Below are 57,376 nucleotides of genomic sequence, written 5' to 3' on the forward strand. Positions count from 1 at the left end.
AGCGCCGATGGTACTGCAGGGGGGACCCTGTGGGAGAGTAGGACACCGCCGGACTTAACTTAGAAACACACGAAAAGGCCACCCTCGGGTGGCCTTTTTGCGTTAACCCGCTGTCACAATGCCTGCCACGCGCGGAGCCCACCACAACACCCCGACAACGTCCCACCCCCACACACAACCCACCACCCCACCCAGAACACGAACACGCAGGGAATCTAGCGGCGGCGGAGGCCGTCCAAGGCGACGGCGAGCACGTCGTCGGCCAGCTGGGTGGCGTCTTCGGGGCCATCGGCGCGATACCACTCGGCGATGGAGTTGACCATGCCGAAGAGCAGGCGGGTGACGACCCGCGGGTCGATGTCGCTGCGCAACGAGCCCTCGTCCCGGGCCTCGACGACCAGGGTCGAGACGGCGCGGTCGAAGGCGCGGCGGCGAGCCAGAGCAAGACGCTCGACCTCGGTGTTGCCGCGCACCCGGAGCAGCAGCGTGACGTAGGGAAGGCGCGTCGTGAGTACGTGCACGGCACCGCGAAGCACGAAGGCCAGGCGGTCGATCGCGCTGCCGGTCAGGGCGCCGGACTCCAGCAGCACGCCCTCGAGGCCGTTGAGGGCTTCGTCGAGAGCGAGTTGGAGCACCTCGTCCTTGGACGTGAAGTGGTGGTAGATGGCCGCTTTCGATAGGGCCAGGCGCGTCGCGAGGACTCCCATTGAGGTGGCGTCGTAGCCGAATTCATTGAACGCGGTGACGGCGATCTCGAGAATGGCCCGCTGGTCGTAGCCGGGACGCCCGCGCTTAGGGGTGTGTACGTCAGACATAGATCTTGAGTCTCTCACGCAGGCATGCCGGCCACGACAACTAGCGCAGGTCGTAGACGCGTTTGTGCTTGCCGGTGCTGCGCTCGAGGGTTCCGGGCTCAACGATGAGCACGTTGACGCTGGAACCGATCCGGTCCTTGATGAGGGCGATGAGAAGCGCGCGTGCTATGGCAGAGGCGGCGTCGTCGGCGTGCTCGTGCCGTTCGATGCGCACGGTGAGCTCATCCATGCGCTCCGGCCGGGTCAGTTCGAGCACGAAATGTGGGGACAGATGCTCAATGCCAAGCACGATCTCTTCTATCTGGGTCGGAAATAGGTTCACCCCGCGCAGAATGATCATGTCGTCATTGCGACCGGTGATCTTCTCCATGCGGCGCATGCCCGGCCGAGCCGTGCCGGGGAGCAGCCGGGTCAGGTCGCGGGTGCGGTAGCGGATGACCGGAAAGGCCTCCTTGGTGAGGGAAGTGAAGACGAGTTCGCCGGTTTCGCCGTCGGGTATCGTGACGCCGGTGTCGCCGTTGATGATCTCGGGCAGAAAATGGTCTTCCCAGAGGTGCGGACCGTCTTTGGCCTCGATGCACTCATTGCCGACTCCCGGGCCCATGACTTCGCTGAGGCCGTAGATATCGAGCGCGTCAAAGTCGAGGCGATCCTCGAGCTCGAGGCGCATCTGGTTCGTCCACGGCTCGGCGCCGAGCACGCCGGCCTTCAGACTCGAGTGACGCGGGTCCAGGCCAGCGGCGACCATCGCGTCGGTGATGGTGAGCAGGTAGCTCGGCGTCGACAGAATGACATCGGGCTCGAAGTCGGTGATCAACTGCACCTGCTTGTTGGTCTGGCCTCCCGACATCGGGATGGCGCAGGCACCGAGTGCTTCAATGCCGGCGTGCGCCCCGAGGCCGCCGGTGAACAGCCCGTAGCCGTACGCGTTGTGCACCTTCATTCCGGGACGCACGCCCGAGGCGCGCAGGCTCCGGGCCACCAGGCCCGACCAGATGGCGAGGTCGTTTTTCGTGTACCCGACCACGGTCGGCAGCCCGGTGGTGCCCGAGGAGGTGTGAATGCGCGCGACCTGGTCCATCGGAACCGCGAACATGCCGAATGGGTAGCAGGCGCGCAGGTCGTCCTTGGTCGTGAAAGGCAGCAGCGCAACGTCCTCGAGCGTGCGAATGTCGTCGGGGTGCACGCCGGCGGCCTCGAACTTGCGCGTGTATAGAGGAACGTTTTCGTAGGCGTGCCGTACGGTGCGCTGCAGACGCGTGAGCTGCAGCGCGCGAATCTCACCCTGGGACATCCGCTCAGCCGCGTCGAGCTCGTCGAGTGCCGGTGCGTGCAGACGGGTCTTGGTCAGCGTTGACATGAGGCCTTCCGGAAGGGTTAGAGGTGGTTGTGTGCGGGGATGGGCAAGTTGGTGGTGCGGCTACGGCCGCGAAATTCGGCCACAGTGACATCGTTGTCAGCGGTGACGCGCACGTCGTAGATGCCGCTGCGGCCGCTCTTCACACGAAGCAGCGCGGTCGCTGTGAGGTTCTGGCCCGTCGTGGTCGGCTTCAGAAATGTGATGTCAGCGCCAGCGGCGAGCGTGACATGATGCGAATCGTTGCAGGCAATGGCGAACGCCGTGTCGGCGAGGGCGAATACGAAACCACCGTGGGTCACATCGAAACCGTTGAGCATGTCGTCCCGGACGACCATCGAGACAACGGAATGGCCCGGCTCATCACGGAGCACGATCATGCCGAGGGAAGCCGATGCCCGGTCGCGCTGCATCATGGCCTGGTTGCCGACGGATGCTGCTTCGGTCATTCGGTTCTCCTCGTTGAGTTGCCGTGGTTGTGAAGCTCAAGCGGGGGTTGCCCGACCGATAATGTGACTATATACTAACTAAACGATCGGTTGGTAATAGATTGCCGATCAGTGTGCGAAATTTCCGACCGGCATCACCTTAGCGCCGTCGGCACTTCCCACGACCACCGCAGTCAACGCAGACCAGGAGCCGATGATGACAAGCACCATCACGCCCGATAGGGGTGCAGCCGTCGCTTTCAGCGTCGAAGAGCAGCAGTTCAACGACTTGATCGAAGCAGACTCCCGCATCGAGCCGCGCGACTGGATGCCGGAGGGATACCGCAGGTCGCTCGTGCGTCAAATCTCGCAGCACGCGCATTCCGAGATTATCGGCATGCAGCCCGAGTCCAACTGGATCACGCGCGCCCCGAGCCTGAAGCGTAAGGCCATCCTCATGGCCAAGGTGCAAGACGAGGCTGGTCACGGACTCTACCTGTACTCCGCCGCGCAAACCCTCGGCGCCACCCGCGACGATATGACGGATGCCCTCATCGCCGGCAAGGCCCGCTACTCCTCGATCTTCAACTATCCGACCCCGAGCTGGGCCGACATGGGCTCGATCGGCTGGCTCGTCGATGGCGCCGCCATCTGCAACCAGGTGCCGCTCTGCCGAGCCTCCTATGGCCCATACGGTCGCGCAATGGTGCGCATCTGCAAGGAGGAGTCCTTTCATCAGAGGCAGGGCTTCGAGATTCTGCTCGAGCTCATGCAGGGCACAGCGGAGCAGCGGCAGATGGCACAGGACTCGGTCGACCGCTGGTACTGGCCCGCGCTGATGATGTTCGGCCCGCCCGATGATGACTCGCCCAACTCGGCGCAGTCTATGGCCTGGAAGATCAAGCGTCACTCCAACGACGAGCTGCGCCAGCGCTTCGTCAACATGCTCGTTCCCCAGGCCGCCGTGCTCGGCGTCACGCTGCCAGATTCCGATCTGCACTTCAACGAAGAAACCCAGCAGTGGGATCTCGGCGAGATTGACTGGACCGAGTTTCACGAGGTGCTCGCCGGCCGTGGCCCGAATAATGCACAGCGCCTGCAGCGTCGACGCGACGCCCACGAGGATGGCCGCTGGGTGCGCGAAGCGGCCGCGGCCTATGCGAGCAAACAGACCGCACGCAAAGAATCCACACTCACCACCGAGCTCGAAACGGTTGCCTCATGACCAGCCCCGGTGATTCCGCAACAGAAATCTGGCCGCTCTGGGAGGTTTTCGTGCGCTCCAACCGCGGCCTCAGCCACGTGCACGTCGGCTCGCTGCACGCTCCCGACGAGATCCTGGCCGTGCGCAACGCACGCGACCTGTACACCCGTCGCAGTGAAGGCGTCTCGGTCTGGGTCGTTCCCGCCGCGGCAATCACCACGAGTGACCCCGACGCCAAGGGCGCCTTCTTCGAATCGCCTGTTGGCAAGAACTACCGCCATGCGAGCTACTACTCCAAGAGCGAAGGGGTACGTCACCTATGAACAGCACACCTGGGGGTGAGCAGATCCAGGCCGACGCCGACGACCACGGCCACGTCGCCGTCGATGTCACCACGCTTGACGCCGAGCTCATCGAAGGTCCGTCCGTCGCCACCCCCGACGTGGCCGAATATGCGCTGTGGCTCGGCGACGACTCGCTCATCCTGGCCCAGCAGCTCGGTGCCTGGATCTCGCGTGCACCCGAACTCGAAGAAGACGTCGCCCTCGGCAATGTCGCCCTCGATCTGATCGGGCACGCCCGGTCGCTGCTGCACTACGCCGGCACCGCGTCGAACCGCACCGAGGACGACCTCGCCTATTGGCGAACGGAGCCCGATTTCCGGTCGCTGCACATCGTCGAGCAGCCCAACGGTGACTTCGCCCACACGATCGCACGCCAGTTCGTTGTGGCGCACTACCTGTTCGAGCTGTACAGCCGGTTGCGGGCATCCGCTGACGCGACCCTCGCCGCGATCGCCGCCAAGGCGGTGAAAGAGGTCGACTACCACCGTGACCACTCCAACCAGTGGGTGCTGCGCCTCGCACACGGAACCGACGAGTCGCGCCGCCGCACGGTCACCGGGCTCTCCGACCTGTGGCCCTACGTCGAAGAGGTCTTTCGCGACGATCCGCTCATCGACCGCCTCGAAGGAGTGGCGGTTCGCCCGTCCAGCCTGCGACCGGCGTTCGACGCCGCCATCGCGCCGGTGCTCGCCGAAGCCGAGCTCGAGATCCCTCGCGGTTTTGTCGCCTCCGGCGGCGGCCGCACCGGCAAGCACTCCGAGCACCTCGCTTTTCTGCTCGCCGAAATGCAGGTGCTCACCCGCGCGCACCCCGGAGCGTCATGGTGACCACGCATCCGCGCTCGACTGACCTGCGGGAGGCGTTCGCCCGGCCGCGTCCCGCTGACGCGGCGTCGCTCGCCGCCTGGGCGATTGCCGCCCAGGTCGTCGATCCGGAGATTCCAGTGATCACGATCGAAGACCTCGGTGTGCTGCGCTCGGTAACGGTCACAACGGACGCCGTCGCGGTCACCCTGACCCCGACCTACAGCGGATGCCCAGCCATGGATGCCATGCGCGACGACGTCCTCGCGGCGCTCACCAACGCCGGTTACCAGAACGTCTCGGTTCGCCTGGTGCTCAGCCCGGCGTGGACCACCGATTGGATGAGTGAGATCGGCAGGGACAAGCTGCGGGAGTACGGCATTGCCGCCCCGATCGGGCACGCGGCCGTGCGAGGTTCCGGTCCGGCCGGCCCGGTTCGGCTGCAGCTGGGCGTCAAGTGCCCGCAGTGTTCATCGCTCAACACCCGCGAGCTCGCGCACTTCGGCTCCACCTCCTGTAAGTCCCTCTACGAATGCCGCGACTGCCTCGAGCCGTTCGACTACTTCAAGGTGCTCTAATGGCGTCAACACGTCTTGAATCCACCAACCAGGGCGCCATGACGCTGGCGCCGGTCAAGCACCGCGCACGCTTCCACACCCTCACAGTGGCTGAAGTGCGCCCGCTCACCGCCGACAGCGTCGAGGTCACCTTCACCGTTCCGCCCAAATTGCAGGGCGCATTCGACTACCTGCCGGGCCAGCACCTCGCCCTGCGCGCCACGATCGACGGCCAGGAGCTGCGCCGCAGCTATTCGATCTGCCGGCCGGAGACATCCGGTCAGATCAGTGTGGCGATCAAACGCGACCTCGGTGGTGTCTTCTCGACCTGGGCCAACAGCGAGCTGCACGTCGGCGACGAACTCGACGTGATGAGCCCGCAGGGCAGCTTCACTTCGACCCTGCGGGGCCTGGAGCACAAGCACGTCGTGGGTGTGGCGGCCGGTTCGGGAATCACCCCGCTCATGGCGCTCGCGCACACCGTGCTCGCCGCCTCGGCGACCTCGAGTTTCACCCTCGTCTACACCAACCGCACGGCGCTCGACGTGATGTTCCTCGACGAGCTCGCCGAACTCAAGGACCGCTACCCGGCCCGCCTCGCGCTGTACCACGTGCTGTCTCGGGAGCAGCGATCATCGTCGCTGCTCTCCGGCCGTATCGACGAGGAAAAATTTCGACGCATGCTCGACACGATTCTGCGCCCGGCCGCGGTCGACGAGTGGTTTCTATGCGGCCCGTTCGAGCTCGTGCAGCTCTGCCGCGACACACTCGAGAGTACCGGCGTCGACCGGGCGCGCGTGCGCTTCGAACTGTTCACCACGGGTGTGCCGTCGGCAGCCAACGGCGATCGTGGCCGGCCCGTCATCATCGGCACGGGGGACAAGACCTTCCAGATCGAATTCACCCTCGACGGCCAGAGCAACACGGTGACGACGCCGGTCAATGCGAACGAGAGCATCCTGAACGCGGCGCTGCGTGTGCGGCCCGACGTGCCGTTCGCCTGTGCTGGCGGAGTCTGCGGCACCTGCCGTGCCAAGCTGGTCAGCGGTGATGTCACCATGACCGAGAACTACGCGCTGGAGCCCGAAGAACTCGCCCGCGGTTACGTTCTGACCTGCCAGTCGCACCCGACCACCGACACCGTCGTCGTCGACTATGACGTCTAGCCTTTTCACCCCAAATATGGCCCAAGAAAGCGGATGCCGTGATCGAGCTCTCGATAGACAACGACGTCGCCCACGTGGTGCTGAACGCGCCCGGCAAACTCAACGCCCTCGACGAGGCCTCGATCGTCGAACTCGATGCGGCCTACCAGACCGCGGAGCGGGCTGGCGTGCGCGCCTTGGTCTTGCGGGGTGAAGGGCCAGCGTTCTGCGCCGGCCGCGACATTTCGGCGGTCGACCCGCGAACCGACGACGTGCTCGGGTACCTCGGCAACCTGGTCACGCCCTTGCTGCAGCGCATGAGCCGGTTTCCGGCACCGACCTTCGCGGCCGCTCACGGTGCCTGCCTCGGGGTGGGCCTTGGACTGCTTATCGCCACCGACGTCGTCTACATCGCCGACACCGCCAAGATCGGCTCGCCGTTCGCGAACCTCGGGGCCACGCTCGACTCGGGTGGGCACTCCCTGTTCGTGGAACGCCTCGGCGCGCACCGTACGCTTGACCTCATCTACAGCGGGCGCCTCTTGTCCGGAGCGGAGGCCGTCGCCAGCGGACTCTTCAGCCAGGTGTTCCCGGCCACGGAGCTGACCGAGGCCACCGTGCAGGCGGCCTCACGCGCGGCATCCGGTGCCACCCAGGCTTTTCTCGCGAGCAAAGCAATCGTGCAATCACTGCGCGACGAACGGCTCGGACTCTGGCAGAGCATGAGCGACGAGACCGCCGCCCAGGCCACGCTCTGCGCCACCGGCGACTATCGCGAGGGGTTCGCCGCGTTCCAACAGAAGCGCAAGCCCTCTTTCACCGGCCGCGTTTGACATCGCCCCGCACTGAACCTACAAGCAGAAGCCGACGGGTCTGCTCGGTCCCGGCCGACTTGCCGGCCGTGGTCGACCACCAGCTCCCGCCAGTCTTCTTGCAGGGTCGGTCAGTTATTCTGGGAAAGTTGCTCGGGAGAAAGTCACCCTGGACGAGACCGGAGAGGGGCCGTCATGCACACACGCTGGGCCCGTTTTGCCCGCGGCTGGATCGTCGCCGTGTCCTCGACCTTTGTCGCCGCCCTGTCGCACACGCTCGGTGGTGCCTCAGTGCCCGGTCTGCTGGCGGTCGTCGTGTCCCTCGCCTTCGCCGGCATGGTGTGCGTCGCTTTGTCGGGCCGAACCCTGTCGTTCTGGCGCGGCGCCGCATCCGTGTTGATCAGCCAGCTCATCTTTCACGGCCTGTTTTCACTCGGCGCACCCGGCGGTGCGCTCGGAGCCGCCCTCGCCGCGTCGGGTACGCACCAGCATGCGGCGCTGCCCGGTCTGATTGGCCCGCTCGCACCGGGCGGGGGCGCTGATGTCACGCATGACGGTGCGACCATGTGGGGCGCCCACCTCGGAGCCGCCATCATCACTATTCTGGTGCTGCGTTTTGGGGAGCGCGCGTTCTGGGGCCTCGTCGAAAGCGTTCGCCTGGGCCTGCGTACCCTGTACGTCCCCGCATCGGTGGTCGTGCCGGTCGCGGCACCGGTTCGCATCGGGCACGAGGCGCCAGTGTCCGCGCCGCGCGACCTGGTTCTCGTGTTGTCGGCCATGCGGCATCGTGGCCCGCCGTCCGGCGCGCTCTTCACCTGACACGGCCACGAACCAGACCATTCTCCCCGCCGCACCGAACGACTAGCAGAGGCCGCTCCGGCTCCGTTCGGTGGGCGCCGGGCACCCCACGCTGAAGGACAATCATGAAGTTCACGACCCCTCGCAGTGCCGCCACTGCACCGCCCGCCGCAAACAGTCGGTCCAGCACCGTGCGCGCCAACTCGACGCCCCACGGGACGACAGCCTCCATCGTTCGAACTGCGCACCAGCGGCCGACCCGCCGGCAGACTGCTTCGGCCGCTCGCCGCACGGCCCGAGCCGTATTCGCGGTCGTCGTCGCGGCAGCGGCCCTGAGCTGGGGTGCAGCACCGGCATCCGCTCATAACAACGCCGTCGGCTCCTCGCCGGCGGCCGACTCGGTGGTGACCGAGCAGCCCGAGTTGTTCTCGGTCACCACGAGCGACCTGTTGCTCGATCTCGGCGGAACCGGCTCCAGCGCCGCGATGATCGTCACCGGGCCGGCCGGTGCGCCGCTGTTCTACGGGGATGGCTGCGCAACTGTCTCCGGTGCAACGATCGAAACCGCGGCGCAGCTCGGCCCGGCCGGACACTACAGGGTGATCTGGCAGGCGGTCTCCACCGACGGCCACTCGATCTCTGACGAGTTCACTTTCGACTGGAAGCCGGCCCCGGGCCAGTCGCTCGCCGACGGTGCGGCCACGGCTCCGTCTTGCGGGATCGAAGCGGATGCCTCCACCACGGACGCCACCACCGACGCCGGATCGAGAGCCGCCAGCGACAGTCCCCTCTCGACCGTCGCCTGGATCGGCGCAGCCCTCGGCGCAATAGTGCTCGCCGTCGCAGTGACCCTGCTCGTCCTGCGCCAGAAGCGCGGCCGCTGATTCACCCGATAGCGGGTAGGTGGTTGCTTCAGGTGCCGTGAAGCAACCAGTTACCCGCTGTCGCGGATCTGACCGGCACGGGAGAACGTGTCAGGGGGCCCGGGTAAAGTTATGCAGGTGAGTTGGAACGCTGAGCTGCCCTGGAACCCTGACGACGTTGAAACACCCAGCGACTTTGAACCACCGAACGACTTTGAACCACCGACCGATTTCGACGCCCCCGACGACTTCGACGCACCGCCACCTCCCGAAGCCGACCGGCAGTACGGCGCCCGGCAGCCGGCTCGCTCGGGCGCGGCATCCGCGTCGAACCAGCCCCATGCCAACCCACGCGGCCCGAACCGGCCTGCCGCTCGCACCGCCACGCCGATGCGCGCCGCCACCCGCAAGTTCTCCACCGCGGCTGAAGCCCTGCACACCGTGTTCGGCTACGACTCCTTCCGCGGCGACCAGGCCGAGATCATCGCACAGGTCGTCGACGGCAAGGACGCCGTTGTGCTCATGCCTACCGGCGGCGGCAAGAGCCTCTGCTACCAAATTCCCGCGCTCGTGCGTGCTGGAACCGGCATCGTCGTCTCCCCACTCATCGCCCTGATGCAAGACCAGGTCGACGCGCTCACCGCCGTCGGTGTGCGCGCCGAGTTTCTCAACTCCAGCCAGGACTCCCAGGCCCGCAGCCAGGTCGAACGCGACTACCTGAACGGCGACCTCGATTTGCTCTACGTCGCCCCCGAGCGACTCGCCAATGAAGCCACCAAACGGCTTCTCGACCGCGGAACCATCGCCCTGTTCGCCATCGACGAAGCCCATTGCGTGTCGCAGTGGGGTCACGACTTTCGGCCCGACTACCTTGCGCTCAGCGAACTACCCGATCGCTGGCCCGACGTACCGCGCATCGCCCTCACCGCCACAGCGACGGATGCCACGCACCAGGAGATCACGACCCGCCTGCAGCTGGGCGACGCCAGACACTTCGTGGCGAGTTTCGACCGGCCCAACATTCAGTACCGCATTGTCGGCAAGGCCGAGGTGCGCAAACAGCTGCTCTCCTTCTTGAAGACGGAGCACCCGGGCGACGCCGGAATCGTCTACGCCCTCAGTCGCAAGACAGTCGACCAGACCGCCGAGTTCCTGCGGCAGAACGGCGTCAACGCGCTGCCATACCATGCCGGGCTCGACGCGGGCCTGCGCGCTCGCACCCAGTCCCGTTTTCTGCGCGAGGAGGGCGTCGTCATCGTCGCCACGATCGCGTTCGGCATGGGAATCGACAAGCCCGACGTGCGCTTCGTGGCCCACATCGACCTGCCCAAATCGGTCGAGGGCTACTACCAGGAGACCGGTCGAGCCGGCCGCGACGGGGCACCGGCCACGGCCTGGCTGGCCTACGGCCTGCAAGATGTCGTGCAGCAGCGCCGCATGATCGACGAGTCACCCGGCGACCTCGGCCACCGGCGCAAACTCTCCGCCCACCTCGACGCCATGCTCGCGCTGTGCGAAACGGTGCATTGCCGCCGGGTCAACCTGCTGCGTTACTTCGGCCAGGCCAGCGAACCCTGCGGCAACTGCGACACCTGCCTCGAACCGCCCGAAGCCTGGGATGGCACCATCCCCGCCCAAAAACTGCTCTCCACGATCGTGCGTCTGCACCGCGAACGCAATCAGAAGTTCGGCGCCGGCCACCTCATCGACATCCTCCGCGGCAAAGAAACGCCCCGCGCCACCCAATACCGGCACACCGAGCTGAGCACGTGGGGCCTCGGCGCCGACCTCAGCGACCAGGCCTGGCGCGGCGTCGTACGGCAGATGCTGGCCCAGGGCCTGCTCGCCACCTCCGGCGAATACGGCACCCTCGTGCTAACGGATGCTGCCGCCTTGGTTCTCGGCGGCAGCCGCACGGTGCAATTGCGGCGTGAACCCGACCGCCCCGCGCGTTCCAGTGCCGCCCGCCGCCCGAGCGCAGCGAAGGTTGCTGCCGCCGACCTCAGCACGTCCCAGGAGACCCTGTTCGAGGCGCTGCGGGTGTGGCGTTCGGCCGAGTCGAAGGAGCAGGGCGTGCCCGCCTACATCGTCTTCGGCGACGCAACCCTGATCGCTGTGGCCGCAGCCGGTCCCACCACGCTCGCCGGGCTTGACGGCATCACCGGTATCGGTGCCAAGAAGCTCGAAGCCTACGGCGAAGCCCTCCTCGAAGTTGTCGCCGCTTCCGCGTGATCGCATCAGCACGCTATTTGTGTGGGAGCGCACGTGTGCACGGCTCGAGGTTGTAGTAAACCTACAAAACGGATGCCTAGGGCGGCAGCTATCGTTGTTGCCCCCGCACCGCGCGTTTCACGACCGCGACCATGCGGCCCTAACGTTGCGATTATGACTTTCGCGCGAACAGTTAGGACCACCCATGGTTGACACGAAACAGCGCTCCAGCACCCGATCGACGACGATCGATCCCAGCCTCGTTCCCAGTGTCGACACGGGACCCATCAAGTCCATCGGTGATCCGACCGCCCCTGCAGTCAACGTCGAACAACTCGGGCGCCAGCTGCTCGGCACCTGGGCCGACGTGCGCCTCGCCGCCCGAGAAGTCACCGCGCGCCCCGATATGCAGCGCATCGAGGGGCTCTCCATGGCTGACCACCGGCTGCGCGTTCTTGAGCAGCTCAAGGTACTCGCAGCCAACGGCCACGTACTGCGCGCCTTCCCCAAGCACCTTGGCGGTCAGGACGACCACGGTGGAAACATTGCCGGCTTCGAAGAACTCGTCATTGCCGACCCGAGCCTGCAGATCAAGGGTGGCGTGCAGTGGGGCCTGTTCGGCGCCGCCGTCCTGCACCTCGGCACCAAGCCGCACCATGATAAGTACCTTCCCGGCATCATGGACCTGAGCGTGCCGGGCGCGTTCGCCATGACCGAAATCGGTCACGGCTCAGACGTGGCGAGCATCGCGACCACCGCGACCTTCGACGCCGCCACCGGTGAGTTCATCATCAACACCCCGTTTCGCGCCGCCTGGAAGGATTACCTCGGCAACGCCGCGAAAGACGGCATTGCCGCCGTGCTCTTCGCACAGCTCATCACCCGCGGAACCAACCACGGCGTGCATGCCTTCTACCTGCCCATTCGGGGCGCCGATGGCGATTTCCTCCCCGGTGTCGGCGGCGAGGACGACGGCTTGAAGGGTGGCCTCAACGGCATCGACAACGGCCGACTGCACTTCACCGACGTGCGCATCCCGCGTGAAAATCTGCTCAACCGGTACGGCGACGTCGCCGAGGACGGCACGTACTCCAGCCCGATATCAAGCCCCGGTCGTCGATTCTTCACGATGCTGGGCACGCTGGTTCAGGGGCGCGTGTCGCTCGACGGGGCCGCTACCGCGGCATCCGCTCTCGCCCTGACCATCGCGATCACCTATGGAAGCCAGCGTCGCCAATTCACCGCCGGCAGCGACACCGACGAGGAGGTCATCCTCGACTACCAGCGGCACCAGCGCCGGTTGTTTCCGCGCCTTGCCACGACGTACGCCCAGACCTTCGCGCACGACGAGTTTCTGGTGAAGTTCGACGACGTGTTCAGCGGCAAGGCCGACACCGACGATGACCGGCAAGACCTCGAGACCCTCGCTGCCGCGCTCAAGCCGCTCTCCACCTGGCACGCACTTGACACCCTGCAGGAGGCCCGTGAAGCCTGCGGCGGCGCCGGCTTCATGGCTGAGAACCGCCTCGTGGGGCTGCGCGCCGACCTCGACATCTTCGCGACCTTCGAGGGCGACAACAACGTGCTGCTGCAGCTCGTCGCCAAGCGTCTGCTCACCGATTACAGCCGCAAATTCGCAACAGCGGATGCAGGAGCCCTCGCGCGCTACGTCGTACAGCACGCCGCCGGTCGCGCCTACCACGGCACAGGCCTGCGCACCCTCGGGCAGACGGTGTTCGACCGCGGATCCACCGCCCGCTCCGTCGGTGCCCTCCGCGATGCCGACGTGCAGCGCGAGCTGCTCACCGATCGGGTCGAGAGTATGATCGGCGAGGTCGCCGGCAAGCTGCGCGGTGCCACCAAGCTGCCCAGTAAGCAAGCAGCCGATCTGTTCAATGCGCACCAGAACGAGCTCATCGAGGCAGCACGCGCCCACGGAGAACTACTGCAGTGGGAGTCGTTCACCCGGGCGCTCGACGCCACAACGGATGCCGGAACCAAGCAGGTGCTCACCTGGCTGCGCAACTTGTTCGGCCTCGGCCTGGTCGAGAAGAACCTGGCCTGGTACCTCATTCACGGTCGGCTCTCCGCCCAGCGGGCCCAGGCCGTCACGGCCTACATCGACCGGCTGATCGCGCGCATTCGGCCGCATGCCCTCGATCTCGTCGACGCGTTCGGCTATTCGCCAGATCACCTGCGGGCTACGATCGCGAGCGGTATTGAGCGTGAACGCCAGAACGAGGCGCGCGACTACTACGCTGACCAGCGGGCGTCGGGAGCCGCTCCCGCACCCGAAAAGTCGATCAAACGGTAGGCCGGCGCGCATCGTACTCAGGTACGACACCGATGGCGCACAACCATCCCCACGGTTGATGCGCCACATTAGGGGCAAACCATACCGTTTGGTATGGGGGCTTCAGTGCAGTGAAACGGGGCCTCACCCACCAACGGAATGAGGCAGTCGTGATCCAGGCACAGTCCCTGACCAAGCACTACGGAAGCAAGACCGCGGTCGACGCGGTCGACTTCACGGTGCAGCCCGGCAAGGTCACCGGTTTTCTCGGGCCGAACGGCGCGGGCAAGTCCACCACAATGCGCATGATCGTGGGTCTAGACCGACCCAGCGCTAGGTCGGTCATCGTCAACGGTAAGCCGTACCACGAGCACAAAGCGCCACTGCGCGAGGTCGGCGTGTTGCTCGACGCCAAGGCCGTGCACACCGGTCGCAGCGCGTACAACCACCTGCGTGCCATGGCCGCGACCCACAACATCCCCACCAGTCGAGTGCACGAGGTCATCAACCTCACCGGTCTGGAGTCCGTCGCCCGCAAGCGCGTCGGCGGATTCTCTCTCGGCATGGGCCAGCGCCTCGGCATCGCCGCTGCCTTGCTCGGCGACCCGGCCACGCTCATCCTCGACGAGCCGGTCAACGGCCTCGACCCCGAGGGCGTGCAATGGGTGCGCACGCTCACCAAACAGCTCGCCGCCGAGGGCCGCACCGTGTTGCTCTCCTCGCACCTGATGAGCGAGATGGCGCTCACCGCCGACCACATCATCGTGCTCGGCCGCGGTCGGGTGATAGCGGATGCCTCGGTCGCCGATATCATCGCCTCGGCTGCGCAGAACACGGTTCGCGTGCGCACCCCGCACTCGGCGGCCCTCGCCGCCCTGCTGGCACAGGAAGATGTCACCATCACCAACGTCGAGCAGGACGTGCTCGAGATCAGCGGACTGACCGTGAACGAGATCGGCGACCGTGCCGCTGCCGCCCAGATCTCCCTGCACGAGCTCTCGGCGGTGAACGCCTCCCTCGAAGACGCTTATACGAAACTCACGCAGAACGAAGTGGAGTATCGCACCGGCGATGCCTCCTCCCACACCGAAGCGGAGGTCGCTCGATGAGCACCCAGACCCACCAGACAACGCAATCCGCTTCTCCGGCAGCCTACGTTTCAACCGGCTCCGGGCTCAGCTTCAGCGGCCTGCTCAAGTCTGAATCGATCAAGCTCTGGAGCCTGCGCTCCACCTACTGGACCTTTTCCCTCGTCGTCGTAGCATCCCTCGGACTCGCCGTGGCGATGTCCTTCGCCTTGTCCCCGCTAACGGCCGGATTCGACCCGGCCACCGGTGCCGCCCTGGCCGTCGATAACGCGCAGATGTTCGTGCTCGTCTCCACGACCGGATTGGGCCTCGGCCAAATGATCGTCGCGGTTCTTGGCGTGCTCTCGATCAGCGGTGAATATTCCAGCGGCATGATCAAATCGACGCTCACCGCGGTGCCGGGCCGCTTGCCCGCGCTCTGGGCGAAGGTAATCGTGCTGTTCGGATTCACCTTCCTGGTGGGCCTGTTCAGTGTGGTCGGCTCGTTCCTCGTGGCCACTCCCATCCTGGGAGCCAAGGACGTCACTGCAAGCCTGTTCGACGTCGACGTGATCATGCCATTGCTTGGCAACGTGCTGTTCCTCGCGCTCATCGCAGTGTTCTCAGTTGGTATCGGCACGATCGTGCGCAGCAGCGCTGGCGGCATCGCGACGGTGCTGGGCATCATCCTGCTCCTGCCGACGGTTGTGTCATTGTTTTCACTACTCGTCAAGTGGGTTGCCGACATCGTACCGTTCATGCTTACCGTAGCCGGCTCCGAGATGACCGCTCCCAACAGCATGGAATCCTGGCAGGCCTTTTTGGTCGTACTCGCCTGGGTGGCGGTGAGTCTCGGAACAGCCGCGCTGTTGCTCAAACGCCGCGACGCCTGACCATCCGCGCCACGTAGAGTCGACAGATGAGCACCAACATCTCTCCCCCCGGGCGCGCACCGGCGTCCGGGGGAGAGCTGCGCCTGCCGACCCCGCCCGGCATTGTTCGGCGGTTCTGGAACCGTCATCCCCACCCGGCCGACGGCCTCATCACGGCGATCTACGTCGTGCCGATGGCGCTCACCCTCGTGCTCAACGCTCTGAATGACGACCCGGCTCCGCTCACGGCCGTCCTGCTCAACGCCGGCATCATGGTGCTGCTGGCCGTAGCACTGCTTTTTCGACGACGGATGCCCCTGCTGGTCCTCGCCCTGACCTGGATGGGCCTGGTCACCTTTGCTGACTATGGCGAAGTACACCTGATCGCACAGCTCCTCGCGCTCTATGCGGTCGCGGTGTACTCGAACGTGCGGAGCGCCTGGATCGGTTTCAGCGTATCCGTTCTGCTGGCCGGACTGGCCGCCTGGCTCACCGACAACCCGGCCGAGGTCCCGTGGATCCCCGTCGCCAGCCAATCCGCGATCATGCTGCTCGCCGCGACGCTGGTCGGCGTCAACATGGGCAACAGCAAGCGCTACGTGGCGTCGCTGCTTGACCTGGCCGCGCAGTTGACCCGCGAACGTGACCAGCAGGCGCAGCTCGCCCGCATCTCGGAGCGCACCCGAATAGCCGGTGAAATGCACGATGTGGTCGCGCACAGTCTCTCGGTCATGGTGGCGCTCGCCGACGGTGCCCACGCGATCGCACCGAAGGACGTCGAACGATCCCGCGCTGCAATGCTCGACGTCGCGGCCACCGGGCGCCGGTCGATGACCGAGATGCGCCGCCTGCTCGGGGTGCTCGAAGTTGAGACCGAGCCGGCTCCGCGAGCTCCGCAGCCGGGCATCGACCAACTCGCCGACCTCGTCGAGTCCTTCCGATCGACCGGGCTTCCGGTCGTCCTGGGAACGCAGCGGCCGAGAGCCGAGCAACGCGAGCGTGCAGCTGACCATCTTTCGGCTCATCCAGGAGTCATTGACGAACGTGTTGCGCTATGCGGATACGCCGACCAGGGTGACCGTGCGTCTGACCTCCTCTCCCGGGACAGCGCAGATCACGATAAGCGACAACGGCCGACCGGCGGCAGTAGCCAGTGTCCAGGGCTTTGGCCGCGGCCTGATCGGAATGCAGGAGCGCGTCGCGATCTACGGCGGAATCTTCGAGGCGGCGCCGGGACTCCACGACGGCTGGCGCGTGCATGCGACCCTGAGATTTGAAGACGAATCATGACCCCCCATTCCGCACCGATCAGCATCATGCTCGCCGACGACCAGGCGCTGTTGCGCGTAGGGTTTCGCATGGTCCTCGAAGCCGAAGAGGACTTCTCCGTGGTCGCAGAGGCTGGCTCCGGTGCCCAGGCGATTTCGCTCGCCGCAAGCCTGCGCCCCCAGGTCATCCTGATGGACGTGCGCATGCCGGACGTCGACGGTATCGAGGCTACCCGGCAGATCATGACAGCCCAGCCGAACACCCGGATCATCATTCTCACGACCTTCGATCTGGACGAGTACGCCTTCGGAGGGCTGCGTGCCGGCGCGAGTGGTTTTCTGCTGAAGAACGCCGAACCGGGGGAGCTGATCGCCGCGATCCGCACGGTGGCCTCGGGAGAAGCATCCGTTTCACCGCGGGTGACCCGACGCCTGCTCGACCTGTTCGGTACCAAACTGCCCCAGGCCGAAGCTGGTACTGCCGGTGACCCCACGGCGCTTGGAGCGCTCACCGAACGCGAGACCGAAGTCTTTCTCGCCCTAGCTGAGGGGCTCTCCAACACCGAACTGGCCGAGCGCTTCTTTCTCTCCGAATCGACCGTGAAGACGCATGTCGGCCGCATCCTGCACAAACTCGGCGTCCGCGATCGGGTTCAGGCGGTCATTCTGGCCTACGAACTCGGCCTCGCGGGGCAGTGACCGTCGACCGACTCCGCTACCGGTTGTGGCCTTCGACCTCCCGGGCACAGTCGATGCACAGTTCCGCCGTCGGGAGGGCCAACAGCCGGGCGGCCCCGATGCCTCTTCCGCATCGGATGCACGTACCGAAACTCCCGTCAGCAATGCGGGCCAGCGCACGATCGATCGCGGCGACTTTCTCGCGGAACTCGCGGTGAACACCGACGATTCGCGACCAGTCACTCGACAGGGTCGGACCTTCCGGATCGTGCTCGTCGTCGGCCGATCCATCGCTTCGCGCTTCGCGTACGTTCGCGAGCGATTCCGCCAGCCTGTTCAGCTCAATCTCGGTCGAGTCGCGCTGATCCCTGAGCTCCTGGTCGAAGTGCCCAAGCTCGGCCTCCGTGAGAGATGTGCTAGCCATGATCTATCGTCGCACGTGGCGATCGTTTAGTGCCGGGGAATAGGCTCGGGGTATGCGTACTTTCTACCCCGAGCTTGACCCCTATGAGACCGGCATGCTCGATGTCGGCGACAATCAGACCATCTATTGGGAAGCCTCCGGCAATCCCGACGGTAAGCCGGCGGTCTATCTGCACGGCGGCCCGGGAGGCGCTTCCGGCCCCGACCAGCGTCGGGTATTCGACCCGGCGAAATACCGCATCATCCTGTTCGACCAGCGCGGCTGCGGCTCGAGCACCCCCCACGCGAGCGAGTCCGACGTGGACCTGAGCGTCAACACCACGTGGACCCTCGTAGCTGACCTGGAGAAAATACGCGAGCATCTCGGCATTGACCGCTGGTTGGTCTGCGGCGGATCCTGGGGCAGCACCCTCGCGCTCGCGTACGCCCAAACGTACCCCGACAAGGTCACCGAACTCGTCCTGCGCGGTATCTTCACCCTGCGCCCGGTCGAACTCGACTGGTTCTACGAGGGCGGTGCCGCCGCGATCTACCCCGACCTGTGGGAGTCGTTCCTCGCTCCGGTTCCCGAGAATGAACGCGGCCACCTGATCGAGGCCTACGGCCGCCTGCTGCACGATCCCGACCAGTTCGTTCGCCAGCGTGCCGGCGTGGCGTGGGCCACCTGGGAATCCTCGACGATCACCCTGCTGCAGGAGCCCGCCAAGGTTGCGCACTTTTCCGACCCCGCCTTCGCAGTGGCGTTCGCCCGCATCGAGAACCATTTCTTCGCCAACAGGGGCTGGTTCACCCCGAACCAACTCATCGACAACGCCTCCCGCCTCGCCGACATCCCCGGCGTGATCGTGCAGGGTCGCTACGACATGTGCACCCCGGCCTTCACTGCGTGGGACCTGCACAAGAACTGGCCGGAGGCTGAATTCCACCTGATACCCGACGCTGGCCATGCCTTCGACCAGCCCGGCATCCTCGACGCCATCATCGAGGCGACCGACCGTTTCGCCACGGAATAGTAGACGGCTTTACTCATCCACGGGCGAACTGCTGATTGAGCGCGACGAGCCGAACATACTTTCTGCGCATTGAGATCGCGGCATGCACCGTGTTGAGCAGGAACATGAGGGCGTAGACCCAGACAAAAACGGTCGGCGCGCCCCAGAGTAGAAAGATCCAACAGAGTGTGCCGGTGTCGGTCGGTACGAGCACCAGCGATTGCTTGACCCCGGCGGTGTCGGATACCGGCACGGCGGGGCCGGCCAGCTGTTCCGACAGAATCTGGCTAAGGAACTGACCACAGCTCACTAGGCAGTACCCGATGGCGATCAGAAGCGGCCAGGTTCCGATTCCGGGCACGGCATACAGCCCGATGAGCACGGCGAGGTGTATTGCCGGTGTGCGCATGGCATCGACTACGTGGTCGAGCCATTCGCCCGATGGGCCGCCGTTTTTTCCCAAGCGCGCGACCTGGCCGTCGGCTGAATCTAGAACGTAGCCGATCGCCAGAAGAACCGCTGCTCCGACGCCGCTTCCAACGCTCGGGGGAAGCGCTATAAGGAGTGATAGACCACCTACCGAGAAGAGCGCGGAAGTGGCTGTGACAGCATTCGCCGACCAACCGCGGGAGTACGCCAACGCCGCCGCGAATCGGGCAAGACGCCGATTGACCCATCGGGTATACGCAGGTACTCCGTTGCCCGGCTTTTGCGCGGTGCGCAGGCCGCGGAGAGCGGCGCGGAAGGCGCGTTCGGTTTCAACGGCAGGTCGGGAGGTGCCGTCCGATGCCGGCAATGCCGATGTTTCCGGCGCCGGCGAGGCTTCCGGCACCGGCAATGCCGTCGGCACCGGCAATGCCGTCGGCACCGGCAATGCCGTCGGCACCGGTAACGCTAGTGAAGAGCGTGTCATGGGATTCTTTCCTCGTCCTGCTTACCCATTGACTTACTGCACCACGGCCGTTAGCTCGAAGCTAGCGCTCGGGGTAGCGCGGTAATTGGAGTGCACCTCAGCCGTGATCAGGTTCGTCCCGGTCACGAACGCAGATCCCGGTACCGTGACCGTTACCGGGTTTGCCAGCGCGTTCGTGGCCGAAATAGCCGATGTGGCGTAGGTCGATGACGTTACCGTGCCGGTTCCGATGTTCGTACGCACCACCTCTGCGCCATTCACGTAGACGACGATCCCATCGTCCGCGCGTGTCGTCAGCTTCACTGAGGCGATTTTCGATGCATCGGCCACACTGAATGACTTGCGGTAATACGAGGTGAGGGCTTGAGGTGCAACCCTCGAGAGAGTCGTGCCCAGGGTCGTGTGTCCCCAGCCGATCGGGGCTGGACCGGTTGACCAGCTTGAGGCGTCATAGGTAGGCGCCTGCCAGCCGGCAGTTGGGTCCGTCGTCGAGTAGTAGTAACTCCACGTACTTCCGGCGTCGATCAGGATGGGATTGCCTGAACCGGGCGGGGGCGTCGTTGAGACTAGGGCAGCCGGCGTGCTTGACGACCAGTTTCCTGAACCGTCAACGGCTCGAACGAAGTACTTCGTGCCAACAGGGGCGGCTGCGACAGTGATACTGAGGGACGGTGCCGTCGCAATTACCCTGTCGTTCCGCAGAATCTGGTAGCTCACGGCTCCACGAGCGTCAGACGAACCGGACCAATTGAGGGTGTCACCGCTAGCCGATGTCGAGACCGTGAGTGCCGACGGTACGGTCGGCGCCTGCGAATCGTTATGAGCGAATCGCACGAACCCCCCGGACCATTGGCGAACGAACCCGGCTTTCACCGACGCCGTGTAGTCCCCGCCAAACCAGGTGTTCCCCAATGAGTCATTGAAGAGTGCCCAGGCGCCCGCGCCGACTCGCTGATTCACGATCGGGCTGAACTGCGGGAGCGGTGCTCCGGTCACATTGTCCCAAGCGCCGGCGCTACTGATCTTCGTCGCTTGAGTCCAGCCGGTGCCCACCGACGGCCAGGTGTGCGAGCCGTGATAGTTCGAGAAGAAGCAATGGCAGCCGCCGTAGATGACCGAGCCGTCAGTCGAGATGGCCTGGAAATCACCTCCGGCATTGCCGACATTGCTGCTCTTTTCCGTCATTGCAGTGCGGTCATAGCTGTACAGCATATGTTCTGATCCGCCGATCCAAACGATGCCTCCTACTTCCTTGACAGTTTGCTGATAGTTGGCTTTCGTGCTGGAAAAATTGATCGTCCATGGGATGACCGACGCGTCGGATGTGTTGATTACGGCGCCCTTCACGGCTGCCGTCGCCTTTGAGGCGCTGAAGAAACCGGCGAAATACACGCGGTCACCGATCGAGGAGGCGTCGAGCGAGACCACAGTGCCGTTGAACTCCGGATTCCAGGTCGAATCAGGCGTTCCGTTGCTGACCGAGACCCGACCGGCAGAGCGCAAGTAAACCTGACTGGTCGCCGTGCCGCCGGTCATGTGTGTGAACGTGCCGCCGATGTACAGCCAGTCATTCTGCACGTCGAGCGCCCGGACAATGGGCACCCCGCCGCTCAGACTGTTAGTCAGTTGTGTTGTGAAGTCGGTGGCGGTGACGCCGGTCGTCGGGTTCAGTACGACCAGCCCCGGACGCGACTGTCCGTTCACTTGGCCGAAAAATCCGCCGACGGCAAGATTTCCGTTGGGTAAGACGGCGAGGGCCTTGACCTGTTTGTCAAAGGTGGGCCTGAACGAGGAGATCCACGCACCCGTCTTCACGTCGAAGGCGGCTAGATACGCCTGTGCGACCTGGGATCCACCTGCAGCCGTCTTCTGCACGGTGAGGAAGTTTCCGCCGACGTACACGACGCCATTGCTCTCTGCGAACGCGGAAACTTCGTTGCTGCCCTCCACGGTATTCGGTCCGGCACCGATTCCACTGACACCCCAGGCGGTGGGGACAGCGAAGCTCTCCGCAACGCCGGTCTGCTCGACTTTTTCCGTTCCCCGGTCGGGAATTGCACCGTAGATGGTCGAACTCAAAAGCTTTGGACGCAGGTACACCTGGGTGAACGGTCGCGGATACCCCGCGGTCGTGCTTGACGCCCAGATATAGCTGCTCGCGTCGGGAGTGCCCCGAGCGGCACTGCCGAACCCGAATCCTGGTGAGTAGCCGGGGGTTGCTCCTGTCGCCGTTTCAATTCGGTCCTGGGTGGTGCCGGAACCGAACGCCTGAGTCAGGCCGGTGGTACCCGTAACCGTCCCGATTTTCCACGAGGCGAGGCGCTGGACATTGCCGAACATCCACGACCATTCAACCCGCGGTGAGGAGAAAGCGAACGTGGACTCCTGCCAGGTCGTGCCTGCGGTGTTGGTTGCTCGGCTGAGTCGAATTCCATCGGGGAGCGCTTTGACCTGCTGGCCGTTGAGTAGGCCGCCGATCACTTTGCTGGAGAGTTGTTTCGGTGCGAACGCGGCCTGGCCGGTGATCGTGCCGCGAACGTCCGCTGGTGTTCCCGCGCCTTCATTTGATTGCGACCAGCCCTCACGGCCGCGCCCGACCAGAACCCAACCGCCCCCGCTCGTGACCTGATCGCAGTAGAACTGTTGTGGTGCGCCCAGTGTGGGAGTTCCCAGCCAATACACGCCACTCGGCGCCGCAGGCGTGAGCTGCTTGACTTCCCAACATGACGCTGCCGCTGTGGCAGACGACAGCCCGTCAGGCGCCGGAATGCTTGTCGCAGCGTTACTGCTTGTCGGTACGAGCACGGACATCAACACGATGCCGGCCGCTAGAAGCGGCCCCAAGCGTGAAGCCATCGAACGATTCGAAACGCCTGGGGTAAGCGTCATATCAATTCTCCTTGTTGGGAATGGCGGCGTTTTCAGGGGACTATTACGAATCGGGGAGTGCTAGCGGTCAGCACGTGGTGTCGTCGGGGAAGGAGCGTGCTGTCACGCGCCAGGAAGTACCGTCGTGCTGCAGCTTGAAGATGTTCAGCGCCCGGTCGGGCTTCGCATCTCCTGGTCCAGCCAGCGGCTTGCCGTCGGAATCGAAGGTGACTACCGCGCTGGAGTCGATGCACGCTTGAACGACAGCGCTCGGCGGCGTCGCGGTGGCGTCATTGCTCACAATGCTCAACGAGTCCACTACCGGCGTGCCCTCCTGCGTCCAACCGTTGGCGACCAGTTCCTGCTGATCATTCTCGATTTCAGCGATGATGGAACCGGCTGCCACCTTTGCTAACTGGTCGGCGGTATCCGGAGCGTCCGGTGCGATGATCACGGTGGCAGCAAGAAACTCTGACACCGTGACAGTGGCATCTTTCAGCGGAGGGGGGCTGTGCGTCGCCGGTGTGCTGGGCGAGGACGTCGGAATTGGTGCGCTCGGAGTTGAGGTCGGAGTCGAAGTCGGAGTTGGAGTCGGCGTTGGAGTCGGCGTTGGAGTCGGCGTAGACGTTGATGCTTCGTCCGGCTGATTAGGCGTCGCAGTGGCCCCCTCGGCGGTACTACTCTTCCCGGCAGGCCAAGCGTCCCAGGCCACGCCGACCACCGCGACAGTTGCGAGCAGGGCAACTGTGACCCAAGCGATTCGCTTCCGTGTATCGCTGCGCCGCACTGACGGCTTTTGGGTGACGCCGTCTTCGGGCGTCGGGGAGCCCGCGGGCGCGCTCATGCGAATATTCTCTCGTCTGATGGGAACAGGTCGGCGTGACGCGAGCGCTGAGCAGATGTGGCTCGCAACGGAAAGACCGGTAGCGAATCCAGGCGAAATTTCCTGCAGATTGAGTCCGCAGGGTGCTCTGGGTCGAAACTGACACCGGAGAGAAGCTGACGAAATTTCAACATAAAGCACACACTACGCGTCTGCTTCGCACCCGACACCCCCCTTTCGGGCAATCTCCTGATGATCGCTTCGATAGAGGGTGGAGAAGACGCGCTAGCGCCGTCGGGTGATTATGCGAAGATCGTGCAGGTGCAGCCTCTTTCGATCGAGCGCACACCATCCGACGAACAGAATCGCCCCTACTGCGGCTGCGAGAACGAGCGCCAGAAACGTAGCCCCAATGGTCAGCCTCAGGGTGATTGCTGGAGCGCCGAATGTGACGACCGGCACGAGCAGTGCGTAGGCGATTGTACCGATTCCCATTCGGATGCCGAGGAATCGCCGCACCTCGATCACCGCCAACGTCGCGTCGAGCAACATGCAAAACGCCCAGGACAGAGCCGCACCGGTGATGCCGATGAGCGGAATCAGAACCAGGTTGCCGGCCACATTGACCAGAAGCACGACTCCCTTATTGATAGCCGCCCACCCGCTTCGCCCGCTCATCAGGAGCACCGAGTGGATGTTTCCTGCAGTGAAAGCAAGGGTGGCGCCGACGCACAGAATGACGAGGGCCGTCGATCCCTGCTCGAATCCGGGTCCGAGCCAACTCAGTACGATGGGGGCGAAGACGGCAAGGAGCAAGTAAATCGGCGTGCCGAAAAGCACGAGGAAGGTGGCGGCGACCCGATAGAGCGCTTCAACCTCCACAAGTTTCTTCTCAAAGAGGAGGGTGCTGAAGCGCGTCGAGACCACGATCCGAAGCGCAGTATCGATAACCAATCCGGCGGCGACGAACCGACTCGCTCCTCCGTAGACTCCCGCTGCCGCCGAACCCGCGATCACACCGACCATGATCACGTCAAGCCAGATGAGGGTCTGCTCGAGTCCGGCCGACACCGTGCGGGGTAGTGCATAGCTCAAGATGCTTTGCCGCAGCGCCGCGATCGGGCGCCACGAACCGCGCGTCTCGGCGGCCCGCTCGTGTCGACGAACTTGAAATCTCACGATGATCAGGACGGCGATGAGTGCAACTGGCAGAGGTGCTGCCCAAGCCAACGTCACTGCGACAAAAGACCCACCCGCGGTGGCGGCCAGCCATACCACTATCGAGCGCACTACTGGCAGCCCAACGCTTCCGACACCCATGTAGGGGACGATGCCTCCGAGACCTCGCGTCACGGCCAAGGCAACCAGGAGGAGCGCTCCGGCCGGAAGAAACCAACCGGCAACCGTCACAGCGCGCACGACCTCGTCGGAATGGCTGTCTCCACTCAGAGCAAAGCCGGGGGCCAGCAACGCCGTGGCGACGGCGCACACCGAACTGCTGATCGCCGTCACGAAAAACATCGTGCCGAGGGCGCTCCGAATCCGCACCGGATCGTGCGCGACGAGGCGCGGCATGATCCACACCGCGGCGGAGTCCATTCCGGCGCGGGCGAGGCTCAACACGATGGTGAAAACGGCGATGGCTTGCAGAACAACACCGGAACCAACGTCGCCGAGAGTGCGGGCAAGAACGACGATCAGGATGAAGCCCATGATCGCGCTGGTCGCCGACCCCAGAAAGCTCGCGACCCCCTGACGCGCGATCAGCCGCGAATCCTGTGCGCGGGATTCTAGCTCTGAAGCACTCACGTCACCTGGCTGACCCACGCCGCACGCTCACTACCTGCTTGCCGAGGCGGTAGAGAAAAGCCGGATTGCCCAGAAGATACCGGGAAGCGAGCCGCCGTGGCTCGATGATCAGCCGCCAGAGCCACTCGAGCCCAGCCGCAATCATCCAGGCGGGAGCACGCTTGTTGTCGCCGCTCACCCAGTCGAACAAGCCGCCGCAGGTCAGAATGGCGGGAACCGTGAGTCGGTCGCGATACTGGGATACCCAATCCTGTTGCCGTGGTTCGCCCAGCCCCACGAACAGGATGTGAGCCCCGGAAGCGTTGATCTCATCAATCAGCTGGGGCATCCCGTCATGCGAAACGTAGCCGTCTCGGGTTGCAACCTGCAGATCCGGGTGAACGTGACGCAGCTGGGATGCGGCACGCTCCGCCACTCCGGGTTTACCGCCGTAGAAGAAAAGTTTCTTGCCGGTCAACGCTGAGATCGATGCAAGCGCATCAATGAGATCGGTCGTTGCGACTCGCTCCGGAACGCGTCCGCCGAGAAGTCGCGCCGCCCAAACAACGGACTGGCCATCGGCGTAGCTGAGATCCGCCGCCATGACCTTCCCGTGAAAGTCGTCATTCGTCGCCGCTATGTTGCAGACCATGGCATTCACGCCGATGGCGACGTGTGTGTGCGGCCCGTCGGTCCATTTCATGACGATGTCGACGATCTGATCTTGCCCGAACGGATCAACGGGTACGCGCAAGACGCTCGTGCGCACCGCTTGATGGTCCGTCGTGCTCATTTCTGTGCCGGCGATGATACTGCGCGGGAATCAGCGTCGCTGCTCTTACGGTCGTGCATGTCTGGCGCGGTCGAACCGTTCGGCGCGGGGAGGCTGCGCTCCTGGGGCACAGTGATCGTGCCGAGAAAGGCGGTTCCCAGACGGGCGGATTCGGTGACGATATCCGCGACTCCGTCGACCTTGCTGTGATGCAGACCGACCACCACGATCGCGGCCTCGGAGAGGCGCAAGGCGGCAAGAACGCTGGATCGCGGGGCTGCTCGGTCGACTACCAAGAAATACAGCTCCTCCGTGCGGAGTTCGTCCACTCTCTTGCGTATAAATTTTGAAACTTCCAAGTCCAAGTCCAAGTCCAAGTCCAAGTCCAAGTCCAAGTCCAAGTCCAAGTTCGAGTCGCTCGCCCGTCCTGAGGCTGCCGGGAAGGTGACATCAAGGTTGTGAGAGATGCGCGACCGATAGGTGACCCCCGACTCGTCAGGGCGGGGCTCGATGAGATCTAAATTGGTGTGGAGTGTTGTGGAGAAGACGTCAGATGAGCGCGGCAGGATCAGGTGGGTCGTTAGACCGCTTTGGGCTAGAACCAGGGCCAAATTGATTGGAATGTCGGAGGGAAAACGACCCCCGGTGTCGTCAAAGATTGCCATGACGCGGGTATTGATCGGGAGGTCGGTGAGGATGCGTTCACGGGCGGTCCGCAGCAGCTCGAGAGTCCCTCGGCTCTCCGGGATTGACGCGCTCTTCGAGCGGATGTCCGCGAGCACGGGGAAATCCGTTGCCCGCGATACTTCCAAGGCGTTCCGCAGCCGACGGTCACGCGGGTTGATCGCGAACGCGGCGATGAGTCCGAGGACCCCTCCAGCCAGTAGTCCGGCCCCGAGCGTCTGCATCATGTCGGGATTCATGGTGATGTCGTTCTGGGAGGCTGTGGTGAGAACCGAGCCACCGGCAGTGTCAATTTGTGACAACACGCCCTTTTGCGTGAGGAGCGTGTTGAGTTCGATGGTGATGAGGGCGCTATCGCTCGTTGCTTGGTTCGCCCCCGCGCTCCTCGGGGCCGACGAACTGATGCGGGAGTTCGCGTCTGCGAGGTCGGCGCCGAGCGCGCTGCGGCGAGCTTCGATGCCCTGCAGGATCGCGTTGAGCTTTGATTGCGCTTGTGCGGTGCGATAAGCCAGGTAGGCGTCTGCGATAGCGTCAGCGCCCATGTGCGCCCCGGATGCAGTCGGGGACGTGAACGCGATGTGCACGACCGACGCTCCGGTGACGGCGGCGATTTCAACGTTGCGACGCACCTCGGTGGCGCTAACTTCCGACCCCATTTGCTCGGCGGCGTCTTTGGCGACGGAATATGACGTGGCGATCTGGGTTTCCGTCGTGCCGTCAAGAAGGCCGGAAGCCTGCTTGCTAGCGTTGAACGGGTCAGTCGAAATGATGTTGATAGTCACATCGGTGGTGGCGGTGGCCGTCGACGGAATGATGACGAGAAATGCCCCGGCCACCAGAGCTCCGAGTACCACTCCGCCCACAATCACGCGCCACTGTCGCCGGAGCACTATGCCGTAATACTCCAGGCCCAGTGCCGATCCATCTGCTGGTTGGGACATATTCTGTGTACCCCTAACATCGGTCCGGTGCGAGTCGCTTGCTCCAAAGCACTGGTTGCGTCGGTCGAATTCAACCGGATCCGCGCCCTTGCGGGGGAATCGCTCCATATACTAATGTCCCCAAGCACCGAATGTGATGTCAAAAAGCGTTTTTCGTCCGCAAGAGGAGACCACGAGCATGGCAGATGGGTTCGCACAGCGGCACGCCGTCGGCGGTACCGAGGGCAGCGTTGATGTGAGCGTTGACGGCTCTCAGCCGATAGATCAGCTTCCTCGGTGGCCTTTTACCTCAATGTTCGTTCTCTTTCCCGTTTGGTGGCTGCTAGGTCCTGGTGAAGCCATATGGATCGTGTTGGCGGCGGTCATGGTATTTTATCTCCTGCGCCAACGTCACGTCGACGTGCCGCGCGGGTTCGGAATCTGGCTGCTCTTTCTCGTGTGGATGGTGTGCTCGGTGGTGGGGATCGATAGCGGAGGGCGTCTGATCGGTTTTATTTACCGTGCGCTGCTCTACCTCGCCGTAACCGTCGCGTTCGTTTACGTTTACAACGCGAGAAAGAACCTGACCGTGCGCTATATCGCCGGGGTGCTCACGGTGTTCTGGCTCATCGTCGTCGTTGGTGGATATGTAGGGGTGTTCTTCCCCCTTCTCTCCGTGCATACCCCGTTCGGTCTCGTACTTCCGTCATCGATCACATCGAATGAGCTCGTGCAGGAAATGGTTGTGCGCAAAGTGACGCAATACAACCCGACAGGGTGGCTGAAGCTTGATCCGAGACCGAGCGCGCCCTTTCTCTACACAAATGGCTGGGGCAACGCGTACTCGATGCTCACGCCGATCGTGGTCGCCTACCTCATCCTCGTGCGGCGGGAGCGACGATTCTGGTGGTTGCTCCTGGCCGTCCCCGTCTCAATAGTTCCGGCTTTGCTCACCTTGAACCGGGGAATGTTTCTCGGTCTCGGCCTTGCTGCCGTCTATATCAGCGTGCGAGCGATTGCGCGCGGCAATGTGAAGGTTATTCTCGCCCTGGCCGGACTGGCCCTTCTGGTCGTGGCGGCCTTCTCCGTGCTTCCGATCGAGCAGCGGCTGACTCAACGAGTCGAGACGAGTTCATCGACGCAAGATCGGGCGAGCCTCTACGAGGAGACGTTCACTCGCGCTCTGGAATCACCTCTGTTCGGGTTCGGTGCTCCGCGACCATCGGCATCCCCCGGCATTCCTTCCGTCGGTACCCAGGGGCAATTGTGGATGGTGATGTTCTCGCACGGATTCCCGGGCGCGGTGCTCTTCATGGGGTGGCTCGTCTGGGCGTTTTTCAGATCGATCCGGGAACGGGAACCGGTGCGTGAGGCGTGCAACACGGTGTTGCTGGTGGTTATCGTCGAGTCGACCTACTACGGGATCATGACAACGGGCCTACTGGTGGCAATGCTCGCTGCCGCGATAACGATGCGCCCCCAGTCCGGGGCTACGTCCAAATTGACGCCCGCGTTGCGCTCCTCTCATCGGTTACACTGACGCCACGGTCGCGGCAATGCAGCGTTCGCTTTCTAAATGTTTCGTCGTCAATCGCGTACCCGTACACGCACTAGAGGCGCAGAGGTGGCCAACCGTGACAGACCAACAAGGCGTGCACGCGCCGAGCGTTAGTGTCGTTATTGCGACTCGAGGCAGGCCGGAGATGCTGCGTGCAGCGGTGAAAGGGGTCCTCGGCCAGGACTATGCGGGGGCGATTGATTTGACCGTGGTTTTCGATCGGATCGAAATCGATCTGCTTGAGGACATCGTCATTCCGGAGGGTCAGCGCAGGCTGCAAACCCTTGCAAACACCCGTTCGCCGGGACTTGCCGGAGGCCGCAATACGGGGATTCTCGCGTCCGATGGCGAACTCATCGCCTTCTGTGACGATGACGACGAGTGGTTGCCGTCGAAGCTTGAACGTCAAGTGTCCCTGTGGCGAGAAGATCCCGCAGCGGTTCTCATTTCTACCGGAATTCGGATCGCTACAGCAGGCCGTTTGGTCGACCGGCTGCCGCCTGACCGCACGGAGTTCAGTGATCTCCTGAAGTCGCGAGTGACCGAAATTCATCCCTCATCGTTTTTAATCAGGCGATCTGACGTGACCGGGGTACTCGGTCTGGTGGACGAAGATTTACCAGCGTCCTACGGGGAAGATTATGACTACCTGCTGCGAGCTGCTCGCGTCGGACATATCAGGGGGGTGCAAGACTCCTTGGTCGTTGTGCATTGGAATCGAACGTCCTTCTTCGAAGGTAAATGGCAAGGAATCATTGACGGGCTTAGTTATTTGTTGAATAAGCACCCGGAGTTCTCCGAGAGTCCGAAGGGATCGGCCAGGATCGAAGGTCAGATCGCTTTCGCCTGGGCGGCCCTCGGCCGACGAGCGGAAGCGCGCTCGTGGGCCGCTCGAACCATCAACCATGACCGCTCGCAATTGCGCGCATATGCCGCGCTGGCAATCGCGGCGCACTTGGTGCCGGCCGGCCCGCTCGTGCGCGCGGTCAATCGCAGTGGTAGAGGACTGTAAAACGGCGCCTGCATGACGAACAGGCCAGCCAGAGTTGTCCCTGGCTGGCCTGTTCGCAGGAGGCTGCAGTGCTGCGGTTAGCCGGCGCGACTAGCGCTGGTAGACCCGCACGTAGTCAACTTGGTAGGTCGCAGGGAATGCGGTGTCTGCGTCGGGCGCGCCGGGCCAGTTGCCGCCGACGGCCATGTTCAGGCGAAGGTAAAAGTCCTTGACGAACGCTTCATCGAGCCACGACGTGGTCGAGATGTTGCGTTCCGCACTCAGGACGCCGTCGACGTACCACTTGATCGAGCCGGGGGCCCATTCGACTGCGTAGTTGTGGAAACCGTCAGCGGTTGTACCCGTTGGCAGGGTATACGTCGTGGCCTGCTGGGGGTGCGTGCCCACGTAGTCGTAGTGAATCGTGTGCACGAGCTTGTTCGCCGACAATGAATCGGCTTTGCTGGTGCCTACTGCCTCGAGGATGTCGAGTTCGCCTATTCCGCCACTGGCCGGGCGCATCCAGAATGCGGGCCAGAGGCCTTTGGAGGTTCCCTGGGTCAATGGGGTCTTCGCGCTGATTTCGAAGCGGCCGTATTCAAAGTCGATCTTGTCCTTCGTGCTCAGCATGGCTGATGTGAACGAGCGACCGTCCGGGAACCGTGAGTCATTGGTGCCGCAGGCGACCGGGGCCGATTCCTTGCGGGCGGTGATTGTGAGAAGGCCGTCAGCCGTTTTGACGTTCTCCGGCCGGTCCATCAGACACGCCACTTCATTGTTACCGTCACCGTACGTCGATAGGTTATCGACTTTCCACTTGGTTCTGTCGATGCCCGATCCGTTGAACTCGTCGCTCCAGGCCAAGTTCCAGCCGGCGGGAGGGGTCGTGGTTGCAGTGGGAGTCGGGGTGGACGTGGGTGTCGGAGGCGCAATGGGTCGGTCGACGGATGAGTTTTCTGTGGTGTCGATGAGGGAAACGTCGTCGATCACGACAGCGTTCTCCGGTTGCATGTTCAGCGCGAGCACGTGGAGATCAATTGACGAGGCCGCGCGCGTGGCGGTGTAGTTCGTCGTGATCTTCTTCCATGCTGTTCCCGTGCGCCACTGGTGTGTCTGCTGGCTGTCGATGACGTCGTAGCCGGCATCCTCTTCAAGTAGCCGAAGGAGAACCGACTGGCCGGCCGTCTCGGAGCGCACCCAAGCGGTGGCCTCGTACGTGTGTCCGGCCACGGTATTCGACACGGCGTTGCTGCGATCGTTCAACATGACAGACGTCGCTGCTGACGACGTATTGGTCAGCCGCACGCCCTGCGTTGCGTCACGCCCCTCTCCGGAGGTCATCTTCGTCTCCGCACCGCCCATCCATCCGTCGAGCCCGGAGTTGAACGTATCGTTCGCGACAAAGTTCACTGCAGCGTCGGAGCCCGTGGTTGCCTGAGCGGTTAAGCCGGTCAGGCTGGAGCCGCCGACCGCAACAATACTTGTCGCGGTGATCGCCAGAAGGGTTTTCTTGAGTGAGCGCTTTCGCATGCGCCGGGTATGCCGGGGTCGCTGCTCACGGACACAATTCACGTCAGACTCTGTCATTGTTCTCCTCGCCGCGACCGACGTCGATCGCCACCACGGTCTTCTATTAGTCACGCAGCCCTGTGCCCTGATCGGTCACACTTCCGGGGCTGAGCCCGGGTTCCGAGGGTGAACTCGCGCCTGTAGCAGTATCACATGGAGGAGGAATCAATGCCAGTTAATGACCCCAATCCGGGGGGATCGCAGGCTGTTCCTGAATCAATGTCAGAAATCAGAGGTCTGCTCGTCAGTATCAGTGGATGGAGTTGGCGCGGAGACGAGAAGCTCCGATGGGATCGAGCGAGTTGAGCGCGCGACGGAGCAGGGTGCTCGATGTGGTCATTGTGTAGGGGAAGTACACGACCTCCACTCCAAAAGCGGCAAATTCGCGTTCGAGCTGCTGACCGCGTTCTGTTTCCTTCCAGTCGTCGCCCTTGAAATAGATGTCGAACGGTACGGCGCGCCAGGTATCGATCTTGTTCGGGAGTCGCTCCTCCACCGCCTCGTCGACAAAGGAGATGTGCCGAACGATTTCCAATCGTTCGGCCAAAGGAACAATCGGCCCTCGCCCTTTCGTAAGCTCGAGCATCTCGTCGGACACGACTCCCGCGATGAGATAGTCGCACTGGCTTTTTGCATGTTTCAGGATGTTCAGGTGCCCGACGTGAAACAGGTCGAAGGCTCCGCCGGCATATCCAATACGTTGTAGCATTGCGTTCCCTCACACGGTTCGGATTGGTTCAGTGGATCGCTGGGACTGGACTGCTAGGCCACTGCGGGGCCGAACGGCCGCCCTTGCGGTGCACGTGGCGCTCGTAGGTCTCGACTTGACAGGCAAGGAGCGAGGAGCGATCGAGGGCTGATCCGGCTCATCTCGCCGATCAAGATGTTCCCGGTCGTACTGCGAGGGTCGGCATCAGAGTGAGCAGGAACGGCATCGTTCATGGTGAGCTCAGCCCATAAAAAGGGCCTCGCTCCGGTGCGTGACGGAGCACGATCGCCGCCATGCTCGGCGGTTGGTAAATGGGGGATCGACGCATCGAATTCTTGGTCACGGGCATTCCCTGCAGTTCGGGTTTACAGGTTCAGGAGTACGTGGAAGCAGCCCCACGGGGAGGCCACGTCGTCACGTTCGGGTTAGTGAGATCTTTTCAGTTACTGTTTGCCTACCCTAGCGCTTCTTTTAGTTACTGCGCTGCCACCTGTGAGGGGGGCAAGTTGTCGTCATTGTTGCCATGCCCGCAGGGGGTCAGTGCTTCAGGCTGACGTTCTGCACGTCTCGTGGAAGTTTCTTGGACTTTAGGATGGTCACAGTTTCTTGATCTGTAGTGGGTTGGCGGCCGAGGAGCCCCGGGATTTGTTTCTTGTTGGCCGGGCTCATCTGCGGCATCGATGCGGCGGCGACCGCCTTGAGCGGGCCGTAGTACAGCCCGGTGCGACGTTCACGCACCCGATTGAGCACGATGCCCAAAATGCGGGCATTAACCGCATCGAGCGAATCTGTGGTCGCTGCCAGCTGCTGACGAGTGGTCGACTTGTAGCGGGCCACCACGATGGCACCGTCGGTGAGACGGGACAGGCCGAGGGCGTCTGTCGCCGTCAACAGCGGAGGGGAATCGACAATGATGAAGTCATAGTCCTCACGCAGGCGTTGCATCAGTGTCTTCATCGCGGCCGAACCGAGCAGTTGACCGGAGTTGGGCGGCACCGCACCGGACGGCAGTACATCCAGTCCGTCTGACCACCGCACGATGGCATCTTCGGGTCCGACGTAGCCGAGCAGAATGGTTGTGAGGCCGACATCGCCTTCGAGGTCGCACAGTTCGGCGATCGACGGACGTCGCAGGTCGGCATCGATTATCAGCACTCGCGACCCGCATTCCGTCATGGCGAGCGCCAAATTGATTGCGGTCGTGGACTTGCCGTCGCGGGCGCTCGCAGACGTGACAACGGCGCTGCGCGGTGGGTTGTCGACATCGAGGAATTCGAGATTGGCCCGCACCCGGCGGTAGGCCTCGGCCGGCGCACTCTGCGGCAACACCCTCATGATCAGGCCGGCCGGGTCGCTGCGCCGCTTGCGGCCGATCATTCCCAGTAGGGGAGCGGTCGAGACCCGGTCGAGGTCCTTCTTCGTGCTGACCCGAGTGTCGAGCACCTTCCGTGCCAGCGCGTATCCAGCGCCGAGAACGAACCCGAGCAGTAGACCGGTCAGCACAATGAGCCGGGTATCGGGCGCAAACGGCCCGACCGGGAGTTGAGCGGGGGTCACTGTCGTGACCGCGATCGACGGCACGCTGCCCGTTTTTTTCGGCGCCAGGGTCAGAACCGTCCTGGCAAGGGAGTCGGAGATGGCATCGGCGAGAACGACGGCCTGCGCCGCGGATTGACTGGTGACGGCGATATTGATGATCACGGTGTTGAGCGGTGTGACGGCGGTGACGCGCGATGCGAGGGCCTGGGGGGTCGTGTCCAGCCCCAATTGGCTAATGACTGGTTTGAGAACGGTTGGCGTCGTTGCGAGCTGCGCGTAGGACTGCATCAGATTCTGCGTAAGCGTCGAGGATTGTAGAAGCTCGCTCGTGGTCTCGCCTCGGTCGCTGGTGACGAAAATGCTGTTGGTCGCCAGATACTGGGTGGGCAAGCTGATCGCGTAAGCCCAGGCCGACGCGCCGCCGAGCACGCCGACGATGAGAACGAGTAACCACTGGCTCGCGATGCGCCTCAGATCGTCGATCGGTCCCACAGTATTCTCCGTCCGGTAGCGCCAAGGCTACTGTCAAGCTGATCAAAACTCACTTATGAAAGAGCGCGAGAGCTCCCCCAGTACAGGTCACGCTGAGGTGAATGATGACAGCCGATGAGACGTGGCCGTTGGCCGCGACACAGGCGTCTCCGAGGGCGAGAAAGCAGCCAGACGGTGCTTCCCGGTCAATATGCCCCTACCGGTTGAATGACGGTCTTGAAGGTGCGCCAGATGATCATCAGGTCGCCGGCGAGCGACCAATTCTCGACGTAGTATAGGTCGAGCCGCACGCTGTCTTCCCAGCTGAGATTCGACCGGCCATTGATCTGCCACATGCCGGTCAGGCCGGGCTTGATGTACAGCCGACGGTGCACGTGGGTCTCGTATACCTGAACTTCCTCGGGCAATGGCGGGCGTGGCCCCACCAGGCTCATCTCGCCGACGAAGATGTTCCACAGCTGGGGCAGCTCGTCGAGCGAGTACTTGCGAAGAACGCGTCCGATCTTGGTTATTCGGGGGTCGTTGCGAATCTTGAACAGCGCCCCGGCGGCTTCATTTTGGTCGAGCAGGCCGGCCAGATCGTCTTCCGCGGTCTGCACCATGGAGCGGAACTTGATTATGCGAAATGTTTCTCCATTGCGGCCGCACCGCTCCTGCCGAAATAGCACGGGGCCGGGGCTGTCCAGTTTGATGAGCACGGCAATCACGGCGAGAACGGGGAGCAAAAACAAAATGGCGAAACTTGTCGTCACGATGTCCAGCGTGCGCTTGAGGGCATGGCGCCCCCCCTCGAAACGGGGAATTTCGACATGGATCAGTGGGAGGCCATCAACCGGGCGAAAATGGATGCGGGGACCAGCGACATCCGTCAGTCGGCTGGACAGAACAAGCTCTGCCGAGGTTCCCTCGAGGTCCCAGCCGAGGCTGCGAATATAGGAACTGCCGCCGCTGGGCTGCCCGGCCACGATGACCGTGTCGACAGCCATGGCAGCCGCCGCAGCAGCGACATGCTCCAAATCGGAGACGATCGGCACCCTGCGCGCGCCCGCCAGGATCTCGTCACCGATGCCGTCTTCGAGGGCGACACCGACGATGTAGTAAGCAGCACCGGATTTGTTGTCGATCTGGCTGACGACGTATTCCACGTCGGCGCGATTTCCGACAACGATCCCGCGAGAAAGGTAGTGACCGAACTTACGCTGGTGCAGCAGCCATTTGCGCCACAGCCACCGTTCGAGAACCAGCGCGATGATGCCGAGAGGAAGCGCCAGAATGAAGTAGAGGCGGGCGATGTCGATCTGAAATATCAGGAAGGTAATGGCGAGCGTGCCGAAGGTCACGGCGCTGGCGTTGATGACTTGTTTGTACTCGGTCGCTCCGACGCCGACGACTCGGGAGTCTCGAGTGTGGAATAGCTCGAGGGTCGTGAGCCAGGTCGCCACGATAAGCAGCGACACCAGCCAGTAGTTGGCGCTGAAAGATCCCGGTTCTGCCGGGATGCCGTCTACGCCGAACCGGGCGACCAGCGCAACACCGACCGCGAGCACAATGACGGCGACATCGGTCAGTCTGAGCTTGGTTCGGTAGCGCCGCGCCCAGATCAACCCCGATGAAGCTGTGTCGACTGCAATGTCGGTGTGCGCCGGTACCGCCTGATCAACGAGTCGAAGCTTGGGGGTGCGGCCCAGTGGCCGGGACTGTGCGAAAGATGCGGACGAATCTGACTCACTCATGCGTTGTCTCCCCTGCGGTCGAACGTGACAGCGCCGCCACATGCAATTGGCCGAGTGTGGTGTAACACGAATCTGCGAAGTTGATTCTGACGGTGGATTGGCGAGACGGAGTGGATATCACGTTGGCATTCCCTGCAGTCGGGTTGACAGGAACAGAGGGGTTAAAGTGACAGTCTGCCAATGCTGGCACTTGTCGTGGCGGGCGGCGTACGAAAATGATTCTTTCTCAGCAACTTACTGGCAGAGAGTACCCCGATTCAAGTCGGCGGCGCAGTCACCTTTATGAGGGTCAATATCCCCCGCGAAGGGGAGGTGGCAGAAGAGTGCGAATCCGACGAACGACTACTCCCGCCCGTGGCCCGGCGTGGCGGGCACGAATACGGCGCATGGCGCCGGAAGTCGTCACCGTCCGAGCGCTCCAAAATGCCCGATAGTGGGGGTCCTAGGCTGGACAAAGCGCATCGATTGCCGGGAAGAGTGCACATGACCGTAAGAATTCCGAAATTTGCCGTTATTGACGGGCACAACGACCTCGCCTGGGCCTGCCGTGAGCGTCGGGACTATTCCGTTACCGGGCTGGACTCCGAGCCTGATTCGGGGCGTAGTCAGTTGCAAACGGATGTCCCCAAGTTGCGTCGAGGAGGGGTACAGGGCCAGTTCTGGTCCGTGTGGGTGCACACCGACCTTGAGGGTTCCGATGCGGTGCAAGCGACGCTCGAGCAAATCGACTTCGTTCACCGCCTGATTGCGGCCTACCCCGATGTTTTCGAACGAGCTGTCACTGCCGACGACGTTGCGCATGCGCAGCAGAGCGGAAGAATTGCGTCGCTTCTGGGGGTCGAGGGCGGTAACCAGATGAACAACTCACTCGCGGTACTGCGCGAGTACGCCCGGCTTGGCGTGCGCTACATGACACTGACTTGGAACTCGTCCACGGCGTGGGCGGACGCAGCTGTCGGCGAGGTGATCCACAACGGCCTCAATGAGCGTGGCCGGGCCGTCATCGCGGAGATGAACCGCATCGGTATCATGGTCGACCTCTCGCACGTTTCCGCTGCCGCGATGCAGGACGCCCTTGACGCCACAACGCTGCCCCTTCTCTTCAGCCACTCTTCGTGTTTTGCCCTCAATCCGCACCCGCGCAACGTTCCGGATGCGATACTCACCCGGCTCGCCGCCAACGACGGTGTGCAGATGATCACCTTCGTGCCGGCGTTCATTTCCGCCGACTACCGACGCTGGGAGGATGGCGGTTCGGTTGGTGAGAAACCGGTCGTCACGGTGGCGGACGTTGCCGACCACGTCGAGCACGCCCGCAGCGTGGCTGGCGTCGATCACATCGGTCTCGGCGGCGACTTTGACGGCTGTGCAGACATGCCGGTCGGCCTGGCCAACGTGTCGGAATACCCGAACCTGTTTATTGAGCTGTCCCGGCGAGGGTGGACGGATGCTGACTTGCAGAAGCTCGGCTACCAAAACGTACTGCGGGTACTCCGCGCGAACGACGCGGCCTATCGGGCCTTCATCGCGTAGTCGCTCTGCGCTCAGTGCTGCACAGGCGTTGCCCAGTGGGGGTGGCTACGGTCAAAATAGGTCGTGGAACGCGGCCCCGGACGATGGATCAGTACCCGGAACGCGACAAGACTGGCCGAGGAGTGTGAACCATGTCGTGGATTCTGCTAATTGTGTCTGGAGTGCTCGAGGCGGTCTGGGCGACAGCGCTGGGAAAATCAGAGGGCTTCACGAAACTGTGGCCGAGCATCATTTTTGGTGGCGCACTCGTACTCAGCATGGCAGGCCTGGCCTGGGCGATGCGCGAAATTCCGATCGGAACGGCCTACGCCGTGTGGGTAGGCATCGGTGCAGCCCTGACGGTGACGTGGGCGATGGTCAGCGGGGATACCAGTGTGTCCTGGCTGAAGATCGCGCTACTCGTCGGGCTCATCGGCTGCATCGTCGGCCTCAAGCTCGTCGACACCCCGTCCAAGGCCGCAGCCCTCGGTGATGGTTCTTCCAGCGTGTCGACGAGCACACGTTAGCCGAGAAGCTCGTCAATGTAGCACCAACGCCATAATTCCCGCGGCTCGGCGCTGCACATGATGGGGTGGCCGGTCTCTCGGAAATGCCTGGTCGCGTGCTGACCGACGGATGAATCGCAGCACCCCACGTTTCCGCACAGCAGGCACATTCGAAGATGCACCGGGCTGGTGCCCTCGCGCACACAGTCGCTGCACTCAGGGTCCTGCGGCACTGGATGTTCACCGACGGCCCGTAAATGCTCGCAGCCGCCCGCTCCCAGCGGGACTCCAGCGGTGTCGGGCCGGGCCGGGGGTTGGGTCTCGGCGCGTAAGTCGACACCGATGTCTTCGGACGAGGAATCCAACAGGGATTCCTCGACATCGAGCATCTCAAGCACTTCACTGATCACCTCGTGAGCGTACTCGCCGGTACGGCGGAGTTTCAAGACCCTGGCCCGCTCAGCGTCGAGCATGAGCAGCCGTAACTGGACGTAGCGCTTGCTGGGAGTGCGGTCTGCGAGCTCCGAACGTCCGAGGCGCTCCCATGCCGCCCGGTTGCGTTCCTGCGTGCGGCGTTCGAGCATGTCGAGCACCTCCGGAGGATCGTCGGGCCGGCCGTGCCGGCGCAGGTTTTCGATCCCGGCGGCGGTTGCCTGATCCATCAGAGCGGCCTGGCTGAGCGCATCCGCTTTCGTATCTGGTCCGCGTACACCCAGGATTCGTACCAGCCACGGCAGGCTGAGGCCCTGCACAACAAGCGTTCCGGCCACCACCCCCAGGGCCGCGAGAACAAGGACGGGACGGTGTGCCACGTCTTCTGGCAGGGCGAAGACTGCAGCCAGGGTGACCACACCGCGCATGCCGGCCCATGACACTATGGCGGGCAACTGCCAGGGCGGTGCGGGGTCGGCCTTCCGAATCTTGGGTATCAGGCGCGGTAGATAAATCGCCGGGAACACCCAAATCGGGCGCAACAGGAGAACCGCGACGAGTATGACAGCGCAGGCGCCCCAGATTCGCGCGGCACCGAGTGAGTCGCCGGAGGTGGCTTCGATGATCGACCGCACCTGCAACCCGATCAGCAGAAAGACGGAGTTCTCGAGCAAGAACTGCACCGTAGCCCAGTTGCTGCGCTGGCTCAAGCGCGAGGCGCCGCCCGGCATGGCGGGCGTCTTGGTGCCGATCACGAGGCCGGCCACGACGACGGCCAACACGCCCGATGCATTGATCCCCTCGGCGGGGAGATAGGCCACGAACGGGGCCGCCAGAGACATGGACGTGTTTATGGCCACGTTGCGTACCCGTTTTCGGATCTGTAGCAGGAGCCACGCCGCGATCAAGCCGACGATGACACCTCCACCGGCAGCAAAAGCGAGGTCTGACGCCACTTGCCAGACGGTGACGCTACCGCCAATCGCAACGATCGCCGTGCGAAGAAGCACCAGTGCGGTCGCATCGTTGACCAGCGACTCACCCTCCAAAAGACTCACCACCCTGCGCGGTAGCCCGACGCGGCGGGCAATCGTTGTCGCCGCCACGGCATCCGGCGGGGCCACCACCGCGCCCAGGGCGAACGCCGCAGCCAAGGGAATCTCCGGCAGCAGCCACCAGACGATCAGGCCGATGGCCACGGTACCGAAAATAACGTAACCAACCGACAGCAGGCCGATAGAACGCAGATTTGTGCGGAACTCGACCAGGGAGGTGCGGATGGCGGCGGCGTAGAGCAGCGGAGGAAGAATTCCCACCAACACCAGTTCCGGATCCAGCTTCACCGCTGGAATGAACGGCAGGTACGAGCCGATTACACCGACGACCACCAGCAGGAGCGGAACGGACAGGTTCAAGCGTCTAGCGAGGGCGCTGGCCGCGCAGACGACGACGACGAGAGTGAGCAGACCGAGTGATACATCCATTTTTTACCGCCAAGGGTTTCTGGGGCCTCACTACGGCAAGATATGTCCGGCGGCGGTGAAGAGTCGATACCATTCTTCCCTGGTGAGGGGAATGTCAGACCCCGCGGCCGATTCGAGCAGGTGTCGCACGCTGGTCGTCCCGAGCACTACCTGCATGTGGGCAGGATGACGAGTGATCCAGGCTACGGCGATGGCAGCCGGAGGAGCATCGTAGGTTCGCGCGAGGTCATCGATGACATCGTTCAACGCAGCGTAGTTTTCACGATCGTTCAAAAAGATGCCGTCGAAGAATCCCTTCTGAAAGGGTGACCACGCCTGAAGTGTGATGTTGTTGAGCCGGCAGTAGTCGAGAATGCCGTTGTCCCGGTCGATGGACTGGTCGAGGCCGGCCATGTTGGCCGAAATTCCGGCGGCGATCAGCGGCGCATGCGTGATGCTCAATTGCACCTGGTTGACGATGAGCGGCTGCGCCACCGAATGCTTCAACAACTCGACCTGCCCGGGAGTGTGATTCGAGACGCCGAAATTGCGCACTTTTCCCGCATCGTGCAGAATGTTGAAGGCCGCGGCGACCTCGTCGGGTTCCACCAGTGCGTCCGGGCGGTGCAGCAGCAGCAGGTCGAGATAGTCGGTCTTCAAGGCCGTGAGCGATTCGTCAACCGACCGAAGAATGTGCTCCTTGGAGAAGTCCCAAAAGCCCGAGCGAATGCCGACCTTCGACTGGAGGGCGACACGTGCCCGCTCCTCCGGCGAGAACGTCACCGCGTCGCCGAAACGTCGCTCGCATTCGTGGGGTTCGCTGCCGTACACGTCGGCGTGATCGAAAAAGTTTATGCCGACGTCTCGGGATGCTCCAACCAGGGACTGGATCTCCTGGTTGGTGAGAGGAACGATCCGCATCAGCCCGAGAACTATATTCGAAACTTCGAAGTGTGTATTCGGTAACGTCATTGTCTTCATGCACCCAGTCTGGGTGCAGACGGGCAAAAACAACAATATGTACTGGTGGTCCCCGATTAACCCAGCGCTCCCAGGCAGCGCGCGAGGGCGAAACGGAGCCTCGAAACGGGCATAAAAAAAGCCACTCCCCAGTTCTTCCTAGGGAGTGGCGGTGGTGGCCCCGACCGGCGTCGATCCGGTGACCTTTCGATTTTCAGTCGAACGCTCTACCAACTGAGCTACAGGGCCCCAAAGATGCGTCGAAAACGCTTCTTCTAAGGAAAAAAGCCCTTCCTTTCGAAAGGGCTAGTGCCTTTGCGACCCTGACCGGACTTGAACCGGCGACCTCCGCCGTGACAGGGCGGCGCGCTAACCAACTGCGCTACAGGGCCTCGATGTAAAACTGTGAAGCTGTGTGCGAGGCACGTGACAAGACTATTCTATTTTTTTTGTTACTTTTTCGTTTACTTTGCGTGCACGTGCTGTTTGCGTAGCCCCAACGGGATTCGAACCCGTGTTAACGCCGTGAAAGGGCGCCGTCCTAGGCCGCTAAACGATGGGGCCGTGAGCCATAATGTTCATGGCTGCCGAAGAGTAAGCATACGGTCTTGTGGGGCGAAGGCCAAATCGACGCGCGGAACATCTGCCCAAATGGAAGGGGCTTGCGATCGTGGTTCGCACCGCGCCCGCAAATATGCGGGCCACGCTGCACTTCGCAGGTTAGATTCGGCCGGAAGACTGGGCGAATGGCTCCCAGCTTGTTACTGTGAAGAATCTGCTCCGGCGCACGTCGCGACTGCTTTAAGCCTGTTGGGAAACAATGATTCGTACTAAAACCGTGATCGGCCGTGGGGCTTTCGTGCCCGCCCGCCGCTCACGTGTTGCCAATTGCTGGCCACGACACACCCTGGCGCTGACCAGCATCCTGGCGGCTATGACCCTTCTGCTGACCCTCGTGAACCCGGTCGCTCCGGCGCAGGCCCTCGAATACCCCTCGTGGCAAGACCTGCAGAATGCCAAGGCGAACACGGTCTCGGCCGCCGCGCAGGTGGCCGCTATCGAGAATCTCATCGCCGGCCTGCAGGCGCAGGAGCAAGAGACCCGGGCCGCCGCCGAGAAGAGCGCCAACGAACTCGAAGTTGCCCAGCAAGAGTTCGACGACGCCGCCCGCCGCGCCGCAGACATTCAGACGCAGGCAGACGCCAGCAAGGCCACAGCGGAAGCCGCCACCACGCAGGCTGGCCAGCTCGCCGCTCAGCTCTACCGCACCGGCGGAACCGACCTCAGCGTGAACCTGTTTCTCGAAGGCGAGGGTGACGGCGCCGATGCCGACCTGCTGCTGGCGAAATTGGGCAATATGAGCAAGCTGGTCGAGCGCAGTGCCGACGTCTACGAATCGGCGCAGACCGCCACGAACAATGCCCAGTCACTCGGTGATCAGGCCAGGGTCGCCCAGGCCGAACGTGAAACCCTGCGCGTCGCCGCCGAGCTGGCGTTGTCCGCGGCTCAGGCTGCGGCTCAGGCTGCGGCGAACGCCCTCGCCGAGTCCGAAGCCAAGAGCGTCGAACTGGAGCAGCAGCTGCAGTTCATGCGCGACGCCCAGGCCACGACGACGGCCGGGTACGAAGCCGGTGTCGCGGAACGTGCTCGGCTTGAAGCCGTCCGGGTTGCCGCTGAAGCAGCGGCCAGGGCGGCAGCGGTACGGGCGGCCGCTGCCGCAGCTGAAGCAGCAGCCGCGAGCTCTGGTGGCTCCGGGGTGTCCGGTGGATCCGGTAGCTCTGCCGGGTCGGTGAGCATGTCTGGCTGGAGCGTTCCGGCCAGCGGGCGCATCACCGGCGGCTACGGCCCCCGGTCGACCATTTGCGGCAGTGGCGGCCAGTGCAGCGGAAGTTTCCACTACGCCACCGACCTCGGAACCGGATGTGGCGCACCGCTCTATGCTGCCCGCGCCGGCGTCGTCACCTGGGCCGGCGCTCTCGGCACATACGGCAACTTCGTGAAGATCAGCCACGGCGACAACGTTTCGACCGGTTACGCCCACATCCAGGACGGCGGCTACAACGTACGCGTCGGCCAGTCGGTGTCCGCCGGGCAGCTCATCGCCAGCTCCGGTGACACCGGAGCCGCCCAGGGGTGCCACCTGCACTTCGAAGTGTGGATTGGTGGAAACCGTATCAATCCGGTTCCATTCATGGCCGATCGGGGAGCATCACTTGGCTAAGAACACCTCAGATTCCACGTCCGCAAGTGCACGAGTGCGCACGACGTCGAAACGGCTACTCTCCGCCGTGGCCATCGGCGCGGTCTCAGCGGTCACAGCATCCGTTGCCGCCGCCGGCGGCGCGGCCTTTGCTGCGCCAGACTACCCAAGCTGGAACGACGTTGAAAAGGCAAAGCAGAACGAGTCGACCAAGCAGGCCGAAATCGCGACTCTCGGCGAACTGCTCGACGGTCTGGCAACCCGAGCCGCGAAGGCCGTGACGACCGCGCAGATTGCGGCCGAGGCTTACCGAGTGACGCAGGACGCCCTGGACGCCGCCACCGCGCGCGAATCCAGCCTCGGTAAACAGGCGGAAGCGGCCGAAGCCACGGCGGCGGTATCGAAGATGCGCGCCGGCCTGATCGCCGCGCACCTCGCAAAATCTGGCGCCAATGGTCTGTCACTCAACCTGTTTCTGAACGGTAACAGCGCAGACGACCTGCTGGGCCAGCTCGGCACCGCCAGCAAACTCAGCGAGCAATCCGAGCGGATCTACACCGAGGCCGTGCAAGACAAGAACGCGGCCGAATCCCTCGGCCAGCAGGCCGCATCGGCGACCACGGAACGGGAGCGTCTCGCCAACGAGTCCAAGACCACCTTTGAGGCGGCCGCCGCCAGTTCCACCGCCGCGCAGACGGCGTACGACACCCAGCAGCGCAGGTCGAGCGAGTTATTCGAACAGCTGGCACTGCTCAAAGACACCACGGTCGAAGCCGAACGCAGCCTTCACGCCGCCGAGGAAGCGGCCGCTGCGGCCCGCGCGTTCGCCCAGGCCCAGGCCTCAGCTGCCGCGGTAGCTGAGGCCGCAGCGGCGCAAGCCCCGCGTGCCCCCGTTGGCTCCGGTTCCGCTTCGCGTTCCGGTTCAGGTTCCGGTTCCGGGCAGCCCGCTACGGTAGGGCAGCCCGCTACGGAGGTGCCGACCGCTCCGGTCGTGCCGGCCGTCGGCGTCGTGCCGGCCGCCCCGGTCACGCCCGTCGCCCCGATCACGCCGCCCACCCGCGTCGTGCCGGTCACGCCGGTCACACCCGCCGCCGCACTGCCGCCAACCGCGCTGGCTCCCGCGCCCACTGCGAGCATCGTTGACACCGCGCTCACGTTCGCCCGCGCCCAACTCGGCGACCGCTACGTCCTCGGTGGCTCCGGCCCCGACTCTTGGGACTGCTCCGGTCTGACCAAGGCCGCCTACGCAGCGGCTGGTGTGTACATCGGCTCCCACTCGGCCACGAACCAGTACAACACCATGGCTCAGCAGGGCACCCTCGTCTCCTTCGCCCAGGTGCAGGTGGGCGACCTGGTGTTTTGGGGCAGCCCGGGCAACTACTATCACGTAGCGATTTACGCGGGCGACGGTCAGATTCTCGAAGCCCCGAACCCGTCGGCCAGCGTGCGCGTGCACAGCATCTGGTCGTCCTGGGCCGTCGCGCCCTACGTCGGCCGCCCAGCCGCTTAACGCAAGAACGGGCTTCTGCCACCGGGTTATCGGTGGCAGAAGCCCGTTCTGGTAGGAGCTAGTGGCCCTCTTCGGCCAGTTTCGCGATGCCGTCGACCACGATCTGGTTGGCTTCAGCGGCGTCGCCCCAGCCTTCGGTCTTGACCCACTTGCCCGGTTCGAGGTCTTTATAGTGCTCGAAGAAGTGCTCGATTTCCTTGCGGGTGTACTCCGGAATGTCGAGGACGTCCTGAATGTGGTCCCAGCGCGGGTCTCCGGCCGGAACGGCGATGACCTTGGCGTCTGAGCCGCCATCATCGGTCATGTTGAACACGCCGACGGGGCGCACGGAGACACCCACGCCCGGAAAGAGCGGGTAGTCGAGCAGCACGAGGACGTCGACGGGGTCGCCGTCGAGGCCGAGGGTGTTCTCGAAGTAGCCGTAGTCGGTGGGGTACATAAAGCTGGTGTACAGCACGCGGTCGAGATAGACCCGACCGGTTTCGTGGTCTACCTCATACTTGTTGCGGCTCCCACGGGGGATTTCAATGACTGCGTCGTATTCGGCCATGGCCTTGTTTCTCCCTTGATCTAAGTCTGCGGATAACGTTACTGGATGGAATCCACCTGCCGCCCGCGCCTAACCCCGGCCATCGCCGATATTCGCCGTGCCGTGCGCACGCTGCTGCCAGCCGAGGGGCTCGTTCTGGTTGGCCTCAGCGGCGGAGCCGATTCGCTTGCACTCGCCGCCGCGACCGCCTTCGAAGCCGCACGCGCTGGTATCGGGGCCGGAGCGGTCATCATCGACCACAACCTGCAAGACGGGTCAGCGGATGTCGCGGCGAGGGCTGCCGAGATAGCCCGCCAGCTCGGCCTCGACCCGGTACTCGTGATGAGCGTGACGGTCGACCGGGACGGAACCGGGCCGGAGGCCGAAGCGCGCACCGCTCGCTATGCGGCGTTCGACGATGCCCTCGAGGACAGCGGGGCGGGCGGTGTGCTGCTCGGGCACACCCTCGATGATCAGGCCGAAACCGTGCTGCTCGGCTTGGCCCGCGGTTCGGGACCGACGAGCCTTCGGGGCATGGCGGCGCGAACCGGGCCGATTCTGCGACCGTTGCTCGGTATACGTCGGGCGACCACCCGACAATTCTGCGTTGATGCGGGCCTCGACGCGTGGACCGACCCCCAGAATTTCGATCCGCGCTATGCCCGGGTGCGGGTGCGGGAAACGGTGTTGCCGCTGTTGGAGAATGAGCTCGGTCCCGGCATCGGGGTAGCGCTCGCCCGCACCGCCGAGGCCGTGCGCGAGGATTCCGACGCGCTCGACGAGTTGGCACACATCGCGCTGCACAAGCACTGGGCGAATGGTGAGATCACGGCCGTCGCGCTCGCTGCTCAACCCGCCGCGGTGCGGCAGCGCATGATTCGCTTCGGAGTCGAAGAGCACTGCGGGGTATGGCTGAATCGCGGGCAGACCCTGGCCGTGGCGGCGCTCGTGACGGATTGGCACGGACAGGGGGTGCTCAGTCTGCCAGGCATTAGGGTTGATCGTCAGGACGGAGTGTTAATCTTTTCCGTGCCCGCGTAAACCTGAAGAAATGGACTGCACCCCTCACATGGAACCTCGCGACATTGACGGCGACCTCACCGAGATCCTGATCAGCGAGGAGCAGATTCGAGCTCGCCTGGCCGAAATGTCACGCCAGATCGAGATCGACTACGCCGACACCGATCTGCTGCTGGTCGGCGTACTCAAGGGCGCGGTTATGGTCATGGCCGATCTGGCCCGTGAACTGCACCATCCGGTCACCATGGACTGGATGGCCGTCAGCTCCTACGGCTCCGGCACACAGTCGAGCGGCGTCGTGCGCATTCTGAAAGACCTCGACACCGACCTGTCCGGCCGCAACGTGCTCATCGTCGAGGACATCATCGACTCTGGGCTGACCCTGTCGTGGCTGCTGGCAAACCTGAAAACTCGTGGCCCGGCATCCATTGAGATCTGCGCATTGCTGCGCAAGCCGGATGCGGCGCGCGTCGATATCGACGTGAAATACGTCGGCTTCAACATTCCGAACAAGTTCGTCGTTGGCTACGGCCTGGACTACGGCGAGAAATATCGCAACCTGCGCTCGGTGGGCATTCTGGCCCCCCACGTGTACTCCGGCGTCGCCGCAGCCGCTTTCTAGGCTGAGCCCGCGCACCAACCGGGTTTTCCTTTGGGCGAACACACGGCATTCCCTTGTAATCGAGCGCTAGCCTGAGGTCACCATGAACGTCAAGAAGCTACTACGCGGCCCGATTCTCTACATTGTGCTCGCCGTCATCGCCGTCTGGGTGGGGTCAAGCCTCATCACCATGTCCGGCTTTCGTGAAGTCAGCACCCAAGAGGGTCTCGGCTATCTGAAATCGGGCAACGTCGCAGAGGCCACCATCGTCGACGGCGAGCAGCGCGTCGACCTCACGCTGACCAAGGCCAGCGGCGACCTCGGCACCCAGGTGCAGTTCTACTACGTCGCCCCGCGTGGCCAAGAGATCATCACCGCAGTGAGCGCGGCAAACCCGAAGGACGGGTTCACCGACGAGGTGCCCCAGCCCAACTGGGTGCTCACCGTTCTGAGCTTCTTGCTTCCCGTATTGCTGATCGGTGCCTTCTTCTGGCTCATGATCTCGATGCAGGGCGGTGGCAGCAAGGTGATGAAGTTCGGCAAGTCCAAGGCCAAGCTCGTTTCCAAGGAGAGCCCGCAGGTCACTTTCGCTGACGTCGCCGGCGCCGACGAGGCCATCGAAGAGCTCGAAGAAATCAAGGACTTTCTGAAGGAGCCGGCCAAGTTTCAGGCGGTTGGCGCCCGAATCCCGAAGGGCGTGCTGCTGTACGGCCCTCCCGGAACCGGTAAAACGCTGCTGGCCCGTGCGGTGGCCGGCGAGGCCAACGTGCCGTTCTACGCCATCAGCGGTTCGGACTTCGTCGAAATGTTCGTCGGCGTCGGTGCCAGTCGCGTGCGTGACCTCTTTAGTCAGGCCAAGGACAACGCGCCCGCCATCATTTTCATCGACGAGATCGACGCCGTCGGTCGTCACCGCGGTGCCGGCATGGGCGGCGGTCACGACGAACGCGAGCAGACCCTCAACCAGCTTCTGGTCGAGATGGACGGCTTCGACGTGAAAGCCAACGTCATTCTCATCGCCGCCACCAACCGCCCCGACATCCTCGACCCCGCGCTGCTTCGCCCGGGCCGATTCGACCGTCAGATCGGCGTCGACGCGCCCGATATGCTCGGCCGCAAGCGCATCCTCGAGGTGCACTCCAAGGGCAAGCCGATGGCAGAGGGCGTTGACCTCGAAGTGCTCGCCCGTAAGACGCCCGGATTCACCGGCGCCGACCTGGCCAACGTACTCAACGAAGCCGCACTGCTCACCGCCCGGTCCAACGCCCAGCTCATTGACAACCGTGCCCTTGACGAGGCCGTCGACCGGGTCATGGCGGGACCGCAACGACGCACGCGTGTCATGCGCGACAAGGAAAAGCTCATCACCGCGTACCACGAGGGCGGACACGCCCTCGTCGCCACCGCGATGAACTTCACCGACCCGGTCACCAAGATCACGATTCTTCCGCGCGGCCGGGCCCTCGGCTACACGATGGTCATGCCGCTCGAAGACCGGTACTCGGTCACGCGTAACGAACTGCTCGACCAGTTGGCCTATGCCATGGGCGGCCGTGTCGCCGAAGAAATCATTTTTCACGACCCGACCAGTGGTGCCTCCAACGACATCGAGAAAGCCACGGCGACCGCCCGCAAGATGGTGACCGAGTTCGGCATGAGCAGCGTCGTCGGTCCGCTCAAGCTCGGCCAGGGCTCGGGCGAGGTTTTTCTCGGCCGCGACATGGGTCACCAGCGCGACTACTCGGAGCGGGTCGCCGAGAGCGTCGACCGCGAGGTGCGCCAACTACTTGAAGACGCCCACGACGAGGCCTATGAGGTTCTTATCAAGAACCGCGTGATCCTGGACGAGCTCGCTTCGGCCCTGCTCGAGCATGAAACGCTCGACCAGACCGCCCTCGCCGAGATCTTCGCCAATGTCGAGCAGCTGCCGCCCCGCCCGCAGTGGCTCTCCAGCGACAAGCGCCCCGTCTCCGACGTGCCGCCGATCGCGATGCCCGCCCCGAAGGCCCCCATCGACGGCGACGCCGTTGATGGTGGCATCTCCAGCGGCGACGCACTCCACGCCAAACCAAAACGCGCGCCGGCTCTCAAACCCCGCCCCGCGACCGCCTAGGCGCTCGTGGCAGTGGACAGGGCGCGCATCCGGGTGGCCGTCTCGGAAATTCTCGCCGCAATCGGTGAGGATCCCGAGCGGGCCGGCTTGGAGAGCACCCCACGACGGGTAGCGGATGCCTACGCCGAGTTCTTCGTCGGCCTCGACCAAAATCCGCAAGACCTGCTGCAGGACTTCGTTCCGGTCGCAGGCAGTACCGGCGAACTCGTGCTGCTGCGCGATATCTCCTTTCGCTCGATCTGTGAACACCACCTGCTGCCGTTTCTCGGCACGGCCCACGTGGCGTATCTACCACGGGATCGCGTCGTCGGCCTCGGGCGGCTGCCCTCCGTGGTGGAGACCATCGCCGCCCGGCCGCAGCTGCAGGAACGTCTCACCGAGGAGATCGCTGACGCCCTGCAGGAGGGCCTCGACCCGCTCGGCGTGCTCGTCGTGCTCGACGCCGTGCACGGCTGCGTCGGCACCCGTGGCCCGCGCCAGGCCGCGAGTTCTACCGTGACCATGGCGTCCCGCGGCACCCTGATGGAGCCGACGGCCCGCGCCGAGATCATTGCGTTGATTTCGGCTGGCGGGTGACCCTCATCATGGGTGTGCTCAATGTCACCCCCGACTCCTTTAGCGATGGCGGACAGTGGGCGTCAACGGATGCCGCCATCGAGCACGGACTGCTGCTGCACGCCCAGGGCGCTGACCTGATCGATGTGGGCGGCGAGTCCACCCGGCCCGGCGCCACCCGTGTCGCGCCGGAACACGAGCAGCGCCGAATCCTGCCGGTGGTCACGGAGCTCGCCAGTCAGGGGCTGCGACTGAGCATCGACACGCTCAACGCCGCGACCGCCCTCGCCGCCGCGAAAGCGGGTGCGAGCATCATCAACGATGTGTCGGGCGGGCTCGCGGACCCCGGCATGGCCGCCGTCGCCGCCGAAACCGGCCTTACCTATGTCGCCATGCACTGGCGCGCTCATGCCCAGCAGATGGACGCTCTCGCCGACTACGGTGATGTCGTCACCGATGTCATCGCCGAACTCAGCGCCCGCGTCGACGCCTTGACCGACGCCGGAGTGGCCAGGGAGCACATCGTGCTCGACCCCGGTCTCGGATTCTCCAAGAGGGCCGAACACAACTGGCAGCTCATCAACAGGCTCGACGCCTTCGCAGAACTGGGCCTCCCGGTCATGGTCGGCGCATCGCGCAAACGTTTTCTCGCCGGGGTGCTGCCGGTCGATGCGCCCGTGCTGGGTCGTGACCTGCCAACGGCGGTGGTCAGCGTGCTGGCTGCCCAGGCCGGAGCCTGGGCAGTCCGGGTGCACGACGTGGCCGGGACGCGCACGGCCCTCAACGTGCTCGCCAGCGTGCGCCAGTCGACGCCCCCGGGTACAAGGCAGGTGCCGGGCGCCGCGTCGCGTCCGCCACAATGGATCCATGACTGATTCGATCACCCTCACCGGCCTGCGGGTGAACGCCCACCACGGCGTCTACGACTTTGAGAAAGAAAACGGTCAGGACTTCGTCATCGACGTGACCGTCTGGCTCGACCTGCTCCAGGCGGCCGCGAGCGATGACGTGACCCAGACCATCCATTACGGCACCCTCGCCGAGGAGGTCACCGACGCGGTGGCGCACAACCCGGTCGATCTCATCGAAACCGTGGCCGAACGCATCGCGAAGGTCGTGTTGGCCCACCCGCCGGCGCTGCGCGTGCAGGTCACGGTGCACAAACCACAGGCTCCGATTTCGGTTCCGTTCACCGACGTCGCCGTGCAGATCACCCGGTCGCGGCCATGACCGGTCGCAGTGAACGCGTCGTTCTCGCCCTCGGCAGCAACCTCGGTGACCGGGCGGCCACGCTGGCCGACGCCGTGCACGATCTCGCCGGCCTGGCCGGTGCCACGCTGGTGGCCGTCTCGCCCGTCTACGAATCCGCCGCCGTGAAACTCGACGGTGTCGACGAGAACGCTCCGCGGTACCTCAACGCGGTGCTGACCATCGACTACAGCGGTGACCCGTACGCCCTGCTCGACGCCGTCAACGCCATCGAAGCGGAGCACGGCCGGGTGCGCGCCGAGCGCTGGGGAGACCGCACACTCGATATCGACCTCATCGTGTTCGGACAGCGAAGCGTCGACGACGCCCGCCTCACCCTGCCGCACCCACGCGCGGCGGAACGTGACTTCGTACTGGTGCCCTGGCTTGATCTCGACGCGCAAGCTGTCATCCCCGGCCGTGGGCTGGTGCGCAACCTGCTCGTCGCGACCGGCAACACCGTGCGCCGGGCAGCGGATGTCGTCGCCCTCGACCCGGCACCGGCCCCCGGAGGCGGGCGATGAAGCGCTCGCACGCGACCGGATTGCTCGCGGTTCTGCTCATCGGCCTCGTGATCGGCTTTCTCCTCGAGATTGCCTTCGCGGCGTCCGGGGCCCCGATGGTCGTTCCGCCGGCGACCCTGCCATTGACGCTGATTCTGCTGGCCGTCGTCGTCGTGAGCCTGGCCTGGCAGGTGCGCCAGGGCAGCCGCCGCAGGGCACTGCGCCGGATCGACCCGTTCTGGGCCATGCGCGTTGCCGTGCTGTCGAAGGCGACCTCGCTGTCGGCCTCGTTGCTGCTTGGAATCGCTTTCGGTATCGTGCTGTACATTCTCACCCGATCGGTAGTTCCCGCCGTCACCTCGTTATGGCTCGCGATAGGCACGGCCCTGGGGGCAGCCCTCATGCTCACGGCCGGTCTCGTAGCCGAAAACTTCTGCACTTTGCCGCCCGACGACGACACCGACGAGCCCGGAGGTACGCGTGCCTGATCGCGAAGTACCCGAAAGGAACCCCGCCGTTCCCAAGTACGTGCCCGAATCACCCGAACCCGCTGCATCACCCGAACCGTCTGAGCGCCTCGACCTGACCGAGGCGGGGGAGTGGAAGGGCGTCTCCCCGAAGTACGTGGTGGTGGAGATCGTCGGCACCATCGTGAACGCCGTCGTCGTCTGCGGCGGTGCGAGCCTGCTCTGGCTTCTGCTCGACCAGACCTGGGCGATGTGGGTTGGCATCGTGGTGCTGGTCATATCGATCATCAACCTCGTGTTCGAACCGCGGCGTGTGCGTGCCATCGGCTATCTGCTGCGGGGCGATGACCTGCTCTTTCGTCGCGGCATCCTCTTTCAACGTTTCGTTGCGGTGCCCTACGGGCGCATGCAGCTCATCGACATCACCCGCGGCCCGGTCGCCCGGTGGCTCGGCCTGGCCGATCTCAAGTTCGTGACCGCCGCGGCGACCGCTGGGGTGTCCATTCCCGGGCTGGCCGAGGGTGACGCCGAGAGCCTGCGCGACCGGCTGGTAGAGCTCGCGGAGAGTCGCCGGGCGGGGCTGTGAGCGAGCCCGTTGCTTCGGTTCCGGCGCCCCTCGCGGCGCCGCGAACCGACCTCACCGACGGTGAATGGCATCGCCTGCACCCGGCGACACCGCTGCTGCGCGGCGGTATCTTCATGGTCGCGATCATCGGCTTCATTTTCGCCAACCTGCGCGAACGACTCATCGACCTGTTCATCGGTCAGGAGAACCACGGCGGCGATCCGATCGGCGAGATCTACCAACGCGGCGCCACCGGCTGGGCGCTGCTGATCATCGCCGGCGTGCTCATCGTCATTCTCGTCGTGTTCTACCTTTCCTGGCGCATGCACACTTTTCGCGTGAACGGCGAAATCGTTGAAGTGCGCAGCGGTCTCATCTTTCGCAGCAATCGAAAGGCCAGACTCGACCGGGTGCAGGGCGTCAACCTGGCTCGGCCGTTGTTTCCCCGCCTGTTCGGTGCCGCCCGGCTCGAGATCACCGTCGCCGGGCAGGACGGCAACGTGCAGCTGGCCTACCTGGGATCGAAACTAGCGGATGACTTGCGCCGCGACATCCTGCATCTCGCCTCGGGTCTGCGGCAGGCCAGGCAGCCCGCCGATACGCCCGACGTTCTCGCACCAACGCCAGGGGATGACGCCGCACCGGCCCCGCTTGGCGACAGCGCAGCACCAACGTTTATCGGGCCGCCCACCGCTCACTCGGCCCTCGGCGACTTCGCAACCGCGCGCTACCACGAGTTTCGGGCCCCAGACCTGGATCCGGAGGCCGTGCCGCCGGAGTCGGTCGTGCGCATTCCGCCGGGGCGGCTGATCGGGTCGGTCGTGCTCAGCGGCTTCACCGTCTTTCTACTCCTGGCCGCGATCGGACTCATCGTCAGCGTGATCGCCGGAAGCAGCGGCTGGGTGCTCGTAGCCGTGCTACCGGGCCTCATCGGCAGCGTCGGCTACTACTTCTCCCGCGTCACCAAGACGTTGCGGTTCAGCATCGCGGGAACAAGCGATGGCGTACGCATCGGCTTCGGTCTGCTCTCGACCAGCAGCCAGACCCTGCCGCCCGGGCGCATCCACGCCATCGAGGTGTCGCAGCCCATTCTCTGGCGCCGGTTCGGCTGGTGGCAGATCAGCATCAACACGGCCAGTCAAGCCTCCGGCCGTAGCTCTACCACCCCGACCAGCTCCATCATCCTGCCGGTCGGCTCCCTCGCCGACGTCGCAAAAGTGCTGGAACTGGTCCTGCCCGGGTTTGAAACCGACACCCATCGGGCCCTGGTTGAAAACGGCATGCTCGGCGGTCGCAGGAGGGACGCCGGCGTCGCCGATTTCTACAGCAATGCCCCAGCGCGGGCGGTCTGGCTGCGCCCCTTCTCGTGGTGGCGCACCGGCTGGGCGGTCTCGGGCAACGTCGCACTCATCCGCCGCGGTGTGCTCGCGCGCGACCTGATCCTCGTGCCCCTGGCCCGCATGCAGGGCGTGCGCATCAGCCAGGGGCCCGTGCGCCGAAGGCTACGCCTCGCCTCCGCGGACCTGCTCACGGTGGCCGGGCCCGTCACCGCGTCCCTGCGCGTCATCGACGTAGACGAAGCTGTGGTTCTCTTGAAGTGGATGTCCACGGGCGCGGTGCGATCGGCGCGCGCCGACACCAGCCACCAGTGGAGCCGGACCGAAGCGACACCACCAACCAAGGGAGCGACCGAATGAATGCCAAACCGGGACGTCTCGGCGTCGGAATTATCGGCGCCGGCCACGTTGGCCCCATTCTCGGCGCCGCCCTGGCCGGTGCCGGCCACGCGATCGTCGGCATCTCTGCGATCTCGCAGGCCAGCCGTGACCGCGCCGAAGCCATTTTGCCGCTCGTGCCGATTCTGACCGTGTCCGAGGTGGTCGAACGCAGCGAACTGGTCATTATCGCGGTGCCTGACGCCCAACTGGAGAGCCTGGTCCAGGGCCTCGCCGCGACGAACACCTGGCAGCCTGGCCAACTCGTGCTGCACACCTCCGCCCGGTACGGCACCGCCGTGCTCGCTCCGGCGCAGGCCGCCGGGGCGATCCCACTCGCCATTCACCCGGCAATGGCGTTCACCGGCACGAGCCTCGACCTGGCCAGGCTCGCCGACAGCTATTTCGCGGTGACCGCTCCCGGCCCGGTATTGCCCATCGGGCAGGCGCTCGCCGTGGAGATGGGCGGCGAACCGCTCATCGTCGCCGAAGGCGACCGCGCCAGCTACGCCGAAGCCATCCAGATCGCCTCGGCCTTCTCCATCTCGATCGTCGAGCAGGCCACGAGTCTGCTTGCCAAAATTGGCCTCGAGCATCCGGGAGCTATTCTGGGACCGCTGTTGCACTCCGCGATGGAAAACGCCCTCGGACGCACGGGCCCCGAACGCTTGGACCTGGCCGGGCTCGATGAGATCGAGCCACGCCAGCATCCGCTTGACGACGATCGGTCGCGCGAATGAGGATGCCAGAAGTTATCAGCACCATTGCTCAGCTGCATGACCGGCTGGGGCAGGCCCGCGATCGCGCTGCGCTGACCGGCGGTGACACCCGCATCGTGCTCGTGCCGACCATGGGCGCCCTGCACGCCGGTCACCTCGCGCTGGTGCGCCGGGCGCACGCCCTGGGCGACATCGTGGTGGTATCGATTTTCGTGAATCCGCTGCAGTTCGGAGCTGGCGAAGACCTCGACAGCTATCCACGCACCCGCGACGCCGATCTCGCAGCCCTCGCGATCGAGAACGTGGCGTTCGTGTTTGCGCCCAGTGCTCGGGAAATGTATCCGAGAGGCGCGAGCGACACCCGGGTCAGCGCCGGTACGATCGGCTCCCTGTACGAGGGTGCCGCACGCCCCGGCCACTTCGACGGCATGCTCACGGTCGTGGCAAAACTGCTGAATATCGTCACGCCGGATGCCGCGGTATTCGGTCAAAAAGATGGCCAACAGGCCTTTCTGGTGCGGCGCATGGTCGCCGATCTTGACGTGCGCACCGTCATCGAGGTCGTCGACACTGTGCGCGAACCGAGCGGGCTGGCCCTCTCGAGCCGCAACCGCTATCTCGACGAGCAGCAGCACACGGCAGCCGAGGCGCTGTTCTCCGCCCTCACTGCGGCCGCCCGGAACGCGCAGGCCGGCCCTGCGGCCGCGCTGTCCGCGGCACGCGCGCGCATTGCCGCCCAACCGCTGGTTAAACTGGACTATCTCGTGATCGTGCACCCGCAGACGCTTTTGGCAGTGCACGACGACTATCGCGGGCCGGCTCGGATGCTCGTGGCCGCGTGGGTCGGCACCACCAGACTGATCGACAACGCATCGCTGAGCCTCGGCTGAGCGCAGCATCCGCTTCTTGTGAACTGACAGCACCAACGGAGAACCGCATGAGCCAGATTCCATCGCCCATCGCCCAAGCCTCGAACGACGAAGCCGAGGGCTTCTCCGACGCGGAGATGAACGAGCAGAAGGCCGTACGCCTCGGCAAACGCGACCGCCTGAACGCGGCCGCCGCGAGCCCGGCCGGCGGCGCCTACCCGGTGTCGGTTCCGGTCACCCACACCATTCCGGTCGTGCGCGCCCAATACGGCCAGCTCGAAGCGGATGCCACCACCGGCGTCACCGTCGGCCTGGCCGGCCGCATCGTGCACCTGCGCAACACCGGCAAGCTCTGCTTCGCGAGCCTGCAGAGCGGCGACGGCACCCGCATCCAGGCCATGGTCTCGCTCGCCGCCGTTGGCGAGGAGTCCCTCGCCGCCTGGAAAGACCTCGTCGACCTCGGCGATCATTTGTTCGTCAGCGGCGAAGTCATTTCGAGCCGTCGCGGCGAGCTGTCGATCATGGTCACCGACTGGCAAGTCGCGGCGAAGGCGCTGCTGCCACTGCCCAACCTGCACTCCGAGCTCAGCGAAGAGACCCGGGTGCGCAGCCGCTACCTCGACCTGATCAGCCGAGAGCAGGCCCGCACCAATGTCTTGTCCCGCTCGAAGGCCGTTGCGAGCCTGCGCGCAACGTTTACCGATCGCGGCTTCATCGAGATCGAGACTCCGATGCTGCAGGTCATGCATGGCGGGGCATCCGCTCGCCCGTTCCAGACCCACAGCAACGCCTTCGACACCGAGCTGTTTCTGCGCATCGCACCCGAACTGTTTTTGAAGCGGGCCGTGGTCGGCGGCATCGACCGCGTCTACGAGATCAACCGCAACTTTCGCAACGAGGGCGCCGACTCCACTCACTCGCCCGAGTTCGCGATGCTCGAAGCCTACGAGGCGTACGGCGATTACAACTCCATTGCCGATCTCACCCAGACGCTGATTCAGGATGCCGCGTTTGCGATCGCCGGGTCGCACGTGGTGACCTGGGCCGACGGCACCCTGTTCGACCTCGGCGGCGACTGGGATCGCATCGGCATGTACGACAGCCTGTCGGCAGCAGCCGGCATCATGATCACACCCGAAACGCCCCTCGCCGACCTCGTTCGGCTCGCCGCACGGGAGGGCATCGAGATCGACCATCCCATTCACGGCAAGTACGTCGAAGAGCTGTGGGAGCACTTCGTCAAGGGCGATCTGGTACGCCCGACCTTCGTCATGGACTTTCCAATCGACACCAGCCCGCTCGTGCGCGGGCACCGCTCTGTGGCCGGCGTGGTCGAGAAGTGGGACCTGTACGTGCGCGGTTTTGAACTGGCGACCGGCTACTCCGAGCTTGTTGACCCGGTCGTGCAGCGCCAACGCTTCATCGAACAGGCGAGCCTTGCCGCCGGGGGAGACCCGGAGGCCATGCGCCTCGACGAAGAATTTCTGCGCGCACTCGAGTACGGCATGCCGCCGACCGGCGGTATGGGTATGGGCATCGACCGCATGCTCATGGCGCTGACCGGCCTCGGCATCCGTGAAACGATCCTCTTCCCCCTGGT

Annotated in this window: 52 protein-coding genes, 3 tRNA genes, 1 pseudogene and 1 riboswitch (1 of these 57 cut by a window edge); of the genes and pseudogenes, 36 read left to right on the forward strand and 20 right to left on the reverse strand. The window is 64.2% G+C overall.

Annotation, left to right across the window (positions count from 1 at the left end):
• Positions 1-215 precede the first annotated feature (215 nt).
• From E3N85_RS15010 to paaI, 3 genes are read right to left on the reverse strand one after another with little or no spacing between them, the layout of a single operon-like run.
• Positions 216-815: a TetR/AcrR family transcriptional regulator gene (locus E3N85_RS15010; RefSeq protein WP_134464612.1), complete on the reverse strand. Its 600-nt coding sequence runs from the start codon at positions 813-815 to the stop codon at positions 216-218.
• 40 nt (positions 816-855) lie between these two features.
• Positions 856-2,175, reverse strand: a complete 1,320-nt coding sequence (gene paaK / locus E3N85_RS15015; protein ID WP_134464614.1) for a phenylacetate--CoA ligase PaaK — start codon at positions 2,173-2,175, stop codon at positions 856-858.
• Between the two features lie 17 nt (positions 2,176-2,192).
• Positions 2,193-2,621 (reverse strand): hydroxyphenylacetyl-CoA thioesterase PaaI, encoded by a 429-nt coding sequence (gene paaI, locus E3N85_RS15020; protein WP_134464616.1) that lies wholly within the window; start codon positions 2,619-2,621, stop codon positions 2,193-2,195.
• Between the two features lie 196 nt (positions 2,622-2,817).
• Here paaI and paaA point away from each other — a divergent pair, with 196 nt between their 5' ends.
• The 15 genes and pseudogenes from paaA (at position 2,818) to E3N85_RS15090 (ending at position 17,536) form a co-directional block, all read left to right on the forward strand.
• Positions 2,818-3,825 carry a 1,2-phenylacetyl-CoA epoxidase subunit PaaA gene (gene paaA / locus E3N85_RS15025; protein WP_134464618.1) on the forward strand — a complete coding sequence of 336 codons (1,008 nt, stop codon included), beginning with the start codon at positions 2,818-2,820 and terminating at the stop codon, positions 3,823-3,825.
• Positions 3,822-4,127, forward strand: coding sequence for a 1,2-phenylacetyl-CoA epoxidase subunit PaaB (paaB, locus tag E3N85_RS15030; protein ID WP_134464620.1), 306 nt, complete (start codon positions 3,822-3,824; stop codon positions 4,125-4,127). Before paaA ends, paaB begins: the two co-directional genes overlap by 4 nt.
• Positions 4,124-4,975, forward strand: coding sequence for a 1,2-phenylacetyl-CoA epoxidase subunit PaaC (gene paaC, locus E3N85_RS15035; protein WP_134464622.1), 852 nt, complete (start codon positions 4,124-4,126; stop codon positions 4,973-4,975). Before paaB ends, paaC begins: the two co-directional genes overlap by 4 nt.
• Positions 4,969-5,529: a 1,2-phenylacetyl-CoA epoxidase subunit PaaD gene (gene paaD, locus E3N85_RS15040; RefSeq protein WP_134464625.1), complete on the forward strand. Its 561-nt coding sequence runs from the start codon at positions 4,969-4,971 to the stop codon at positions 5,527-5,529. The genes paaC and paaD overlap by 7 nt, the downstream gene beginning before the upstream one ends.
• Positions 5,529-6,674, forward strand: coding sequence for a 1,2-phenylacetyl-CoA epoxidase subunit PaaE (gene paaE, locus E3N85_RS15045; protein WP_370289373.1), 1,146 nt, complete (start codon positions 5,529-5,531; stop codon positions 6,672-6,674). The genes paaD and paaE overlap by 1 nt, the downstream gene beginning before the upstream one ends.
• Positions 6,675-6,712: 38 nt before the next feature.
• Positions 6,713-7,486, forward strand: a complete 774-nt coding sequence (locus E3N85_RS15050) for an enoyl-CoA hydratase/isomerase family protein (RefSeq protein WP_134464627.1) — start codon at positions 6,713-6,715, stop codon at positions 7,484-7,486.
• A 174-nt stretch (positions 7,487-7,660) separates the two neighbouring features.
• On the forward strand, positions 7,661-8,284 hold the full coding sequence (locus tag E3N85_RS15055; protein WP_134464629.1) for a hypothetical protein: 624 nt from the start codon (positions 7,661-7,663) through the stop codon (positions 8,282-8,284).
• Between the two features lie 104 nt (positions 8,285-8,388).
• Positions 8,389-9,147, forward strand: coding sequence for a copper resistance CopC family protein (locus E3N85_RS15060; RefSeq protein WP_134464631.1), 759 nt, complete (start codon positions 8,389-8,391; stop codon positions 9,145-9,147).
• A gap of 369 nt (positions 9,148-9,516) precedes the next feature.
• Positions 9,517-11,358 (forward strand): DNA helicase RecQ, encoded by a 1,842-nt coding sequence (recQ, locus tag E3N85_RS15065; protein WP_241978551.1) that lies wholly within the window; start codon positions 9,517-9,519, stop codon positions 11,356-11,358.
• A 184-nt stretch (positions 11,359-11,542) separates the two neighbouring features.
• Entirely contained in the window at positions 11,543-13,651 is a 2,109-nt protein-coding gene (locus E3N85_RS15070; RefSeq protein WP_134464635.1) for an acyl-CoA dehydrogenase, read from the forward strand.
• 149 nt (positions 13,652-13,800) lie between these two features.
• Positions 13,801-14,739: an ABC transporter ATP-binding protein gene (locus E3N85_RS15075; protein ID WP_134464637.1), complete on the forward strand. Its 939-nt coding sequence runs from the start codon at positions 13,801-13,803 to the stop codon at positions 14,737-14,739.
• Entirely contained in the window at positions 14,736-15,590 is an 855-nt protein-coding gene (locus E3N85_RS15080; protein ID WP_134464639.1) for an ABC transporter permease subunit, read from the forward strand. The genes E3N85_RS15075 and E3N85_RS15080 overlap by 4 nt, the downstream gene beginning before the upstream one ends.
• 557 nt (positions 15,591-16,147) lie before the next feature.
• A pseudogene (locus E3N85_RS17195) lies at positions 16,148-16,423 on the forward strand (histidine kinase); the annotation flags it as partial.
• A gap of 190 nt (positions 16,424-16,613) precedes the next feature.
• Positions 16,614-16,859 carry a hypothetical protein gene (locus tag E3N85_RS17200; RefSeq protein WP_370289381.1) on the forward strand — a complete coding sequence of 82 codons (246 nt, stop codon included), beginning with the start codon at positions 16,614-16,616 and terminating at the stop codon, positions 16,857-16,859.
• Entirely contained in the window at positions 16,856-17,536 is a 681-nt protein-coding gene (locus E3N85_RS15090) for a response regulator transcription factor (RefSeq protein WP_134464643.1), read from the forward strand. The genes E3N85_RS17200 and E3N85_RS15090 overlap by 4 nt, the downstream gene beginning before the upstream one ends.
• A 16-nt stretch (positions 17,537-17,552) precedes the next feature.
• Here the strand turns inward: E3N85_RS15090 and E3N85_RS15095 are convergent, their stop codons facing one another.
• A complete protein-coding gene (locus E3N85_RS15095; RefSeq protein ID WP_134464645.1) occupies positions 17,553-17,939 on the reverse strand; it encodes a TraR/DksA C4-type zinc finger protein in 387 nt (128 codons plus the stop codon).
• 52 nt (positions 17,940-17,991) lie between these two features.
• On the opposite strand from E3N85_RS15095, the gene pip reads away from it, so the two are divergent.
• A complete protein-coding gene (gene pip / locus E3N85_RS15100; protein ID WP_134464647.1) occupies positions 17,992-18,951 on the forward strand; it encodes a prolyl aminopeptidase in 960 nt (319 codons plus the stop codon).
• Positions 18,952-18,964: 13 nt separating this feature from the next.
• Here the strand turns inward: pip and E3N85_RS15105 are convergent, their stop codons facing one another.
• From E3N85_RS15105 to E3N85_RS16405, 3 genes are all read right to left on the reverse strand, one after another.
• Positions 18,965-19,843 (reverse strand): CDP-alcohol phosphatidyltransferase family protein, encoded by an 879-nt coding sequence (locus tag E3N85_RS15105; protein ID WP_198412125.1) that lies wholly within the window; start codon positions 19,841-19,843, stop codon positions 18,965-18,967.
• A gap of 33 nt (positions 19,844-19,876) precedes the next feature.
• A complete protein-coding gene (locus tag E3N85_RS15110; protein ID WP_134464649.1) occupies positions 19,877-22,699 on the reverse strand; it encodes a fibrinogen-like YCDxxxxGGGW domain-containing protein in 2,823 nt (940 codons plus the stop codon).
• A gap of 100 nt (positions 22,700-22,799) precedes the next feature.
• Positions 22,800-23,189 (reverse strand): hypothetical protein, encoded by a 390-nt coding sequence (locus tag E3N85_RS16405; RefSeq protein WP_166783976.1) that lies wholly within the window; start codon positions 23,187-23,189, stop codon positions 22,800-22,802.
• A gap of 1 nt (position 23,190) precedes the next feature.
• Between E3N85_RS16405 and E3N85_RS16410 the strand changes: the two genes are divergently transcribed.
• On the forward strand, positions 23,191-23,358 hold the full coding sequence (locus E3N85_RS16410) for a hypothetical protein (protein WP_166783977.1): 168 nt from the start codon (positions 23,191-23,193) through the stop codon (positions 23,356-23,358).
• 461 nt (positions 23,359-23,819) lie between these two features.
• Here E3N85_RS16410 and E3N85_RS15120 read toward each other — a convergent pair whose 3' ends face one another.
• The 3 genes from E3N85_RS15120 to E3N85_RS15130 are packed head-to-tail and all read right to left on the reverse strand — an operon-like array spanning position 23,820 to position 27,719.
• Entirely contained in the window at positions 23,820-25,343 is a 1,524-nt protein-coding gene (locus tag E3N85_RS15120; RefSeq protein ID WP_134464653.1) for a polysaccharide biosynthesis C-terminal domain-containing protein, read from the reverse strand.
• 1 nt (position 25,344) lies between these two features.
• Entirely contained in the window at positions 25,345-26,115 is a 771-nt protein-coding gene (locus E3N85_RS15125; RefSeq protein ID WP_134464655.1) for a WecB/TagA/CpsF family glycosyltransferase, read from the reverse strand.
• Positions 26,112-27,719, reverse strand: a complete 1,608-nt coding sequence (locus E3N85_RS15130; RefSeq protein ID WP_134464657.1) for a hypothetical protein — start codon at positions 27,717-27,719, stop codon at positions 26,112-26,114. Before E3N85_RS15130 ends, E3N85_RS15125 begins: the two co-directional genes overlap by 4 nt.
• A 364-nt stretch (positions 27,720-28,083) precedes the next feature.
• On the opposite strand from E3N85_RS15130, the gene E3N85_RS15135 reads away from it, so the two are divergent.
• On the forward strand, positions 28,084-29,238 hold the full coding sequence (locus tag E3N85_RS15135) for an O-antigen ligase (protein ID WP_134464659.1): 1,155 nt from the start codon (positions 28,084-28,086) through the stop codon (positions 29,236-29,238).
• A gap of 94 nt (positions 29,239-29,332) precedes the next feature.
• Positions 29,333-30,268 carry a glycosyltransferase family 2 protein gene (locus tag E3N85_RS15140; RefSeq protein ID WP_241978547.1) on the forward strand — a complete coding sequence of 312 codons (936 nt, stop codon included), beginning with the start codon at positions 29,333-29,335 and terminating at the stop codon, positions 30,266-30,268.
• 90 nt (positions 30,269-30,358) lie between these two features.
• Here the strand turns inward: E3N85_RS15140 and E3N85_RS15145 are convergent, their stop codons facing one another.
• From E3N85_RS15145 to E3N85_RS15160, 4 genes are all read right to left on the reverse strand, one after another.
• Complete coding sequence (locus E3N85_RS15145) at positions 30,359-31,777, reverse strand: family 16 glycosylhydrolase (RefSeq protein WP_166783978.1); 1,419 nt, start codon at positions 31,775-31,777, stop codon at positions 30,359-30,361.
• Between the two features lie 289 nt (positions 31,778-32,066).
• Complete coding sequence (locus E3N85_RS15150) at positions 32,067-32,525, reverse strand: adenylyltransferase/cytidyltransferase family protein (protein ID WP_134464665.1); 459 nt, start codon at positions 32,523-32,525, stop codon at positions 32,067-32,069.
• A 537-nt stretch (positions 32,526-33,062) separates the two neighbouring features.
• Positions 33,063-34,556 (reverse strand): polysaccharide biosynthesis tyrosine autokinase, encoded by a 1,494-nt coding sequence (locus tag E3N85_RS15155; protein ID WP_134464667.1) that lies wholly within the window; start codon positions 34,554-34,556, stop codon positions 33,063-33,065.
• A 185-nt stretch (positions 34,557-34,741) separates the two neighbouring features.
• Positions 34,742-36,289: a sugar transferase gene (locus E3N85_RS15160; RefSeq protein WP_134464669.1), complete on the reverse strand. Its 1,548-nt coding sequence runs from the start codon at positions 36,287-36,289 to the stop codon at positions 34,742-34,744.
• A 483-nt stretch (positions 36,290-36,772) separates the two neighbouring features.
• On the opposite strand from E3N85_RS15160, the gene E3N85_RS15165 reads away from it, so the two are divergent.
• Complete coding sequence (locus E3N85_RS15165) at positions 36,773-37,822, forward strand: dipeptidase (protein ID WP_134464671.1); 1,050 nt, start codon at positions 36,773-36,775, stop codon at positions 37,820-37,822.
• A 56-nt stretch (positions 37,823-37,878) separates the two neighbouring features.
• Positions 37,879-37,942, forward strand: a riboswitch (guanidine-III (ykkC-III) riboswitch).
• Between the two features lie 11 nt (positions 37,943-37,953).
• Positions 37,954-38,328, forward strand: a complete 375-nt coding sequence (locus tag E3N85_RS15170; protein ID WP_134464673.1) for a multidrug efflux SMR transporter — start codon at positions 37,954-37,956, stop codon at positions 38,326-38,328.
• On the opposite strand, the gene E3N85_RS15175 is transcribed toward E3N85_RS15170, so the two are convergent.
• From E3N85_RS15175 to E3N85_RS15195, 5 genes are all read right to left on the reverse strand, one after another.
• On the reverse strand, positions 38,325-40,223 hold the full coding sequence (locus tag E3N85_RS15175) for a Na+/H+ antiporter (RefSeq protein WP_134464675.1): 1,899 nt from the start codon (positions 40,221-40,223) through the stop codon (positions 38,325-38,327). The two genes, E3N85_RS15170 and E3N85_RS15175, sit on opposite strands and share 4 nt — an antisense overlap.
• Positions 40,224-40,253: 30 nt before the next feature.
• Positions 40,254-41,183 carry an aldo/keto reductase family oxidoreductase gene (locus tag E3N85_RS15180; protein ID WP_134464677.1) on the reverse strand — a complete coding sequence of 310 codons (930 nt, stop codon included), beginning with the start codon at positions 41,181-41,183 and terminating at the stop codon, positions 40,254-40,256.
• A gap of 152 nt (positions 41,184-41,335) precedes the next feature.
• Positions 41,336-41,411, reverse strand: a tRNA-Phe gene (locus E3N85_RS15185).
• A gap of 69 nt (positions 41,412-41,480) precedes the next feature.
• A tRNA-Asp gene (locus E3N85_RS15190) sits at positions 41,481-41,554 on the reverse strand.
• 99 nt (positions 41,555-41,653) lie between these two features.
• Positions 41,654-41,726, reverse strand: a tRNA-Glu gene (locus E3N85_RS15195).
• Positions 41,727-42,096: 370 nt separating this feature from the next.
• Here E3N85_RS15195 and E3N85_RS15200 point away from each other — a divergent pair.
• Both E3N85_RS15200 and E3N85_RS15205 read left to right on the forward strand, forming a co-directional pair.
• Positions 42,097-43,383: a M23 family metallopeptidase gene (locus tag E3N85_RS15200; protein ID WP_241978548.1), complete on the forward strand. Its 1,287-nt coding sequence runs from the start codon at positions 42,097-42,099 to the stop codon at positions 43,381-43,383.
• Complete coding sequence (locus E3N85_RS15205) at positions 43,376-44,872, forward strand: NlpC/P60 family protein (RefSeq protein ID WP_241978549.1); 1,497 nt, start codon at positions 43,376-43,378, stop codon at positions 44,870-44,872. The genes E3N85_RS15200 and E3N85_RS15205 overlap by 8 nt, the downstream gene beginning before the upstream one ends.
• A gap of 58 nt (positions 44,873-44,930) precedes the next feature.
• Here E3N85_RS15205 and ppa read toward each other — a convergent pair whose 3' ends face one another.
• Entirely contained in the window at positions 44,931-45,422 is a 492-nt protein-coding gene (gene ppa, locus E3N85_RS15210; RefSeq protein WP_134464679.1) for an inorganic diphosphatase, read from the reverse strand.
• 45 nt (positions 45,423-45,467) lie between these two features.
• Between ppa and tilS the strand changes: the two genes are divergently transcribed.
• The 13 genes from tilS to lysS all read left to right on the forward strand — a co-directional run.
• Positions 45,468-46,442, forward strand: coding sequence for a tRNA lysidine(34) synthetase TilS (gene tilS / locus E3N85_RS15215; RefSeq protein ID WP_134464681.1), 975 nt, complete (start codon positions 45,468-45,470; stop codon positions 46,440-46,442).
• A gap of 28 nt (positions 46,443-46,470) precedes the next feature.
• On the forward strand, positions 46,471-47,043 hold the full coding sequence (gene hpt, locus E3N85_RS15220) for a hypoxanthine phosphoribosyltransferase (protein WP_134464683.1): 573 nt from the start codon (positions 46,471-46,473) through the stop codon (positions 47,041-47,043).
• An 82-nt stretch (positions 47,044-47,125) separates the two neighbouring features.
• Positions 47,126-49,135 carry an ATP-dependent zinc metalloprotease FtsH gene (gene ftsH, locus E3N85_RS15225; protein ID WP_134464685.1) on the forward strand — a complete coding sequence of 670 codons (2,010 nt, stop codon included), beginning with the start codon at positions 47,126-47,128 and terminating at the stop codon, positions 49,133-49,135.
• Positions 49,136-49,141: 6 nt separating this feature from the next.
• Positions 49,142-49,711, forward strand: coding sequence for a GTP cyclohydrolase I FolE (gene folE, locus E3N85_RS15230; RefSeq protein ID WP_134464687.1), 570 nt, complete (start codon positions 49,142-49,144; stop codon positions 49,709-49,711).
• Positions 49,708-50,565: a dihydropteroate synthase gene (gene folP, locus E3N85_RS15235; RefSeq protein ID WP_134464689.1), complete on the forward strand. Its 858-nt coding sequence runs from the start codon at positions 49,708-49,710 to the stop codon at positions 50,563-50,565. Before folE ends, folP begins: the two co-directional genes overlap by 4 nt.
• Positions 50,558-50,920, forward strand: a complete 363-nt coding sequence (folB, locus tag E3N85_RS15240) for a dihydroneopterin aldolase (RefSeq protein ID WP_134464691.1) — start codon at positions 50,558-50,560, stop codon at positions 50,918-50,920. Before folP ends, folB begins: the two co-directional genes overlap by 8 nt.
• Complete coding sequence (gene folK / locus E3N85_RS15245; protein ID WP_134464693.1) at positions 50,917-51,462, forward strand: 2-amino-4-hydroxy-6-hydroxymethyldihydropteridine diphosphokinase; 546 nt, start codon at positions 50,917-50,919, stop codon at positions 51,460-51,462. Before folB ends, folK begins: the two co-directional genes overlap by 4 nt.
• Complete coding sequence (locus E3N85_RS15250) at positions 51,459-51,929, forward strand: DUF3180 domain-containing protein (protein ID WP_134464695.1); 471 nt, start codon at positions 51,459-51,461, stop codon at positions 51,927-51,929. Before folK ends, E3N85_RS15250 begins: the two co-directional genes overlap by 4 nt.
• Positions 51,922-52,494: a PH domain-containing protein gene (locus E3N85_RS15255; RefSeq protein WP_370289378.1), complete on the forward strand. Its 573-nt coding sequence runs from the start codon at positions 51,922-51,924 to the stop codon at positions 52,492-52,494. Before E3N85_RS15250 ends, E3N85_RS15255 begins: the two co-directional genes overlap by 8 nt.
• Complete coding sequence (locus tag E3N85_RS15260) at positions 52,491-54,170, forward strand: PH domain-containing protein (RefSeq protein WP_134464697.1); 1,680 nt, start codon at positions 52,491-52,493, stop codon at positions 54,168-54,170. Before E3N85_RS15255 ends, E3N85_RS15260 begins: the two co-directional genes overlap by 4 nt.
• Complete coding sequence (locus E3N85_RS15265) at positions 54,167-54,928, forward strand: Rossmann-like and DUF2520 domain-containing protein (protein ID WP_134464699.1); 762 nt, start codon at positions 54,167-54,169, stop codon at positions 54,926-54,928. Before E3N85_RS15260 ends, E3N85_RS15265 begins: the two co-directional genes overlap by 4 nt.
• Positions 54,925-55,797 (forward strand): pantoate--beta-alanine ligase, encoded by an 873-nt coding sequence (panC, locus tag E3N85_RS15270; RefSeq protein WP_134464701.1) that lies wholly within the window; start codon positions 54,925-54,927, stop codon positions 55,795-55,797. Before E3N85_RS15265 ends, panC begins: the two co-directional genes overlap by 4 nt.
• Before the next feature lie 116 nt (positions 55,798-55,913).
• Positions 55,914-57,376, forward strand: partial view of a lysine--tRNA ligase gene (gene lysS, locus E3N85_RS15275; protein ID WP_370289382.1) — the 5' portion only. Its footprint extends 7 nt past the window's final position; only the first 1,463 of its 1,470 coding nucleotides appear in the window; its start codon is at positions 55,914-55,916; the stop codon falls past the right edge of the window.

The sequence above is a fragment of the Cryobacterium sp. Hz9 genome (genome assembly GCF_004402825.1).
GTDB lineage: Bacteria > Actinomycetota > Actinomycetes > Actinomycetales > Microbacteriaceae > Cryobacterium > Cryobacterium gelidum.

Coding starts and splice junctions, on each gene's coding strand:
- paaE (WP_370289373.1), top strand. CDS start 5,529: ATGGCGTCAACACGTCTTGAATCCACCAACCAGGGCGCCATGACGCTG.
- pip (WP_134464647.1), top strand. CDS start 17,992: ATGCGTACTTTCTACCCCGAGCTTGACCCCTATGAGACCGGCATGCTC.
- E3N85_RS15160 (WP_134464669.1), bottom strand. CDS start 36,289: ATGAGTGAGTCAGATTCGTCCGCATCTTTCGCACAGTCCCGGCCACTG.
- E3N85_RS15070 (WP_134464635.1), top strand. CDS start 11,543: ATGGTTGACACGAAACAGCGCTCCAGCACCCGATCGACGACGATCGAT.
- E3N85_RS15180 (WP_134464677.1), bottom strand. CDS start 41,183: ATGAAGACAATGACGTTACCGAATACACACTTCGAAGTTTCGAATATA.
- E3N85_RS15150 (WP_134464665.1), bottom strand. CDS start 32,525: ATGCTACAACGTATTGGATATGCCGGCGGAGCCTTCGACCTGTTTCAC.
- hpt (WP_134464683.1), top strand. CDS start 46,471: ATGGAACCTCGCGACATTGACGGCGACCTCACCGAGATCCTGATCAGC.
- E3N85_RS15125 (WP_134464655.1), bottom strand. CDS start 26,115: ATGAGCACGACGGACCATCAAGCGGTGCGCACGAGCGTCTTGCGCGTA.
- E3N85_RS15090 (WP_134464643.1), top strand. CDS start 16,856: ATGACCCCCCATTCCGCACCGATCAGCATCATGCTCGCCGACGACCAG.
- E3N85_RS15010 (WP_134464612.1), bottom strand. CDS start 815: ATGTCTGACGTACACACCCCTAAGCGCGGGCGTCCCGGCTACGACCAG.
- E3N85_RS15135 (WP_134464659.1), top strand. CDS start 28,084: ATGGTATTTTATCTCCTGCGCCAACGTCACGTCGACGTGCCGCGCGGG.
- recQ (WP_241978551.1), top strand. CDS start 9,517: ATGCGCGCCGCCACCCGCAAGTTCTCCACCGCGGCTGAAGCCCTGCAC.
- E3N85_RS15110 (WP_134464649.1), bottom strand. CDS start 22,699: ATGGCTTCACGCTTGGGGCCGCTTCTAGCGGCCGGCATCGTGTTGATG.
- tilS (WP_134464681.1), top strand. CDS start 45,468: ATGGAATCCACCTGCCGCCCGCGCCTAACCCCGGCCATCGCCGATATT.
- E3N85_RS15130 (WP_134464657.1), bottom strand. CDS start 27,719: ATGTCCCAACCAGCAGATGGATCGGCACTGGGCCTGGAGTATTACGGC.
- paaK (WP_134464614.1), bottom strand. CDS start 2,175: ATGTCAACGCTGACCAAGACCCGTCTGCACGCACCGGCACTCGACGAG.
- E3N85_RS15095 (WP_134464645.1), bottom strand. CDS start 17,939: ATGGCTAGCACATCTCTCACGGAGGCCGAGCTTGGGCACTTCGACCAG.
- folK (WP_134464693.1), top strand. CDS start 50,917: ATGACCGGTCGCAGTGAACGCGTCGTTCTCGCCCTCGGCAGCAACCTC.
- E3N85_RS15105 (WP_198412125.1), bottom strand. CDS start 19,843: ATGACACGCTCTTCACTAGCGTTACCGGTGCCGACGGCATTGCCGGTG.
- E3N85_RS15055 (WP_134464629.1), top strand. CDS start 7,661: ATGCACACACGCTGGGCCCGTTTTGCCCGCGGCTGGATCGTCGCCGTG.
- E3N85_RS15080 (WP_134464639.1), top strand. CDS start 14,736: ATGAGCACCCAGACCCACCAGACAACGCAATCCGCTTCTCCGGCAGCC.
- E3N85_RS15250 (WP_134464695.1), top strand. CDS start 51,459: ATGAAGCGCTCGCACGCGACCGGATTGCTCGCGGTTCTGCTCATCGGC.
- paaB (WP_134464620.1), top strand. CDS start 3,822: ATGACCAGCCCCGGTGATTCCGCAACAGAAATCTGGCCGCTCTGGGAG.
- E3N85_RS15170 (WP_134464673.1), top strand. CDS start 37,954: ATGTCGTGGATTCTGCTAATTGTGTCTGGAGTGCTCGAGGCGGTCTGG.
- E3N85_RS15060 (WP_134464631.1), top strand. CDS start 8,389: ATGAAGTTCACGACCCCTCGCAGTGCCGCCACTGCACCGCCCGCCGCA.
- paaA (WP_134464618.1), top strand. CDS start 2,818: ATGACAAGCACCATCACGCCCGATAGGGGTGCAGCCGTCGCTTTCAGC.
- ftsH (WP_134464685.1), top strand. CDS start 47,126: ATGAACGTCAAGAAGCTACTACGCGGCCCGATTCTCTACATTGTGCTC.
- paaD (WP_134464625.1), top strand. CDS start 4,969: ATGGTGACCACGCATCCGCGCTCGACTGACCTGCGGGAGGCGTTCGCC.
- paaI (WP_134464616.1), bottom strand. CDS start 2,621: ATGACCGAAGCAGCATCCGTCGGCAACCAGGCCATGATGCAGCGCGAC.
- paaC (WP_134464622.1), top strand. CDS start 4,124: ATGAACAGCACACCTGGGGGTGAGCAGATCCAGGCCGACGCCGACGAC.
- E3N85_RS15145 (WP_166783978.1), bottom strand. CDS start 31,777: ATGCGAAAGCGCTCACTCAAGAAAACCCTTCTGGCGATCACCGCGACA.
- E3N85_RS15200 (WP_241978548.1), top strand. CDS start 42,097: ATGACCCTTCTGCTGACCCTCGTGAACCCGGTCGCTCCGGCGCAGGCC.
- E3N85_RS15175 (WP_134464675.1), bottom strand. CDS start 40,223: ATGGATGTATCACTCGGTCTGCTCACTCTCGTCGTCGTCGTCTGCGCG.
- E3N85_RS15265 (WP_134464699.1), top strand. CDS start 54,167: ATGAATGCCAAACCGGGACGTCTCGGCGTCGGAATTATCGGCGCCGGC.
- panC (WP_134464701.1), top strand. CDS start 54,925: ATGAGGATGCCAGAAGTTATCAGCACCATTGCTCAGCTGCATGACCGG.
- ppa (WP_134464679.1), bottom strand. CDS start 45,422: ATGGCCGAATACGACGCAGTCATTGAAATCCCCCGTGGGAGCCGCAAC.
- folB (WP_134464691.1), top strand. CDS start 50,558: ATGACTGATTCGATCACCCTCACCGGCCTGCGGGTGAACGCCCACCAC.
- E3N85_RS15165 (WP_134464671.1), top strand. CDS start 36,773: ATGACCGTAAGAATTCCGAAATTTGCCGTTATTGACGGGCACAACGAC.